Here is a 56,401-nt window from a genome sequence, read left to right as displayed (position 1 = left end):
CAGGCGGCGTCGGGCGGCGTGATGCCGAACCTCTCGGCGGCCTGCGCGAGTTCGCTCCACACCTTCGGCGCCACCGGCACCCCGTTCGCGCCGCGTTCCGCCGCGACGGCGGCGCTGCGCTCGCCGGGGTAGTACACGCCGGAGGCGCCCTCCGCCACCGGCAGGCCCTTCAGCGTGTCCAGTGTGGTGTCGACGGCGCCGGTGAAGTCCTCGGCGCTGCCGCCGAAGGCCGCCGGGTCGACGGCGATCAGCAGGGCGTTCTGGCGGTGCTTGCGGCCGGCCGGGTCGTCCGAGTGGAAGGCGGAGAAGATCGGCGCGCCCACCAGGACGCTGGTGAGCAGCTCGAAGGCGAGGGACATGCCCGACCCCTTGGCGCCGCCCAGCGGCAGCGGCATGGTCGCCAGCGCGGGGTCGGTGGTGGGAGTGCCGTCCTCGGCGGCGGCGGCGTTCTCGGGCAGCGGCGTGCCGTTCGCCTTGGCCTGGCGGATCTTGCCCAGGGCGATGGTGGCCGTCGCCATGTCGAGGAGGAGCGGGGCGTGGCCGGCGGCGGGGACGGCGATGGCGAGGGGGCTGGTGGCGACCGCCGCACCCTTGACGCCCGTGTAGCCCATGTTGGGCATGCCGGCCACGAAGCCGAGGCCGACCAGGCCCTGTTCGGCGATCCGGGAGACGTAGTAGCCGATGGCGCCGGTGTGCACGGTGCGGCGTACGCCGACGGAGGCGATGCCGTAGGTGCGGGCCCGCTCGACCGCTTCGTCGGCGGCGGCGCTCAGCGCGACGGGGCCGGGGGCGCGGTCGGCGTCGATCACGGCGGCGGCCTGGGTGGTCGACTCGACCTTGAGTTCGGGGTGCGCGTTGGCCACGCCCTTGGCGAGGAGGTCGAGGTAGGCGGGCACGCGGGCCACGCCGTGCGACTCGACGCCGCGCTGCGCCGCCCAGACGAACACGTCGGCGGTGGTGCGGGCGTGCTCGGCGCTCAGGCCTCCCTTCTCCAGGAGGGCGGCGGCGAAGGTGCGCAGCTCGTCGGCGGGGACGCGGACCTTGCCCGGCTTCGGGGCCGGGATCGGAGTGTCGGTCATGGTGCGTAGGTCTCCTGGGTCAGCGGGTGACGAGGACGTCGACGACGGCGGTGGTGCCCTCCGCCACGGCCTTCAGCGCGCGCTCCAGGGCGGGCGCGAGGGCGTCGGTGGTGTCGACGGTCTCGGTGTGCATGCCGAAGGGTTCGGCGAAGGCCGCGAGGCGGGGCAGGCGGTGCAGGTCGGTGCCGAGCCACTCGCCGGTCTCGGCCGCCGCGCCGTCGGGGTAGAAGCGCCGGTGGTTGAGGTTCATCGACTTGTAGACGCGGTTGTTGAAGACCACGATCAGCACGGGCAGGCCGTAGGTGTTGGCCGCGTCGTACGACTGGATCACCGGGTTGTAGGTGAACGCGCCGTCGCCGACGGTGAGGACAACCGGGCGTTCCCCGGCCGCCAGTTTGACGCCGAGCGCGACCGCGATGCCCTGGCCGAGGCCGCCCTGGACGTAGAAGTACGAGTCCGGGGCGTCGGTCCGCAGGTGCCGCTTGACGGCCTTGCTGTGGGTGATGGTCTCGTCGACGACGATGCCGTCCCGGCCGGCCAGCAGCTTACGGAGGGTGGCGGCGACCAGCACCGGGTCCACCCCTTCGGACTGCTCGGCCCTCGCCTCGGCGGCGGTGGCGGCCGCGCGTTCGGCGGTGTGGCGTTCCTCCTGGGCGGCGCGGCGCGCGGTGACCGCGGCCTCGTCCAGATCCCTCGCCCGCTTGGCGAGCTGGCGCAGGGTGTTGGCGACGTTGCCCTCCAGGTAGACGTCCGCGAAGAGCACCTGGTAGACGATGTGCGGACGTTGCGGCACCTGGTCGATGACGACGATCTTCGCCTTGGACGGCTTCCGGCTCGGCGGGTAGAACGGGGCCCGGCAGTTGACCAGGAGGATCAGGTCCGCCTCGTCCATCCAGGGCCCGATGTCGCTGCCGGCGTGGAGGGGGTGGGTGCGGGGGAAGTTCGCGCACACCGCCGAGTCCGGCTCGACGACGGGGATGTTCCACGCCTCGGCGAAGGCGACCAGGGACTCGAAGCCGCCCGCTTCGCGGCCGGCCGTCTCGGTGACGACGACCGGGTTCTTCGCCTCGCGGAGCATCTGCGCGACCGGCTCGACCTCCTCGGGCGAGGAGTGCATGGAGCCCGGCTTGACGACGGGCTTGGCCTCGCGGCCGTCCCAGTCCTCCAGCAGGATCTCCAGCGGGATGTTGAGGTAGGCGGGGCCCGCCGGGGCCCGCCAGGCCAGCTCCGCCGCCCGGGTGATCATCGTGGGCAGGGTGCTGATGTGCGCGGCCTCGTTGGCCCACTTGGTGAACGGCTGGGCCACGTGGTGCGGGCCGCCCACGATGGACAGGTTGCGGTACCACTGGCCGCCCGGGTCCTGGCCGGGGCCGTCGCCGTACGTGGTCGACTCCGAGGAGGTGACCACCATGGGGACGCCGGCCAGCAGCGCCCCGTGCACGGCCATGGAACCCTGGAGCAGGCCGGGGGCGGCGTGCAGCAGCACACCCTGGGGGCGGCGCTCGACCAGCCCGTAGCCGGTGGCCATGCCGACCGCCACCGTCTCGTGGGTCAGGTCCAGGTACGTCGGCGCCGGTTCGCCGTCGCGGTGCCGGCGGGCCAGCGACTCCCACACCGGGGCCCACTCGGACCCCGATGAGCAGAAGATGTAGTCGGCGCCGACGGCGTTGAAGGCGGAGACGACGGCGTCACCGCCGTCGGCGCCCGGCCTGTTCTTGCTGTCCGTCATCTCGTGTGGTTCCTCAGCCCTCGTACGGCCAGTTCAGGACCTCGGAGATACCGCGGCCCATCATCCATTCAAGCTCCTCGGGCGTGAAGTCCCAGTGCTTGGTGAACTGCTCGATCGTGTCGGTGTAGGTGATGCCGTGACCCAGCAGGCGGGTGATGTCGGTGCCGTAGAAGCAGCGCTGCGGGCCCATCTTGTCGACCATCTCGCGCACGTACTTCTGGATGTTCATGTTGGGGAACGGCTGCGTGGAGTAGCCCGGCAGCGCCGAGACCTTCACGTAGATGTTCGGGTGCGGGGCGAGGTCGGCGGTCTCCTGGACCCAGTAGCCGATGGCGTCGTCGACGCAGCGGGCCATGATGCCCATGTGATCGATGATGATCTTCAGCTCGGGGTGCTTGGCGGCGATCTCGCCCAGCTCCCGCTTCCAGATGGGCGCGTGGACCATCGTGGGGATGCGCAGTTCCTCCGCGATCGGCCAGTACCAGTCGTTGGTGCCGTCGATCATCCAGTTGCGGTCCTGCGGGCGGTGGAAGGTGAGACGGGTGCCCTTGACGTGCGGGTTCTGGGCGAAGTCCTTGAGCATCGCGGTGCCCTCGGCCTCGTTGTCCTGCGGGACGCGGGCCATGATGCCGAAGCGGTCCGGGTGGGCCTCGCACGCCTCCAGGGCGTAGTCGATGCGGTTGCCCTCCCAGGACGGCGGGAGGATCAGCGCGCGGTTGACGCCGGCCTCGTCCATCAGCTCCAGGGCCTCCTCGTACGAGAAGGGGTCCTCACGGTGGCCGTTGAGGCGGATGCGCTCGCGGGCGCCCGGGACCCAGGGGCGGTCCGGGGTCTCTTCCTTCCAGATGTGGATCTGGGTGTCGACGACGAACATGTCGTGGGCTCTCTTTCTCGTAGGGGGGGTGGTGCGGTGTCGCGGAAGGAACGCTAGGCGGGTACCGGGGCCTTGCAGAGAGCCCGGGATGCAAGCTGTTGTTGCGCGGAAGTACGCCGCACGCAGGGGGTTCTCAGATTGCGCGGCAGGTCGTGCGGCACGCTGTCACGCGCCTGCGAAGACGGCGTCGGCGATGTGCTCGGCGATCGCCATGGAGGCGGTGGCGGCCGGCGAGGGGGCGTTGCGCACGGCGGTGATCCGGCCCACCTGGTGGATGCGGAAGTCGTCCACGAGGGCGCCGTCCCGGTCCAGCGCCTGGGCGCGGACGCCCGCTCCGCCGCGTACCACGTCCTTCGCGCCGACACCGGGGACGTAGCGTCCCGCGTCGCGCATGAAGGCCGTGGCGGACAGCGAGCCGCGGTACTCCTTGACGCCGGTACGCCAGTGCTGGGCCGCCATCCTCCAGGTGCCGGGGTAGGCCGCCAGGCCGAGCAGGTCCTTCGGGGAGATCCTGGCGAGTGTGTACCCCTCCCTGGCCAGGGCCAGCACGGCGTTGGGGCCGACCTCGACGGTGCCGTCGACCCGCGGGGTGAAGTGCACGCCGAGGAAGGGGTAGCGCGGGTCGGGCACCGGGTAGATCAGGCCGCGCACCAGGTGGGCGCGGTCGGGTTTGAGCAGCATGTACTCACCCCGGAACGGGATGATCCTCGGTTCGTGCTTGTCCTGCGCGAGTCTGGCCACCGAGTCGGACTGGAGGCCGGCGCACAGGATCAGCCGGTCGGCCTTGACGCGCTGCTGTCCGGAGGCGACCTCGATGCCGCCGGGAACGCTGGTGATGCCGGTGACGGGGAAGCCGAGCTTCACCTCGCCGCCGGAGCCGGTGATGTCCTTGGCGAACTCCCGGGCGATCGCCGGGTAGTCGGTGATCGCGGTGCGCGGCGAGTGCAGGGCGGCGATGCCGCCGGCGTGGGGCTCCAGTTCCCTGATCTCGTCCTGGGAGACCCTGCGCAGGTCGGGCACGTGGTTGTTCCTCGCCCGCTGGTAGAGGTTCTCCATGCGGCCCAGCTCGTCCCGGCGGACCGCCATGACCAGCTTGCCGATCTCCCGGTAGGGCAGCTCGCGTTCCTGGCAGTACTCGCGCAGCAGCGCCACGCCGCGGACGGTCAGGTCCGCCTTCAGGCTGCCGGGCGTGTAGTAGATGCCGGCGTGCACGACGCCCGAGTTGTGGCCGGTCTGGTGGAGCGAGACCTCCCGCTCCTTTTCGAACACCACGACCCGGGTGCCGGGGCGCCTCAGCGCGATCTCACGGCCCAGGGCCAGACCCACGATGCCGGCGCCGACGATGCCGATCGTCTCGTCAGCCATCGGCATCCTCCTCTCTCATGACGTGCACGGCGTGCTCAGGCACCGAAGTGGACGGCGACCGTCTTGACGCGGGTGGAGAAGCGCAGGACCTCGTCGCCCTGCTCCTTGTAGCCCGTGCCCGAGTCGTGGAAGCCGCCGAAGGGCAGGTGCACGTCCCAGCCCGGAGTGGGGTGGTTGACCGCGATCTGGCCGCACTCGGCCTCGTCGACGAAGCGGTGGGCGGCGCCGATGTCGCGGGTGAAGACGGCCGCGGCCAGTCCGTACACGGAGTCGTTGACCGCCTCCACGGCCTGCGCGAAGCCGTCGACGGCGCGGACGGCCAGGACCGGGCCGAAGACCTCGTCCCGCCAGACGGCCATCTCGGGGGTGACGTCGCCGAGCACGGTCGGCCGGACGTAGCAGCCGTGCGCACGGTCGCCCTCGGTGTCGGCGCCGCCGCCGGTGAGGACCCGGGCCCCCTCCTCGACCGCCCTGGCCAGGTCGGCGAGGACGCCGTCGCGCTGCTTGGGGCCGGCCAGGGGGCACAGGGTGGTCGCCGGGTCGCTGCCCGGTCCGACGGTGAGCTTCTCGACCTCCGCGACCAGCAGGCGCGTGAACTCCTCGTACACCGGCCGTTCGACGACGACCCGGCTGGTGGCGGTGCAGCGCTGTCCGGCCTGGCCGAAGGAGCCGGCGGTGACGGTCTTCGCCGCGGCGGCGAGGTCGGCGTCCTTGAGGACGACGGAGGCGTTCTTGCCGCCCAGCTCGCCCTGGAAGCGGACGTTGCGGTCGCCGAGGCGGCGGCGGATGGAGTTGCCGACCTCGTTGGACCCGGTGAAGGTGACGGCCGCGATCCGCGGGTCGTCGAGGAGGGCCTCCTCGATCTCGCGGGTGCGTCCGGTGACGACGTTCAGCACACCGGCCGGCAGGCCCGCGTCGTGCAGGGCGCGCGCGAAGTGCAGCCCCGACATCGGGGTGTCGGTGGCGGGCTTGAAGACGGCCGCGTTGCCGGTGGCGAGCAGCGGGGCGAGCTTGCGGGCCGGGGTGATCAGCGGGTCGTTCCAGGGGCTGATCACCAGGATCACGCCGATGGGTTCGCGTTGGGTGTGCGTGCGGGTGTTCGGACGGGCGTCGTGCAGGAGGGTGCCGTAGCCCTGGCGGGCGAGGCCGGCGTAGTAGTCCAGGAAGTCGGCGGCCTTGCCGGCTTCGCCGCGGGCCTCCGCGACGGTCTTGCCGTTCTCGGCGGTGACGTCGGCGGCGATCTCGTCGAGCCGCTCGCGGAGCAGCCGGGCGGCGTCGGTGAAGACCCGGGCACGCTCGAAGGGACTGGTGCGCTTCCAGACGGTGAAACCCTGCTCGGCGTGGTCATAGGCCCGGGTGACGTCCTTCGCGGACAGGGCCGGAATCCGGGCCACGGGGGCGCGGACGTCGGCCGGGTCGTGGACGTCGATCCACTCGCCGGTCGTCACCCACTCTCCGCCCAGGAGCGTTTCCAGGTTGCGCATCAGATCACTTCCTTCGTCGACCGCGGTATCGGTGACCGCGGTCCCAACGGGTCGGCCGTGCAGGGCCGGAAGCGACAACACACCATGCGGGGCCGGCCCACCAGCCCGGCGGCGGCAGGCATTGCTTGCACCGCGCGCAGGTGGGCCGGGAGGTGATCCGTGCTGGAATCTGCTGGCCGGACGGTACGCCCGTCAGTCGTGAGCAGCCGAGGAGAGACACATCATGGCCTACGCAGTCGTCGCCCACTACCGCTGCGCGCCCGCGGACGCGGACGCGGTGCGAGCCGCCCTGCTGACGGCGCGGGAGGCGACCCGTGCCGAACCGGCGAACCTCGCCTACGACGTGCACGCGGTGGCGGACGAGCCCGGCGGCTTCCTGCTGTACGAGCGCTACGAGGACGCTGCCGGGTTCGAGGCGCACAAGGCGGCCCCGCACTTCAAGGAGCAGATCGTCGAGACCGTGTGGCCGCTGCTGACGGACCGGTCGGTCACCTTCGCCGAGGTGCTCTGACGGCGCGGGCCCCGGGCCGTTACCGGACCCCGCCGGACCGGCCGCCGCTCCGCCGGCCGCCGGGGTCCGGCCGGTCGACGCGCCGGGCGCGCGGGTGCGCCGGCCGGTGGTGCTCGGCCCCGGGGGGCGGCGCCGCCGGCCCTTTCGGCTGATGCCGCCGTACGACTTGGCGCCGGCCGCCGTCACCGGTGCCGGGGCCCGGCGGCGGGAGCCGTGCGCCCGGGCGGAGCGAGGGGCCGCCGCCGGGCGCCGAGGGGGCTCGGCACCGGCCGCACGGCACGTGCGGGGCGCCGAAGGCGCGCGTCCGGGCCCGCCCGGCCGGCGACGGCACGCCGTGCGCACGTGGCCGTGCGTACCCCGCGCGCACGTGGCCGTGCGTCCCGCCGGTGGCGGAGGGCGGCGAGGGGCCGAGGTGCCCGGGAACCGGGGGACGGACCGGCCCCCGCCGCCTCCGGTCAGAACTCGTTGCCCCAGCAGTACCGGGCGATCGTCTCGACCAGCACCATCTTGCGGCGCTGGTCCTCCGCGTCGAGCAGCGGCCGGGCCGCGACGTCCGCGAAGCCCCGGGAGGGGGCGACGGCCGCGTCCTCCAGGTCGACGAACGCCTCCAGCGGGTCGATGCGGGACATCACCGTGCCGATGTCCTCCAGCTCCGGCCGGGTCGCGTCGACCACGCCCAGGCAGAAGTCCCGTCCCTCGGGCAGCGCCCGCACGAGGTCGGTCTCGGCGACGGTGCCCTGGTCGAACGGCAGCACCCAGCGGTCGGCCGGGATCGCGGCGTACATCCGCTCGGCGCGGGCCCGGTCCACCGCGTCCGGGGCCGCCCAGCCGGGCGCCACCCCGACACGTACGCCCTCGGGGCGCTCGTCCAGGCGTACCGCCGCCGCGTCGACGGCGAGGGCGTCCCCGAAGGCGAGGGCGCCGCCGGGAGCCGGCTCGGTGCCGGTCTGGCCGAGCAGGAGCGGGTTGTTGAGCTGGATCAGGCGGACGCCCTTGGCGACCAGCAGGGCGATCTCCGCCTGGATGATCTCGGCGAGGGCCTCGCCCAGTTCGCGGGCGGAGGAGACGCCGAGGCCCGGCTGGTACGTGGTGGCCGCGAGGTACGCGGGCGAGGGCAGGGAGGCCTTCGGGGCGATCACCGTCTGCTCGGCGAGCCGGCCGGCCCAGTCGGCGAGCAGCGGGCCGTCGGCCTTCGGCAGCGACTCGGCGACCCAGCGGACCAGGCCGTCGGGTCCCGTCTCGTCGGTACGGCGGAAACCGGTGACGGTGTCGAGGACGGCTGCGCGGAAGTCCTCGCGGGGGAAGTCGCCGTCGGTGACCACGGTGGAGCGCAGCCCCCGCTGGTAGACGACGGCCTCGCGGACCGCGGCCGCCACGGACTGGGGGTCGCCGGGCACGAGGCCGGCCGGGCGGACCAGGCTGCCGTGGTGGTCGATGCGGTAGTTGAACGTGTCCGCCATGGTCAGCTCTCCTTCGGGGAGTCGGGGCCGGCGGGCTTGCCCGCGACACCCCAGGCGGCGAACTCCAGTTCGTAGCCCAGGGATGCGAGTACCTCGTCGGCGATGACCTGGTCCTCGTCGGCGGTGCCGCCGGCGATGCCGAGGCCGCCGATGATCTCGCCGTCCCTCTTGATGGTGACGCTGCCTTCGGTGGCCATGATGGGCATGGCGGCACCGGGGAGCTGGGAGAGCTGGGAGAAGAAGACGGGCTGGTTCTCCTGCCACTTCTTCAGCATCTTGCCGGGGCGCTGCATGACGGCGGCGGTGTACGCCTTGGCACGGGCGATGTCGGGGGTGAGCGGGCGGGCGCCGTCGGGGCGGCGGATGGCGACGACGAAGCCACCGGCGTCGACGACGGCGACGCTCACCGCCTTGCCGATGGCCTGGGCGCGCTTCTGCGCGGCCTCGATGATCTCCTCGGCGGCGTCGAGGCTGATGTTGCTCATGCGGCTTCCTTCGGGGCGGTGAGGGTGCGGCGCAGTCGGGCGATGGCGGCGTTGTACGGCTCGGGCGTCTCCCAGTACATGGAGTGCGGGGCGCCCGGGACGATCTCCAGGTGCGAGCCGGGCAGCAGTTCGTGGGCGCGGGTGACGGTCTTGACGCCGAGCACCGCGTCCTTCTCGCCGACCAGGAAGGCGACCTTGACGCCGGAGTTCTGGATCTCCCCCAGCGAGGGGCCGTTGGTGTCGAGGTTGCGCAGGTCCTGCATCCTGGCCACGTTGAACGTGCCCATCTGCTGGAACAGGAAGGTGAGGTCGGCGCGCTCGCGCTGGAACGGCTTGGTCAGCAGGCGGTCGATGACCGGCAGCTTGACGGCCTCGGCGCGGTCGGCGGCGGCCAGTTCCCTCAGCTCGGGGTGGCTGATGCCGCCGAGGGAGTGGCCGAGGACGACGGAGGAGACCCGGTCGGGACGCAGCAGGCCGGCGCGGAGCGCGGCGACGGAGCCGATGGACTGGCCGACCAGCATGACGTCGGTGAGGTCCTCGGCCTCCAGGACCGCGACGACGTCGCCGGGGAAGTCCTGGCCGTCGAACTCGGGCATGGAGCTGTCGGACTTGCCGAAGCCGCGCAGGTCGACGGTGACGACGGTGAACTCGTCGCGCAGGGCCGCGACCTGCTGCCACCAGGCGGCGTGGTGGCCGCCGCTGCCGTGCACGAACAGGATCGCCGGGCCGCTGCCGTGGCGCTCGTAGTAGAGGGAGGTGCCGTCGGAATCGGCGTAAGGCATGGAAGGAACTCCTCAGCGGCGCTGATCAGTTGGGGCGCTTGCCGTGCCAGACCAGCTCGATCATGGTGTGGTCGGGGTCGTGGATGTAGCAGAACTTGGACTGGTTCTCGGGGCGCTCGATGGGCCGGGTGTGCCGGATTCCCAGCTCCCCCAGGTGGGCGAGGAAGTCGTCCCAGTCGTCCACCTCGACGGCGAAGTGGTAGGGCGCCATGCGCTCCATCTCCTCGACCGGGGTGAAGTGCAGGTCGAAGTTGCCGCGGGTCATCAGCACCACGCGGGTGTTGGACTTGGGCATGATCCGCTTCATGCCGAAGACCTTGGTGTACCACTCGGCGGTGCGGTCGGGGTCGGTGGTGGGGAAGTTGACGTGGTGGATGTAGCGGGGTGCTGCGCTCATGGCTGTTTCCCTCGTTCCTCTTCCAGTTGTACGGGGTTGGACAGCACGCCGATGCCGCCGATCTCGACCTCGACGGTGTCGCCGGGTTCGAGCTGGCAGGTCGACTCGGCGCCCATCCACAGCACGTCACCGGGGTGCATGGTGACGTGCTTGGTGAGCTCGACGATGTGGTCGAAGGGGTCGAACACCATGTCGCCGGTGGCGAACTCGGCTCGGGTTTCGCCGTTGACACGGAGGGCGGTGGTCTGCGCGAGGGCGTCGACGTCGGTCTCGATCCAGGGCCCCATGGGCTTGAAGGTGTCGCTGTTCTTGCTGCGCCAGAAGGAGCGGTCCTGGTGCTGCCAGGTGCGGGCGCTGATGTCGTTGCCGATGGTCCAGCCGAATATCGACGCGCGGGCCTCGTCGTGGGTGGCGCGCCTGAGGGTGCGGCCGATGACGGCGACGAGTTCGGGCTCGGCCTCGAAGCGTCCGGTCACCTCGGCCGGTTTGAGGATCGGCGTGCGGTGGCCGGTCAGCGCGTTGTTGGCGCGGTAGCCGACCTCGGGGCGCTCGGGGGTGGCGGCGCCGGCGTGAGCGATGTGCCGGGGGTAGTTCATGCCGACGGCGTAGAAGACGGACGGGACGACGGGCGGCAGCCAGTGCGCGCCCTCGCGCGGCACGGCGCCCAGTACGTCGGGGTCCGCCTCCTGGAGCGGGGAGCCGGCCAGCAGCTCGATCTCCCGCTCCCCCACCCGGCCCCAGACCGCCCGCCCGCCGATCGAGATGCGCGCGTACCTCATGGCGCCAGCAGGTGGGACACGCGCTTGGTGACCAGGTAGGCGTCCAGCGCCTCGGGGCCGCCCTCGCGACCGTAGCCGCTGTCCTTGACACCGCCGGAGGGGGCCTCGTGGACGGAGCCGCCGCAGTGGTTGATCGACAGGATGCCGGCCTCCAGCTCCGCCGACAGCCTCTCGGCGGTGGCGGCGGAGTCGGTGAAGCCGTAGGCGGCCAGACCGTACGGCAGGCTGTTCGCGAGCGCGAGCGCCTCGTCGAGGTCGCTGAAGGCGACGATCGGTGCGAGCGGACCGAACGGCTCCTCGCTCAGCAGTTCCGCGTCCTCGGGTACGCCGGTGAGGACGGTCGGCGCGAAGAAGTAACCGGGCCGGTCCGGGCGCTCGCCGCCGGTGAGGATCCTGGCGCCGCGGGCGACGGCGTCGGCGGTGAGGCGCTCCATGGCCTTCAGACGGCGCTCGTTGGCGAGCGGACCCATGCCGGTGGACTCGTCCAGGCCGTCACCGAGGGTGACCGCCTCGGCGGCCTTGACGAACTCGGCGGTGAACTCCTCCACGAGCGACTCGTGGACCAGGAAGCGGCTGGGCGAGGTACAGACCTGTCCGGCGTTGGCCCACTTGGCCTGGGCGGCCTTGCGGGCGGCCTTCACCGGGTCGGCGTCGGCGCAGACGATGACCGGGGCGTGGCCGCCCAGCTCCATCAGGGAGGGCTTCATGACCTGGCCGGCCCTGGCGGCGAGGAGCTTGCCGACCGGGACGGAGCCGGTGAAGGCGACCAGGCGGGTCACCGGCGAGGCGATCAGGTGCTCGGAGACCTCGGCGGGCTCGCCGAAGACGAGGTTGAGGACGCCGGGCGGCAGGCCCGCGTCGGCGTAGCAGCGGACCAGTTCCATCGCGGTGGCCGGGGTCTCCTCGGACGCCTTGATGACGAGGGAGCAGCCGGCGGCGAGCGCGGAGGAGATCTTGCGGTTGGGGCCGCCGACCGGGAAGTTCCACGGGACGAAGGCGGCGACGGGGCCGAGGGGTTCGCGGCGCACGGTCAGAACGGTGCCGGGGTCGGCGGGGATGATGCGGCCGTAGGCGCGGCGGGCGTCGTCGGCGTGCCAGCGCAGGGTGCCGGCGGTACGGCGGGCCTCGCCGGTGGACTCCCTCAGGGGCTTGCCCTGCTCCCGGGTGGAGATGCGCCCGATCTCCGCGGCCCGCTCGCCGATCAGGTCGGCGGCGGCGTGCAGGATGCGGGTGCGCTCGGTGACGGGGGTCGCGCGCCACACTCGGAAACCCCGGGCCGCGGCGTCGAGCGCGCGGTCCAGGTCGGCCGTGGTGGCCAGGGGGACTTCCCCGATCACCTCCTCGGTGGCGGGGTTGACGATCGGTGCGGTACGTCCGGTCTCGCCCTGGCACCACTGGCCCGCGATGTACATGCGGACGGCGGGGTAGCCGTGGTCGGTGGTCATGGGTGGGTGCCCTCTCAGGGGATTCAGGAGGCGGGGGCGTCCTGGTCGCGGTTGGTGCGCAGGGCCCAGATGTGGTGCGGCGGGGTCTCCCGGTGCACGCGGGTCTCGTAGCTGTCGTCGACCCGGTCCATGTCCGCGGCGTACTCCACGCGTCCGCCGCAGGGGGCGTGCAGGAAGCGGAAGACGTTGGAGCCGACGGTGTGCCGGCCCAGCTTGCGGGCCTCGCGCCAACCCCGTTCGATCATGTGGTTGCCGCCCTCGATGACGTCGTCGAAGCCGGGGACCTCGTAGGCGATGTGGTTCATGGAGACGCGGTCGGGGCGGTGGCAGAGCAGCATGGTGTGCTGGTCGTCGTCGCCCGGGGCCTGCATGAAGACGCCCATGGGCTCGACGACGTCGGTGGGGCGGAAGCCGAGGAGGCCGGTGTAGAAGGCGACGGCCTCGTCCTTGCCCTCCTTGGCGATGTTGAGGGCGACGTGGCACATGCGCAGCGGGAAGGCGCGGGTCAGCGGCTCCAGTGCCTCGTTCCAGCGGTTGACGCTGCCGAGGGTGTTGGCGCGGCGCGGGCCGACGGTCACCTCCCTGGGCCGGGCCAGGGTGAGGCCCACGCCGAAGCCGCTGCGGTCGACGGTGTGGTGGACGCCGTCGGCGCTCGCGCGGACCGTGTGGTCGCGGGCGACGGCGGCCACCAGCCGGTCCAGTTCCTCCTGGGTGTCGACGCCCCACACGACCTCGCGCAGGGTGGGGCCGTCCTCCACCGCCGGTGGCAGCAGGGGGCTCGGGTCGGTGTCCAGGTGGAGGGTCTGTCCGGTGAGCGTCTCGAACACCGCGTGTTCGTCGGTGCGCTCCACCAGGAAGAGCCCGAAGTCCTCGAAGAACCGGACGCATTCGCCGAGGTCGTCGATGCTGTAGGTGACCGACTCGATTCTCTGGATTCCCATGGATTCCTCGTTTCCGTCTCGCCTGGTGAGCGTAGGTTTGCGGGCGCGGGGCCTCAATGGCCCGAGGGACGCCGGGTGCGCAACCCTTTCTTGCGCCGCGGGACCAGGGCTCGGGCTCCGGGCCGGAGGGCGGGGTCGGGGCTCAGGGCCGGAGGGAGGGCTCAGGGCCGGAAGGCGGGCTCCGGGCCAGGGGGGCTCAAGGCCTGAGGGCGGGGCCCCGGGCTCCCGGGCCCCCAGGACGAGGTTCCGGCCCGGAGGGCGAGGCTCCGGGCCCGCAGGGCGAGGCTCCGGGCCCGCAGGGCGAGGCTCCGGGCTCAGGGCCGGATGGCGGGGATCGGGTTCTGGGAGAACCACTCGGCGAGGAAGTCCAGGAAGACGCTCACCTTGCGCGGGGTGTCCTGGCCGGGGCCGTAGATCGCGTAGAGCGGGCGGTCGGGCACCGCCAGTTCCGGCAGCAGCACCTCCAGGGCGCCGGCGGCGATGTCGTCGTGGACCGGGCGCTGGGGCAGCAGGGCGATGCCCCGGCCGTGTACGGCGGCCTTCTGGAGGGCGATGTAGGAGTTCGACGAGAACGCGATGTTGCGGATCTTGTGCAGGGTGCTGGCGTGTCCGTGGCCGAGCCGCCACACCGGGTCGTTGACGTGCACGAGGCAGTCGTGGTGGGCGAGGTCGTTGGGGTGGGACAGGGCCCCGTGCCGCTCGACGTACCCCCCGGAGGCGCACAGCACGAAGGGCAGCGAGGAGATCTTCTTCAGACGGACGCTCGAGTCCCGCAGGTCCCGGGTGTGGAAAGCGACGTCGAACCCGCTGTCCAGGAAATCGTAGGTCCGGTCCGACATGCCGCCCAGCTCGAAGCGGATGTGGATTTTGGGATGGGCGGCGGAGAACGCGGCGATGGCGTCGCCGAGGTCGAGGCTGCCGATCCATTTCGGGCAGATGACGCTGAGGGTGCCTTCGGCCCGGTCGTGGCGCTGGGCGATGCCGGCGTCCTCGGCCTCGATCTCGTCCAGGATGCGGGCGGCGAACTCCGCGTAACGCTGGCCCGGCTCGGTCAGGCTCACCGAGCGGGCCGTGCGGTTGACGAGGCGTACCCCGATCTGCCGTTCCAGTTCGGCCACGTGCCGGGACACCAGGGAGCCCGACGAGCCCAGTTTCTTGGCCGCGCCGCTGAAACTGCCCACCTGGGCGACGGTGACGAAGCTGTGCATGAGGAGAAGGCGGTCCAAGGTTCCTCCCGGGCCGTGACGGCGACCCGCTCCGGGCCATGACAGGACCCGAAACGGGACGGCCTCTTGGCGGGGGCTTCAGGTTAAGTGATCGTCCAACTTTGTAAAGGGTTCTGACCTCACAGTTTCCTCGGGGGCGGGGCACTCCGGTGGGCCGCGCGGCGGGCTCGACGGTGTTCCCTGCCCTCCGGGTCGGTGGCGGGGATCGCCGCGAGCAGTCTGCGGGTGTAGGGCTGGCGCGTGGAGCGGAAGAGCTGCTCCGTCTCTTCGAACTCGACGAGCCGGCCGGACTGGAGGACGGCGACGCGCTGTGCGATGTGGCGCACCAGTCGCAGGTCGTGGGTGATGAACAGGAAACTGATCCCGGTGGCCTCCTGGAGGTCGGCCAGGAGGTTGACGATCTGGCTCTGGGTGGAGACGTCCAGCGCACTGACCGCCTCGTCGCACACCACCAGGCGCGGCCTGAGGGCGATCGCGCGGGCGATGGCCACGCGCTGGCGCTGGCCGCCGGAGAGTTCCATGGGATAGCGGGCGCGCAGGGCCGGGTCGAGACCGACCATGCGGAACGCCTCGGCGGCGGCGTCCTCGCGTTCGGCGCGGCCGCCCCTGCCGTGGCGGCGCAGCGGGCCGGTGACGGCCTCGCCCACCGTGTGGCGGGGGTTGAGCGAGGACGCGGGGTCCTGGAAGACGGCCTGCACGTCGCGCCGGTACGACAGGGGGGTGGACCGGCCGAAGGCGGTGACCTCGCGGCCGTCGAACGTGATGGTGCCGGCGGCAGGATCGACGAGGCGCAGGAGGGCGCGGCCGATGGTCGACTTGCCGGAACCGGACTCGCCGACGAGACCGAGGGTCTCGCCGGGCCGGATGTCGAAGCTGACGTGGTCGACCACGTTGGTGGCCGTCTTCCGCCAGGATGCGGCGCGGCCCGTGCGGTAGCTGACACAGAGGTCGCGGACTTCCAGCAGGGGGCCGCTGTCCGCCACCGAGGTGGCGGACGGGGCGGGGGACGCGGTGGTCACGGCTTGGACACCTCCAGGACGAGGTCCTCGGCACGGGCACAGCGCACGTCTTCCTCCAAGGACACGGGGCGCTGCCGGCAGCTGTCCTCGGCGTAGGCGCAGCGGTCGGCGAAGTGGCAGCCCGCGGGCCAGGACCCGGCGGGCGGGACGTGACCGGGGATGGTGGGCAGACGCCCCGGACGTCCCTCGGGGACCTCGCCCGAGGGGCTGGAGGCCATGAGCGCCGCGGTGTACGGATGGCGGGGCCGGTGCAGCAGGTCGGACACCTCGCCGACCTCCACGACCTGGCCGGCGTACATGACGGCCACCCGGTCGCAGGTCTCGGCGACCACCCCCAGGTCGTGGGTGATCAGGACGATGGACATGTCGAACTCGTCGCGCAGTTCGAGGAGCAGGTCGAGGACCTGGCTCTGCGTCGTGACGTCGAGCGCGCTGGTGGCCTCGTCGGCGATGAGGACGTCGGGACCGGCCGCGAGGGCCATGGCGATGGCGACGCGTTGTGCCATGCCGCCGGAGAACTGGTGCGGGTAGTCGTCGAGCCGCCGTTCGGCGTCCCGTACGCCGACCCGGGTGAGGAGTTCGACGGCGCGCTCGCGGGCCTTCGTCTTCGTCATGCCGAAGTGCAGGCGCAGCGGCTCGCACAGCTGCCGGCCCACGGTGTGGACCGGGGACAGGGCGGTCATGGGGTCCTGGAGGACGACGGAGATCCCGGAGCCGCGGTGGGCGCGCATCTCCTTCTCGCCGAGCCCGGCGATCTCCACGCCGCCGAGGCGGACGGAGCCCTCGGTCAGGTGGACGCCGCGGGGCAGCAGGCCGAGCGCGGAGCGGGCGAGGATCGACTTGCCGGATCCCGACTCGCCGAGCAGCCCGAGGACTTCGCGGCGGCGCAGCGTGAGGGACGCGTCCTGGACCAGGGGCACGGGGCCGTCCGGCCCGTCGAGGGTGACCGTGACGTCGCGGATGGCGAGTACGGCGTCGTCGTCCGTGCCGGCCGCACCCTTCCCGGGGACCGGGGGCTGCGCGGGCACGGGCTTGACGCCGCCGCGGAAACGGCGCCGCGCCGACGCGCGGCCGCCGCCCATGAGCGCGTCGTTGATGCCGTCGCTGATCACGTTGAAGGCGAGCACGGTCACGACGAGGGCGACGCCGGGCGGGAAGGGCAGGAAGGGCTGTTCGGCCTGCTGCTCCGCGGCCAGGGAGAGCATCGCCCCCCACGAGGCGGTGTCGGACTCGAGGCCGAGGCCGAGGAAGCTGAGGACGGACTCGATGACCACCGCGTGCCCGAGAAAGCCGGCCGCCTGCACGGCCAGTGGGCCGGTGAGGTTGGGCAGCACCTGCCGGAAGAGGATCTCCGAGGTGCGCAGGCCGGCGACCTGCGCGGACTCCACGTACTGGCGCTCCCGCTCGGCAAGGGTGACCGCGCGGGTCAGCCGGGCGAAGCTCATGCAGAAGATCAGGCCGACCGCCAGCATGAGCGGCACCAGACCGCGGCCCATGACGGCGATGACGGTGAACCCGACCATGATGCCGGGCAGCGCGTCCGAGACGTCGAGCAGCCGGGAGCCGAGCCGGTCGGTCCAGCCGCCCCGGTAGCCGAGGAGCAGGCCGATGGGCACCCCGATGAGCAGGGCCACGCCCACCGAGCCGACCGAGACCAGCAGGGCGATCCGGGCGCCGTACAGGAGGCGGCTGAGGGTGTCCCGGCCGAGGTCGTCGGTGCCGAGCCAGTGTTCCGCGCCCGGCCCCTGGAGGACGGCGTCGTAGTTGTGCGCCGTGGGGTCGTGGGGTGCGAGCAGGGGCGCGGCGGCGGCGACGAGGACGATCAGGATCAGGACGCCGACGCCGGCCAGGGTCGCCGGCTGCCGCCGCAGGCGGCTCAGCAGGCCACGGCCGCCCTGTTTGCGCGGTGTGCCGGGGCCGGGCCGGCCGGCTCCCTGTGTCGTTGCTTCGGTCACGGTCATTGCGGGCGAACCTTCGGGTCGAGCAGGCCGTAGCCCACGTCAAGAACGAGATTGACGCCGATGACCAGGACGGCGACGACGAGGACGCCGCCCTGGACGACGGGGAAGTCCTTGCCGATGACGCTGTGCAGCAGGAGCTGTCCCATGCCGGGGATGGCGAAGACCGTCTCCACGACGAAGCTCGCGCCGATCAGGATGCGCAGGGTGAGCCCGGTGGAGGCGAGCACGGGGATCATGGCGTTCTTCAGGGCGTAGCGCAGCACGATGCGGCCGCGAGGCACGCCGACCGCGGTGAGGCTGTCGATGTAGGGGGCGGTCAGGCACTTGGCCATGGCGCTGCGGGTCTGGCGGGCGACGATGGCCGCGGCCGGGGCGCCGAGCGCGACGGACGGCAGGATCATGCCGGTGAACCAGGCGGCGGGGTCCTCGGCGAACGGGGTGTAGGCCACCACCGGGACCCAGCCGAGCTGGACGGCGAAGACCAGGGAGAGGACGAGGCCGAACCAGAACTCCGGGATGGCGAGCCCGAGTGACGTCACGCCGTTGACGAGCCGGTCGACGGGGCCGGGCCGCAGTGCGGCGAGCACGCCGAGGAGGAGCCCGAAGACGGCGGCGAACAGGAAGCCACCGCCGACCAGGGAGAGCGTGGCGGGCAGCCGTTCGGCGACGAGGTCGGTCACGGGCAGGCTGTTGGTGTAGGACGTGCCGAGGTCACCGCCGAGCGCGCCGGCGAACCAGTCGCCGAGGCGCTGGAGGAAGGACGCGTCCAGGCCGAGGTCGGCCTCGACCTCCGCCAGGCGTTCCGGTGTGGCCCCGGCCCCGAGGACGGCCGCGGCCGGGCTGCCCGGCACCAGGTACGTCAGCAGGAACACCAGCAGGGACACCGTGGCCAGTTGCGGCAGGGCCAGGGCCAGGCGGTAGGCGATGAGTTTGCTCATCGCTCACTTCCCCGCCGGCCGCAGGGCCCTGTAGTCGACGAGGTTGGTCTCCCACGGCTGGGAGGAGGGCTTGACCCCGGTGACGGCCTTGGTGTTCCAGGCGACCAGTTCCTCGCCCGCCACGTGGGCGCAGGTGAGGGCCTCGTCGGAGATGATCTTGGTGACCTTCTGCCACAGCGCGTCGGCCTCCTCGGAGGCACCGGCGGCGATGGCGGCGTCGGCGGCGGCCTTCAGCTCGGCGCTCTCCACGTGGGAGGGGTTGCCGGGGGCGTCGGCGGCGAACCACGCCTTGTACCAGTCGTACGGGGTCAGCTCGTCGTTGGAGCCGAGGCCGAGGGCGTAGCGCCCGCTGTTCCACTGCGAGAAGTACTGGGGCGGGGCCGCGGACTGCACGGACACCTTGATGCCGATCTTCTCCAGTTGCTGGGCGTAGACCTGGAGCTGCTTCTCGTTGAAGGGCGCGGCCAGTACTTCGACGGAGACCTCCGGGTTGCCGGCCTTGGCCATGAGCTGCTTGGCCTCGTCGAGGTCGTGGGTGTACCCGGCGATGTCGGGGTTGTGTCCGGGCTCTCCCTCGGCGAAGTGCTGGGTGCGGGCCTTGAAGTCGGGTTCGAGCTTGACGATCTCCTCGGTGTTCAGGGCGTAGCAGGCGGCGCGGCGCACGTCGGCGTCCTCGAAGGCGCCGCCGGGGCCGCGGTCGAAGAACATCGGGTTGTTGCGGATCGCCGGGTAGGAGAGGTGCTCGAGGCTGGAATTGCCCTCGATACGACCGAGCTGGGTGGTCTCGGTGTCGGTGAGGGCGATCTCGCCGGTGGCGAGGGCGCCGGTGGCCGCGTTGTCCTCGGGGATCGCGTACAGCTCGACCGTCTGGAAGCCGACGCTGTCCTTGCCGCCCCAGTAGCCGTCGTAGTACTTGAACGCCATGCGGGTGCCCTTGGTGGACGAGCCCGCGTCGTAGGCCCAGGGGCCGGTGCCCACGGGGCTCTGGGCGATCGTGCCGTCCTTGATGGCCTTCGGGCTGCCCATGGGGGCGCCGCGGGTGGAGAGCGTCGTGAGCAGGGACGGGGTCGGCTCGGAGAGGTTGATCCGTACGGTCTGCGCGTCGACGGCGTCGACCGACTCGATCACCTTCAGGGGTCCCGCATAGGCGGTCTTGCCGTCGCGGATGGACTCCAGGTTGACCTTGACGGCCTCGGCGTCGAACGGGGTGCCGTCGTGGAAGGTGACCCCTTCGCGCAGGGTGAGGGTCAGCGTCTTCTCGGTCTGCTCCCACTTGGTCGCCAGGGCGGGGGATATCTCGCCCTTCGCGTCCAGGGCCACCAGGTTCTCGTACGGGACGCGCATGTAGCCGGCTTCCATCTCGGCGCCCGGCGCCCAGCTTTCCGGGAAGCCGCCCCAGTTGACGGCCAGCGTGCCGGAGGTGGACTTGCCCGGGCTCTTCGAACTCCCGGAACAGCCCGTGACGACCATCGCGGTCGCCAGGCAGGCGACGGCCAGGATCTTGGACGTGCTGGTGCTCTTGCTGCTTCTCATGAGCTGACGCCTCCTTGCGCCAAGCACTGCGGGAAGAAGGAGTGGTGGGTTACGGCAGCTCGGGGACCTGGTCGCCGGCTGTGCGACCGTAGCCGCGGATGTCCGGGAAGGGTGGTTCCCTGTCCGGCTGGAGGTCCACCTGGAAGGTGTTCAGGCACATGCCGAGCATGGTGAAGTTGCCGAGCGCGCCGATGGTGTCGACCAGGCCCTTGTTGCCGAAGTGCTGCTGCGCGGCGGCGAAGGTGGCGTCGGTGACGAAGTGCTCTTCCAGGATCTCCTTGCAGAACTGGTAGAACGCCTGGTCGGCCTCGTTGTCGAAGACCGCCTCGCGCTTCTCGGCGATGGCTTTGACGGCCGCCTCCGGGACGCCGGCCTCGACGGCCTGGTGGACGTGTGCGTTCCAGGAGTACTGCGCGTCCCAGTTGCGGGCCGCCATCAGCAGCGTCAGTTCCCGCAGGTGCTTGGGCAGGCTGCAGTCGAAGCGGGCGAACGCGCCGAGGGACTCGGCGCGCTCGCACATCTCCGGGCTGTGCAGCCAGACCCGGAAGGGGCCGCGGACCGCGCCACGGCGGCCGGCGATACGCGCGGCCAGCTCCTTCTGTCGCTGGTCCATTTCCTCTTCGGTGAGAACGGGGAGCCTCATCCGGCCGATACCTGCCTTTTCTTTCCGACGCGTTTCCGCAACGGGTCGAAGCCCTGCGGTGACAGGTGACGGTACAGCCGGGCGGAGGAAGCACACCCCTCCCGGAGCGCAACGTAAACCTGCGCGTGACAGGGCACCGATCCGCGCCCGCGCGACCTAACGTCGTCCGACGCAAGACGACGAACCGGAGAGGAACCCCCACGATGACCACCATCATCAAGGCCGCGTCCGTGCCCCTGCTGGACCGGGGCGGCGCCGTGGTGACGACGCCCCTGATCACGACGCCGTCGGCCGGCGGGGAGAACCTCATCACCAGTGGCATGAGTGTGTACCCGGTGGGTTCCGGGGCCCCGATGCACTCGCACAACTGCGACGAGCACGTGACGATCCTCGACGGTGAGGCGGAGGTGTGGGTCGACGGCGAGGTGACGAGGCTGGAGCGCTTCGACACCACCTACATCCCCTCCCCCGTCCCCCATCTGTTCCGCAACGTCGGCGACACCCCGCTGCGCATCCTGTGGGTGTACTCCTCGGGTCATGTGACCCGTACGTTCACGGAGACCGGCAAGACGGTGGAGCACCTGTCGGACGAGGACCAGATGGGCAGGGACTGAACCGCGCGGCGACGCACGGCCTCGGTGGTGCCGGCGTCTCAGCGGCGGGGGTCGTAGGTGAGGGCCTTCACCCGCCGGAGCGTGGGCACGGTCTCGACGGCGCGTACGCCCCGTGTCGCGCCGACCCGGTCGGCCAAGTAGGCGAACAGCTCCTGCGGGGTGCGGCACAACACCGAGACGACGACGTTGGCCTCGCCGCTGACCACCGCGGCGAACCGCACCTCGCGATGGCCGGCGAGGGCCTGGCCGACCGAGCGCAGCCGTGCCGGTTCCACCCGCAGCCACAGCACCGCCTCGGTTCCGTGCCCGAACGGTTCGAGGTCGTACTCGACGTCGAAGTACAGCACCCCCGACCGGCGCAGCGCTCTCAGCCGTCGCTTGACCACCGTCTCGGTCTGCCCGGTCGCGGTGGCCAGGTCGGTGCCCGTGGTCCGCCCGTCGTGGCGCAGCAGCTCCAGCAGTTCCTCGTCGACGGCGTCCAGGACGACCGTCTCCGGCGCGGCCCCGGGCGGGGCCGGCCGCAGAGCGGCCTCCTGGGCCGGGTCCAAGGCGTCGATCCTGCTGAGCCGGCCGAGCGGCCCGCCGTAGAAGAAGTGCAGGACGCAGCAGGCGTCGACCGAGGTGACGCGGCGGGTGCGCGGAAGCCGGTCCAGCAGGAGGTCGTCGCGGTCCTGCCGGCTGCGCGGCTTCATCGCGCACATCACCTCGGTGCCACCGGACATCAGCCCGACGTACGAGGTGTCGGGCCGGCGTGCCAGGGCGTCGGCCAACGGCTCCGCCGCCCCGGGATTGCAGCGCAGCCGCACGATCCAGTTGGTGCGTCCCAGCCTGCTGTGGTCGGCCACGCCGAGCACCTTGAGCCGGGCCTCGGTCCGCAGCCTGCGGTAGCGGCGGGCGATGGTCTGGTCGGACACCCCGAGGACGTCCGCGATCCGGCTGAACGGCGCGCGGCCGTCCAGTTGCAGGGCCTGCAGCAGGCACAGGTCGAGCGCGTCGGGCTGGTACACGGGGGCCGCCTCTCCTGGGAACGCGCCTGTCTGCGGCGGAGGGTCGCACGGGACGGGCACGTCGCGGGCGCCGCGACACGCGACGGCTGCCTCCCGGCCCTCGCACGGTGAGGGCCGGGACGGTACGGCCCCCGCCCCGGCGCCGGGCCGCCCGCATGGGGGGCGGGAGGCGAGCGGCACGGTCCGCGGCGGGCGGCTTCCGGACCCGAAGGCGCTGGAGTTACGGCCGGTCGGTCGCCGCCGCTGCGGTGACCTGGCGCCGTTCCGCCTCGGCCGGCCGGCCGCCGCCCGAGGCGACGGCCCGGCCTCCTTGCGCGGGGCGCAGCAGCAGGGCCGCGACCGCGGCGCCGAACAGCATGAGGACGCCCGAGACCACCAGGCACAGCTGGAGTCCGTCCAGGAAGGACTGGGACAGCGCGTGCAGGGCCGGCCCGGTGTCCGCGCCCAGCGGCAGGCCGGCGACGGCTCCGAGGCCGTCGGCGTCCACGGCGCGCACGATCTCGCGGCTGACCGGGTCGGACAGTCCGGCGTCGGCGAGGTGGCCGGGCAGGGTGCCGGCTCCCTCAGCGGTCAGGAGGGTGCCCAGGATGGCGGGGCCCAGAGCGCCGCCGACCTGACGGAAGGCGTTGTTGCCCGCCGCCGCCATGCCCGCCTGGTGATGCGGCACCGAGGAGACGGCGGTCGCGGTGATGCAGGGGAAGGCCAGTCCGAGCCCGAGGCCCAGCAGGGCCAGCCGCCAGCCCAGTGACACGAAGGACGTGTCGGTCCCGACGTTCGTCAGCGTGAAGAGGGCCACGGCCGTGACGACCAGGCCGCCGGTGATCAGCACGCGGGGCGACAGGTGGCGCATCAGTCGTCCCACGACGCCCCCCAGGATCATCGGAATCACCGTGATCGTCAGCAGCCGCAGGCCCGCCTCCAGGGTGCTGAGCTGCTGCACCAGGCCGAGGTACAGGCTGAGGACGAAGAAGAAGCCGATCAGGCCGAGGAAGCTGATCATGACGACCAGCGCCGAGCCGGTGAAGGCGGCGCTGCGGAAGAGCGTCAGGTCGAGCATCGGGCTCGGGCTGCGCCGCTCGAACACCACGAACGCCGCGCCGGAGCAGACCGCGACGGCCAGGGCGACGATCACCCGCGCGTCGCCGAAGGAGGAGGCCCCGCCCTCGATGACGCCGTAGACCAGGGCGACGATCGCGAGTGCGGCGGTGATCTGTCCCGGCCAGTCCAGCTTCCGGCCGGCCTGCGCCGTGGACTCCGTCAGCACGAAACCCGCGAGGACCATCGTGAGCAACGACAGCGGGATGGGCAGCAGGTAGATCCAGCGCCAGGCGGCGTGCTCGACGACGACGCCCGCGACGAGCGGGCCGACGGCCAGGGAGCCCATCATCGAAGTCGTCCACAGCCCGATGTACTTGCCCCGCTCGCGCGGGTCGGGGACGGCGTGGCTGATGAGCCCCAGGGTCATCGGCAGCAGCGCGGCGGCGCCCACGCCCAGCAGGGCCTGTCCGGCCCACACCTGGGTGATGGACTGGGCCGACAGGGCCACTCCGGCACCCACCACGCAGAATCCGAGACCCGCCTGGAAGACCTTCTTGCGTCCGTGGACGTCGCCGAAGACCCCCGCGGTCAGGATCAGCGCGGCCACCGGCAGCACGAAGGCGTCCGACACCCAGGACAGGTCGGCCGTCGACGCGCCGAGGGCCTGTTGCATGACCGGCAGGCTCACGGAGACCGTGGTCACCGGCAGATAGCCGACGAACACCCCCAGACAGGCCATGACAAGCGTCGCCGTACGCCGCTCACGGCGTTGTTCCACCACTGCTGCACCCATTCCAGACTCCTTCGCGACGGCAGACGTGCCACCGTCGGCCGTTTGCCCTGGGAACTATGGGGCGCGCCGCCAGGGCGAGGCGAGCCAGGTGCCCCGCAAGGCCCGAATCCGACGGGAACCGCGCCCCTGGAGACGGAAAATGCCATCCCGGGCCCCGGCGTGGCGACGGCCGCGTACAGCACGCCGCCTGACGAGCCCGCATCCCGTGGGCCGGCCCGGGTCCCTGGAATGGCGGTGCGCCGGCCCGCGGGGCGGGCGGCGCGACGAAGGCCCCGGGGGGCGAATGTCCAAGTGGCGCGCGGCGACTCCGGTGAACGCCAGCCGGGTCGCGGCGAGCGGGGACCCGGTGTCGGGCAGGGACCCCGTGTCGGGCAGGGCCATGGCGGTGTGGCCGTGCTCCACGAGGTGGGACGTCGCCCTGCGCGTCCTCATGCCCTACGCGACATCGGCCGCCGCATACCGGACGACGCCGGAGCCGTCATCGGCTTCGACGACGACGGCTCCGACGGACATGGGTACGGCCTGCACGACCCCCGGGCCGACCACCGTCCATGTCGGCGCCGAGGCCCACGGCCGGCTCAGCGCCCGCCCGGCCCCGGGCCTCGGCACGGACGGCCTGCGTCCGCCGCCCGCGCCGATCGTCGTCCGCCAGTCGGCCTGACCCGCCCCCTGGTCACCTCTCCGGCGCGGGGCCGCACCGGCTGTCCGCCTCCGGGGGCACGGGCGGTTCAGCCCTTGTGACCGGCGAGCGGGTCACCGGCCTTGCCGACGACCTCGGCGATCCAGGCCATGGCCTCGGGCACGTCGTAGTTGCCGGCATGCGGCTGGTTCCAGGCGAGCTGGTAGTTCAGGTTCTCGACCTGCTTGTCGGCGGCGAGCGCCCGGTCGAGGTTGACGGACACGGTGAACGCGGTGTCCCGGTCGCGGGTGCCGTGCCGGACGTACCAGTTGGGCGCGGTGTCGGCCTTGGTGCCGATGAAGTCCATCGGGTTGATCAGGTGCACCTGGTCGTCGACGGTGGTGCTCTTCTTCGCGGTGTACTGCTTCCAGGTCAGCCCCGTGTCGTCGAGGCCGCTGCCGTCGCCGGCGACGTCGTTGTGGTTCCAGCTGTACTCGGTGTAGTTCAGGTACCTCTGCGTCGGCGGGCCGAACAGGTCGGTCTCGGTGCCGCTGGTGACGTTCCCGTCGACACCCACGCCGTCGAAGGCGGGGGTCGTCTTCAGCGTGGCCTGCGTGGCGACGAACGCGAGGTACTTCGTCATGTCGACGGAGCGCACCTTGCCGGTGGCGGTGTCGACGTCGATCCAGTCGTTGACGTACGACACGGTGGTGCCGCGGGAGGTGATCTCGAAGGTGCCGCCCAGCGGGGGGATCGTGTGGGCCGGGTCCGCTGTCAGATAGGTCTCGGCGGAGCGGACGACTTCCTTCTTGATGGTGTCGAGCATGGTCGCGGCGGTGAGCCTGGAGCCGTCGGGGTTGCGCAGCCCGAGGCTCTTCTCGTACGCCGCGAACCGGGCCGCGATCTCGGCGGCCTCCGACGGCGAGGGGTTGGAGCCGGTGGCGTCGCGGGTGCCGAGGACGTTGTAGAGCCACTCGTAGGCGATGTCGGCGTTGCCGAGGTCGGTGATCGGGCAGTACGCGTTGACGGCGAAGACGTCGTCGCGCAGGGTGCTGCGGCCCTTGGCGTCGATACCGGCGGCGCCGATGGCGGCGAGGTGGGAGTTGTACTCGGCGCTGTTGCCGGAGGCGCCCAGGATCGACACCAGGGCGCCGCCGCCGCTGGTGCCGTTGATGACGATGCGCTCCGCGCTGCCGGGCATCGCGGCGTCGTTGAGACGCAGGTAGCGGACGGCCGCCTTGGCGTCGACCACCGCCGCGGGGGCCTTGCCGGGAGCCGTACCGTCCGCTCCGACCAGGCCGCGGCTGCGGTTGGCGACGTCGACGAAGACGTAGCCGGCCTTCAGCGCGGCGCCGACGGTGCTGGTCGCGCTGTCGTAGGAGGTGCCGGCGGTGACGCTCGCCCGCAGGTAGCTGGCCTTCCAGCCGCTGTTGTTCACGGCGAAGTAGACCGGGGCGCGCTGGTCGCCGAAGGCGCTCTCGGGCACGAACACGTTCATGCTCTGGTAGCCGCAGGCGGTGTCGGTGATCGTCGTCGTGCCGCCGCCGGGGCCACCGGGCTGCTGCGCCGCCGCCGCGACCGGGTTCGCGACATAGCAGATCTGCTTGTACCAGCGCACGTTCGTCGGCCGGCCGTCGACGGTGACGGTGATCGTCGTGTAGGCGGCGGAGTCGAAGTCCAGCGCCGCGTCCTCACGGTCCACCGCGTGGCCGCGGCCGGCGGCGGGAGCCGCCACCGCGGCGGAGACCGGTATCGCGACCGCCGCGAGGACGAGGGAACCCGCGAACGCCGCGCCCTTCAGGAAACGTGTGCGGGTCACGGAGTGTCCTTTACCTGTACCGGTCGGACGGGTGAGTGCGTCGCGTCCGAAGGACGCAGAGAGCCGCTGCACGGGGTCTCCCCTCACTGAGCATCAAGTACATCGCCGATGCCTCGGGGCCGAGGCGCTACGCACGCTACAAGATTGTTAACAATATGCACAGCAATATCGCTGCCATTTTTTACCGGCCCGTACCCGGCCCGCGCGTCGCAGCGGCGCGCGGGCCGGCCGGCCCGGTCTCAGGCCGCCTTCTGCTCGAAGAGCCAGTCGCGCAGGGCGGTGATCCTGTAGGCGGGTTCGAAGGAGGCCATGTGTTCGCTGTTCATGGCCGGTCCGGAAGAGGAGGAGGAGTCGGAGGCCTCCAGGACGGTGCCGGTCTTGAAGGTGGCGAAGTTGATGTCGTCACCCGCGGCGAAGAGCTTCTCGGCGGCGGTGGCGTACTCCTCGGCGGACCAGGTCGCGTCCCAGGTGGCGCTCTGGTACGAGACCCCGGCTTCCTTGAGCATGTCCTTGACGTCGGCCTGGCCGCCGGAGGCGTTCTCGTCGCCGCCGGCGGCGATGTAGAAGAACTTCTGCTCGGCCAGGCCGTCCAGTTCACCGACATCCCACTGGCCGGAGACGAACAGCTCGGCGGCGAACAGGTCGGGGTGCTGGGCGGCCAGGTACATGACCGTCATGCAGCCCATCGACTGGCCGGTGCCGTAGATCCGCTTGTCGTCGATGCTGTACTCGCCGGTGACCGAGCTGAGCAGGCGGGTGGTCATCTCGACGTAGTCCGTGGTGGTGTAGCTGCCGTGGTCGTCGATGATGACGGACGGGAACTCGGGGACGAGGACGAAGCCGGCGTGCTTGGCCTGTTCGTCGGCGCTGGCCCAGATCAGTGCGCCGTACTGCGACAGCGGGGCGGTGACGTCCTGGCCGACCAGGCTGGAGTCGGCGATGTAGAGCACGAGGGGGTAGGACTTGCCGGCGTCGTAGTCCTCGGGGACGTACAGGTTGTAGGGCAGGGACTTCCCCGTCTGGGAGTCCTCGTACGTGAACTGCTGGAACGTGCTCTTCACCTCCGAGGTCAGGCTCTCCAGGCTGGGCGGTTCCTCGGCGGCGCCGGTCGTGGCGGCCTCGGTGGCGGAGGTGCCGCTGGGCGCCGCGGAGGAGCTGGACGCCGAGGCACCGGAGCCGTCGGAGGAGTTGCCGCAGGAAGTGGCGCCGAGGAGGGCCGCGCCGAACGAGGCGGCGAGAAAACCGCGTCGTGACAGGTGAGAGGTGTTCATGCCGAGGATTGTCCGGACGCCGCCTGAGGAAACGGTTAGGCGCGCCTTTGCCTTGGCTGTGAAGGCGGCGCGCGTCCGGAGATGTCGCGCATTCGGAGGCGGCGCGCGTCCGGGAGCGGACCGTCCACGAGCGCGAGTCACCTGTGGGGAGCCGGGCCGCGGCCCGGCTCCCCGGGGGCCGGTGGTCTCAGCGGCCGTCCGCCCGCACACGCGGCCCGGTGACGTCACAGCAGCCGCATCCGGACGGGCGGTCGCCGCACCCCTGTGCCGTCACGCCCGCCGACGGCGCGCAGCACCCCTTGCCCTGCCAGGCGTCGAGGCCCTCCTTCGCGGCGAGGGCGGCGATGACGAGAGCGGCGGCGGGATCGGCCCAGGACCAGCCGAGGGCGGCGTTCAGGACCAGGCCCGCCAGGAGCGCCGCGGAGAGGTAGGTGCACAGCAGCGTCTGCCGGGAGTCGGCGACCGCGCTCGCGGAGTCCAGTTCGCGGCCGGCGCGGCGCTGGGCGGCGGACAGGAAGGGCATGACCGCCAGGGAGAGGGCCGCGATCACGATGCCGGCCACGGACCGTTCGGGCTCTCCGCCGCCGGTCAGCGTGCGGAGGGCGTCGAGGGCGACGTACGCGGCGAGGGCGAAGAAGGAGACGGCGATGATCCGCAGCGTCCGCTGTTCGCGGGCCTGGCGCAGCTCGTGCCCGGAGGCGGAGAACTGCCAGGCGACCGCCGCCGCGGAGGAGACCTCGATGACGGAGTCGAGCCCGAAGCCGATCAGGGCGGTGGAGGAGGCGAGGGTGCCGGCGGTGAGGGCGGCGACCGCTTCGACGACGTTGTAGGCGATCGTGGCCGCGACCAGCAGGCGTATCCGGCGGGCGAGCGCGTCGCGGCGGGCCGGGTGGAGACCGCGGGGCTCCGGTGTCCGGGCGGTCATGGTCGGCAGCAGCCCTTCGCGTCGGCGTCGGCGCAGGTCCGGTCGGTCTCGACGGCCACGACGGCGCTGCGCAGGTCGTCCAGGGCGTGGCCGAGGCGGTCGTCGGCCAGTTCGTAGCGGGTGCGGCGGCCGTCGGGCACGGCGACGACCAGGCCGCAGTCGCGCAGGCACGCCAGGTGGTTGGAGAGCCGGGTGCGGGAGACGTCCAGCGCCTCGGCCAGGTCGGCCGGGTAGCGGGGGGCGTCCCGCAGGGCGAGCAGGACGCGGCAGCGGAGGGGGTCGGCGAGCGCGCGGCCGAACCGGGCCAGCACCTCGATGTCGGGGGCGACAGTCAGCACACCGTGACAGTACACGCTCCCCTGAATTCAGGAAAGCGTGTACTGTCTGGCGGCCGGGCCCCACCCGGCGTGCGCCGGTGGTCTCCGGTTAGCGCGGCGTGCCGGTCCCCGTGAGGCGGATGTCGCGGGAGGAGGAGCCGACCTCGACCCTGCGCCGGCCGGCGGGCAGGACCCAGCGTCCCTTGCCGGTGTCCCAGTAGGACAGGCGGCGCTCGTCGACGCGCAGGGTGAGCCGGCGGGACTGCCCCGGGCGCAGTTCCACCCGTTCGAAGGCGGCCAGGGTCCTGACCGGCATCTCGACGGGTGTGCGGGGGGCCGGGCCGACGTAGACCTGCGGGACCTCGGCGCCGCGCCGGTCGCCGGTGTTGGTGACGGTGAACGACACCTCCAGGCCGCCGCGCACGGCGCTCACCGTCAGCCGCCCGTAACCGAACCGGGTGTAGGACAGTCCGTGGCCGAAGCAGAAGAGCGGGTCGACGTCCGCCCGGTCGAAGTGCCGGTAGCCGGTGAAGACCCCCTCGCTGTAGGTGACCACGCCGTCGACGCCGAAGTAGCGCTCCGGGTGCGCGGGGTCGAGGGTCGGGTGGTCGGCCTCCCGCCGCGGGAAGGTCATGGTGAGCTTGCCGCCCGGGTTGGCGCGGCCGAGCAGCAGGTCCGCGGTGGCCCAGCCGCCCTCCTGACCGGTGTATCCGGCGAGCAGGACGGCGGCGGCCTTCTCGCGCCAGGGCATGGTGACCGGGTCGCCGACGTTGAGGACGACGACCGTACGGGGGTTGGCGGCGGCCACCGCCTCGATCAGTTCGTCCTGGTGGAGGGGGAGCGCGAGGGTGGTGCGGTCGCCGCCCCCGCCGGTGGAGCCGCCCGAGCCGTTGAAGGCGAACACGACCGGTGTGTGCACCTGCCCGGCCAGGCGCGCGGCGGCCCGGATGCCGGCCGCGCGCTGCTCGGGGGTGACCCAGGCCAGGCGCACCTGGACGGGTCCGCGGTCGTGGACGGTGTCCGCCCAGCCGGTGAGGGCGATCCGGATCGGGTACGCCCGGCCGCCGGTCAGCGTGACCGTCGCCAGTTCGTTGTCGAGGCCGTCGGTGGTCGGCACGATGCTGGACCACTTGCGGGCGAAGCCGTCCCGGGGGGAGGCGGCCGAGCCGATCTGGCGGCCGTCGAGGGAGAGCGAGGCCGCCCCTCGCCAGGCCTGGATCATCAGCTGGTACTCGCCGCTCACCGGCGGCGTGAGGGTGCCGGCCCAGACGCAGGAGGAGCCGGTGGGGAGTGCCTGGTCGCCGGTGAAGTCGACGGTGGCGTCGGTGGTCGCGCCACCGCCCGTGGGGGTGGTGCGCGTCAGTCCGCGGCCGGTGCCGTCCGCGGGCGTGAGCACGTCGGCCGGCACGGTGGTGCCGGTGAGGTCCACGCCGACGGCGTGGCGCGGGTCGGCGGCCCCGCCGCGTCGCAGGGCGTCCAGCGGGGAGACCATGCGGTCCTCGAAGCCGTAGGCCCGCTCCCCGGAGACGGACACGGCGACCTGCGCGGCGGTCGGTCCGATCAGGGCCAGTGAGCGCAGCGCGGCCCGGCCGAGCGGCAGCGTGCCGTCGTTGGCGAGCAGGACCGCGCCCTGGGTGGCGACCGCGCGGGCGGTACGGGCGCCGGCCTCGATGTCGATGGACGGGCGGGCGGACTCGCGGCTGCCGTCCAGCAGGCCGAAGCGGTCGTACTGGCCGAGGATGCGGGTGACCGCGGTGTCGACGGCCGACTCGGGGACGGTGCCGTCCTGGACGGCCTGCTTGAGCGGGTCGCCGAAGTAGGAGCCGTCCGGCATCTGCAGGTCGAGGCCGTCCTCGACGCTGACGCCGTGGGTGGCGCCCCAGTCGGAGGCGACGAAGCCCTCGAAGCCGAGTTCGCCGTGGAGGACGCCGGTCAGGGTGGTGCGGTTCTCGGTGTTCCACTCGCCGTTGAGGTGGTTGTAGGCGGCCATCACCGAGGAGACCTTGGCGCGGACCACCGCCTCCCAGGCCGGCAGGTAGATCTCGTGGAGGGTGCGGTCGTCGACGCGGAAGTCGAAGTTGGTCGCCGGGTCGTCGGGGTCGGAGCGGTTCAGTTCGCCGTTGCGCTGGTTGTTGGCGAGGTAGTGCTTGGCCATGGCGAGCATGCCCTGGCCCTGGACACCCTCGACCTGGGCGACGGCGAGCCGCGCGTTGAGGTAGGGGTCCTCGCCGGTCTGGTCCTTGTTGCGGCTGAAGAAGGGGGCACGGGACAGCTCGATCTGCGGGGCCAGCAGGACGTCCATCCGCAGGGCGCGGCCCTCCCGCCCCATCACCTCGCCGTACTCGCGGGCCAGATCGGGGTTGAAGGAGGCGGCCAGCGTGGACACGGGAGGAAGGCCGGTGGCGGAGGCGGCGACGTTGATGCCGGCCGGGCCGTCGCTCATCCTCAGCGGCGGTATGCCGAGCCGGGGCACGCCGGGCAGGTAGCCGGCCTGCCCCAGGCGCTCGGGGTCGGTCGCGCCGTGCACCAGGGAGATCTTCTCGTCCAGGGTCAACCGGGCCAGCAGCCCGCGGACCCTGGAGCCGCGGTCGGCGGGCCCGGCCGCCGCGGACGGTTCCAGCAGTGCGAGGAAGGCGACGGCCGCCGCCGCGGAGCCGAACCCCTTCAGGACGTCCCGGCGGCTGCGAACGGGCGGAATGCGGTCGTCGGAGTGAGGCATGGGGCGTTCCCTTCCCTGGGGCGCACGTCGTCAGGCACGCCGCCCGGCGCTCCCCCGACACGGACCGGGCGGAGGAGGTCGCCCGGTCCCGGGTGCGGTGCCGGGCGGGTGCGGACCGAGTGTCGACGGGGTGGCGTCCGTGGTCAACACTTCAAGTGAGGAGGGCAGTTGACGGCAGTCGCGCGTTCGACTGCCGAAACCGCCGCTCATCCCCAGGTCAGCGAGAAGGTGGCCGCGCACGACGTGCCTTCACCGGCCGAAGAAAATATGTCGCGCATATTGCTGACAATATTGCCGACCGGTTACGTTCGCAGTCGGCCACAGACAACTCACATCCCACAGCTCGCCCCGCCGGTCACGTGACGGCGGCTCCTCACTTGGAGGTTGTGTGTTCCGACGTGCCTTGACGCGCCCCCTGGCCGCGCTCGCGGCGACCGCCCTGCTGCCGGCCCTCGCCCTGGTGGCCTCCGCGTCCACCGCCAGCTCGGCCTCCGGACCGGACGCGAGCCGCGCCGCTCCCGTCGTGCGGACGGACAGCGGCCTGGTCCAAGGGGTCACCGCCGACCGGGCGGACCGGTTCCTGGGACTGCCGTACGCCGCCCCGCCCGTACGGGACCTGCGCTTCGCACCGCCCGCCGCGCCCGCGTCCTGGAAGGGCGTACGCGAGGCGGACCGGCAGTCGCCCGCCTGTCTCCAGTTCCAGCCCTCCGGCGTACGGGAGGAGCAGGCCGTCAGCGAGGACTGCCTCTACCTGGACGTCTACCGCCCGAGCGGCACCAGGCCCGGCGCCCGGCTGCCCGTACTGGTGTGGTTCCACGGCGGCGCCAACACCCAGGGCACCGGCGTCATCTACGGCGGCGGCAGCATGGCCGCCAAGAGCGACGTCATCGTCGTCACCGTCAACTACCGCCTCGGCGCCCTCGGTTTCCTCGCCCACCCGGCGCTGAGCGAACAGACCCCGGGCGGCTCCGGCAACTACGCCCGCATGGACCAGGTGGCGTCCCTCCGGTGGGTCCAGGACAACATCGCCCGCTTCGGCGGCGACACCGGCAACGTCACCATCGCCGGCCAGTCCGCCGGCGGCGGCGCCGTCTGCGACCTGATGGCCATGCCGTCCGCGCGCGGCCTGTTCGACAAGGCCGCGGTGCAGAGCTCCCAGTGCCTCCAGTCGCAGTCGACGCTCGCCGCCGGTGAGCGAAGCGGCGCCTCGTACGCCGAGGCCGTCGGCTGCACCGACGAAGCCACCGTCGTCGCCTGCCTGCGCAAGGCGTGGCCGGGCACCCTCGTCGCCCACCAGGGCGAGTACCTGGGCGGTTCCAAGGTCGGCGGTTCCGTGCTGCCCAAGACGTTCCGGCAGGCGCTGGCCGACGGAACCTGGAACGCGGTGCCGGTAATGACCGGCAACACCCGCTCCGAGAACCGCCTCGCCTCCGAGGCGTTCGCCGGCCTCACACCGGAGGGCTTCGAGGAGCGGGTCCGCGAGGACTACGGCGACCGGGCCGAGCGCGTGCTGGAGCTGTATCCGCTGGCGGACTTCGACAACCCCTGGGACGCCCTCACGCAGATCCGGACCGACGTCCAGCGTGCCTGCACCAACCAGCAGGCCGCGCAGCTGATCTCCGCCGAGGCGCCCGTCTACCGGTACGAGTTCGACGACCCGACCTCGCCGACGCTGTACGGCTTCACCATCCCCGGCAAGGACATGTCGAACGCGCACAGCGCCGAACTCGCCTACCTCTTCGACTTCACCCTCGGCGAGAAGCCCCTCACCGCACGGCAGGAGAAGCTGGCCGACCAGATGATCGCCTACTGGGGCGCCTTCGCCCACAGCGGCGCTCCGAAGGCCAAGGGCGAGCCCGCCTGGCCGCGCTACACCGAGGCGGCGAACTGGCCGGTCATGCAGCTGCGCACGGCCGGGGCCAGCAAGGTGATCAGCGACTACTCGGCCGACCACCGCTGCGACTTCTGGCTCTCCTGACGTCCTCGCTCCGTCGACCGTTTCCGGCACACCCGCACGCAGAAACCAGGGAGCCATGAGACCGTCCCGCACCCGGCGCGGCACCGTCCGCGCCACCCTCACCGCCCTCGGCCTGCTCGCCCTGGGCCTCACCCCGCTCGCCGCGCAGGCCCAGTCGTCCACGTCGGCGGGCAGCCGGCCCGCCTCGGACGTGGTGCAGACCAGCCACGGCAAGGTCCGCGGCACCGACCGCACCGGCTACGACGCCTGGCTCGGCATCCCCTACGCCCGGGCCGACCGCTGGCAGGCACCCCGGTCCGCCGCGAAGTGGTCCGGCGTCCGCGACGCCACCTCCTTCGGCGACCGGTGCGCGCAGAACCCCGGCTGGGACCCCGGCTACGAGAAGACCATCACCACCGAGGACTGCCTCGGCCTCAACGTCTACGTCCCCGACACCGCCCGCGCGAAGACACCCGTCCTGGTCTGGATCCACGGCGGCGGCTTCACCGGCGGCGCCGGCCAGGACACCAACCCGCGCAGGTTCGTCACCCAGACCGGCGCGATCGTCGTCACCATCAACTACCGCCTCGGTGTCCTCGGCACCCTCAACCTCCCCCAGCTGCGGGCGGAGAGCGAGGACGGCCCCGGCAACTACGGCCTCCTCGACCAGCAGGCCGCCCTGCGCTGGGTGCACTCCAACATCTCCCGGTTCGGCGGCGACCCGGACAACGTCACCATCGCCGGCCAGTCCGCCGGCGCCGGCTCGGTCTGCGACCACCTCGCCTCCCCCACCGCCGAGGGCCTCTTCTCCCGCGCCGTCCTCATGAGCGGCGGCTGCAACCTCCAGTCCGCCGCCGCCGGTCAGGCGCAGAGCACCGCCTTCGCCGAGGAGGCCGGCTGCGCCACCGCCGCCGACGTCCTGGCCTGCCTGCGCGCCAAGCCCGCCGCCGACCTGCTCGCCGCGCAGAAGAAGGCCGGCGTCGGCCTCTCCACCGGCGGACGCGCCTTCCCGGTCAACCCGGCGACCGCGGTGCAGACCGGCCGGTTCAACCGGGTCCCGGTCATGCTGGGCCAGACCGACAGCGAACGCGGCCTGTCCACCTTCCAGAACTACGACTACCTCGGTACGCCGATGACGGCCGCCCAGTACGAGGCCGCCGTCCGCTCCGCCTACGGCGAGGACGCCGACGCGGTCCTCGCCGAGTACCCCCTCGGCGACTACCGCACCCCGGGCGAGGCGTGGACCGACGTCCAGAACGGCTCCACCTCCCACACCCGCTGGCAGCTCATCCGCACCCTGTCGAAATGGGTGCCGGCCTACGCCTACGAGTTCGCCGAGAGCGACACGCCGCACTTCGCGTCCATCTTCCGCATCCAGCAGGAGAGCCCGGCGGCCCGTGACTTCCCGTTCGGCGGAGCCATCCACGTCGACGACCTCGGCTACCTCTGGGACTACCTCGGCCAGACCCTCCCCTACGACGACGACCAGCTCGAACTCTCCCGGCAGATGATCGAGTACTGGGACCGGTTCACCGCGTCCGGCGACCCCAACGGCCCGGACACCCCGTCCTGGCCGAGGTTCAGCGACCGGACGGGCGCGCTGATGTCCCTCGCCGCCTGCGACACCTCACCGGCGAGCGGCGACGCCCCGGCCGCCTGCTCCAAGGCGAGCCGCGACTTCCCCAAGGAGCACAACCTCGCCTTCTGGCAGAAGCTGCTGCCCTGACCGGCCCGCACGCGAACGGGGCCCGGCACGCATCCCGCGTGCCGGGCCCCGCCCGTGTGCCGCTCAGCGCACCCGGGGCAGCACCTCCTCCCCGAAGGTCCGCAGCGCGCGCTCCAGTTCGTCGAGGCCGCCACGGTTGGCCAGCCACACGCGGTGCACGCCGCGGGCGGTCAGTTCCTCGATGCGCCGGATCCAGTCGGCCGCGTCGCCCGCCATGCCCCAGCGGTCCATCGCGAAGCCGTCCAGTCCCAGCTCCCCCATCAGCCGCGCGTTGCCGCCACCGGCCCGCTGGTGGTCCGCCAGGGTGTAGCGGTGCACGTACTCCCGCACCGCCGCGTGGTGGCGTCCGGGGACCAGCCGGCCCTCGACTCCGTGCCGCATGCTGTGGTGCAGGATCGAGGCGAGCGAGGGACGCAGCCGGTCCCGTGCGGCCTCCCGGTCGTCGTCCAGGACGCTGCGGACGGTGAACCACGGCTCGGCGGCATCCCGCCGGCCGCGCTCGCGCGCCCCCTCCCGGAGCTGCTCCAGGGACCACGTGACGACCTCGGGGGTGAGGCCGGTGCCGATGGAGGCGGCATCGCCGACGGCCCCGGCGAGCCGCAGCATACGCGGGCCCTCCGCGCCGACCGAGATGCGGACCGGGCCGCGGGGGCCGGCGAAGGTGCGGATGTCGCGCCCGTCGTAGCGTCCGCGGCCGGTGGCCAGGAGGTCGCGGACGCAGGTGACGTACTCCTCCAGGCGGGCCCTGGTCGCCGGGCGGCGGCCGACACTGCGCACGGCGGAGTCGCCCGTGGCGACCTCCATGAAGGCACGACCACCGGTGATGCCGTCGATGGTGGCGAGGAAGGCCGCCGCGATCTGCGGGTCGCGGGTCCAGGGGTTGGTGGGGCGCATCCCGACGTAGGTGTGCGTGGTGCCGAGCGCGAGCAGCGTGACACGGGCCGCCGCCTCGTTGAGGCGGAAGCCCGTGTCACCGACACCGATGGAGTGCAGGCCGTAGTCGTCGGCCATCCTGGCCAGGTCGGTCAGCCGGCGGGCGTGCCCGCGGGTGAGGACCGGTTCGAGCACGGTGAACTGCATGGCGAACCGCGGTGTCCGGGTCATCTCACTCCGTCTCGCGGGGCACCAGGGCGACACCGTCCTCGTCCGCGTGCACGGTGTCGCCCGGTGTGAACACCACACCGCCGAACACCACCGGCTGCCCGGCGGTGCCGGTTCCGGTCTTCCCGCTGCGGCGCGGGTTCGACCCGAGGGCGAGTATCCCCAGGTCGGTCCCGCGCAGCCGGGCCACGTCACGCACCGCTCCGTGCACGATCACCCCCGCCCAGCCGTTCTCCCTCGCCAGGTCGGCCATGGCGTCGCCCATCAGCGCCGTGCGCAGCGATCCGGCCCCGTCGACCACGAGGACGCGGCCCTGTCCCGGCCGGGACAGGGCCTCGCGCACGAGCACGTTGTCCTCCAGGCACGAGACGGTGTCGACGACCCCGGAGAACCCGGCCCGGCCGCCGTACGACCGCAGGGGGACGGTGCAGGTCCGGACCGTGCCCTCCCACCGGTCGCAGACGTCCGCCGTCGGCTCCTCGCTCACCGTTCCGTCCCTCCGTTCCGGCCGTTCGGCGTGTGCGGGAGCCGCATGTGGCGGCTGAGCACCGACCGGGCGGTGCGTACGTCGACGACCGCCAGTCCGGGGCGCAGGGCCTCCTCGACGGCTCCCCCGGCCCCGGCCGCGTCCACGGTCGCCGAGCGGGCGCCGAAGGCGGTGGCGAGCGGGGCGAGGCCGGGGGACGGGACGACCGCGGCCCCGGCGTTGTCGCCGTCGCGGTGCAGGCGCTGGTACTCGGTGCCCAGCGCCTGGTCGTTGAGGACGAACACCGTCAGGTCGGCCCCGGCGCGGGCCGCGGTGTCCAGTTCCTGTACGTGCATCATGAACGCGGCGTCCCCCTCGAAGACCACGGTCTTGCGGTCCGGAGCGCCCAGGGCGACGCCGATGGCCGTGGTGAGCGCCTGGCCGATGGAGCCGAAGCCCTGGGCGGCGAAGAAGCGGCCCCGGGCGGGCACGGTGACGAACGCGGCGGCGAAGCCCGAACAGTGGCCGTTGCTGATGACGACGACGGCGTCCTCGGGAAGGCGCTCGCTGATCTCGGCGACCGCGCGCCGGGGGTCGACGGTGCCGTCGGGGAGGGGTGGGGCGAAGTCCCGCAGGTCCTCCTGCCAGCAGTCGGCGGACGGGCCGAGCGGGCTGAACCACGGCCGGCGCGAACCGGTCAGGGCCCGGGTCAGGGAGACGGTGCGGCGCAGGGTGCCCGTCGCGTCGCCGCGCAGTGTCTCCGTCCGTCCGCCGTCCCCCGGCGGCCGCGTCGGCTGCGCGCCGGGTGCCTCATCGACGACCTTGACGACGTGCGCCCCCGCGAACAGGTGCCGGGACTGCGTGGTGCTGCGGCCCATGGCGGCGCCGAACGCCACGACCAGGTCGGCGGAGCCGAGCAGGCGTTCGGCCGCGGGATGCGCCAGACCGCCGGCGATGCCCAGGTCGAGGGGGTGGCCGTCGAACATGCCCTTGGCGGGCAGCGTCGTGGCCAGGCCGGCGCCCAGGTGGTCCGCGAGCGTGCGCAGGAGGTCGGGAGCGTGGCTGCCCGCCGCGCCGCGGCCCGCGATCAGCACCGGCCGTTGCGCGTCGGTGAGCAGCCGGGCCAGCCGGTCGGCAGCGACCGCGTCGTCCTCGGCGGAGGGTGACCCGGCGCGGTGCGGCGGCGCCGCCGGTCCTCGTCCGGTACGAGGACCGGCCGCCGGCGAGGTGAGCAGGTCGGCGGCGACTCCCAGAACGACCGGTCGCGACACGTCACGCGCCACGGCGAGCGCCTCGGCGAGGGCGTCCTCCGGGGCCTCGCCCGGGCCCATGGGGCGGTAGACCGCTTCGCACGAGGCGGCGAAGGACGCCTGGTCGAAGGCCTGGGCGCCCTGGTAGCCGGTGGGTGTCTCGGCGGCGATCACGACGAGCGCCGTCCGATTGCGTGCCGCGACCACCAGCGATGTCGCCACATGGGTGAGTCCGGGGCCGTGGGTGACCGAGCAGATGCCGGTCCGGCCCGCGGACCAGGTGTATCCCTCGGCCATCGCCACGGCGGCGCTCTCGTGCCGGACCTCCACCACGCCGACGCCGTGTTCCTCCAGCGCCAGCAGCAGGTGCATGTTGCCGTCCCCCATGAGGGCGAAGACGTGGGTGCAGCCGGTGCGCGCCACGGCGTCGGCCAACGCCGTGGCACCCGTACGGGCCCGGGTACCGGTTGCGGTGGCCAGGTCGGTGTTGCTCAAGGGGACTCCTTCGCCGGCTTTCGCGCGAGGTGCTTCGAGAAGAAGGGCAGCACCTCGTGCTCGAAGCGCTCGGGGACGCGGTTGCCGTGGTTGCCGTGGTAGACCTCGAAGGTGTGCGGCACACCGTAGGACGTCAGGATCCGGTCGAACTCGGTGAGGTTCGCCGCGATGTTGGTGTCCTCGTCGCCGACGTCGAAGGCGATGTGGTGCTTCCTGAGGTTGTTGATGTACTGGTCGACCATGGCCAGCGGCCGGTTGGCGGTCATCCGGGCGATCACCGAGGGCCGCAGTTCACCGTTCTCGACCGGGGAGTCGTAGTAGAGGGGCGGGTTGGCGGGGTTGGGTGCCCACGCCGCCGCGGCGGCGACCGCCGTCCTGATGCTCGCGGGGACCTGGGTGTAGTCGTCGGGACGCTCGGTGAACGCCTCGAACGCCGCCATCTCCTCCGGTGTGTCCGGGATGTTGCTGGTCGGGGAGATGCAGCAGGAGCTGAGGACGTAGAGGGAGGAGAAGACCTCGGGATGCCTCATCCCGATCCGCATCGCGCCGTAGCCGCCCATGGAGTGACCCGCCAGCCCGCGGGCCTCGGTCCGTGCGACGGTACGGAAGTGCTTGTCCACGTACGACACCAGGTCGCGGGAGACGAAGGACTCCCAGTCCCCCGTGGTCGCGCCGCTGGAGTAGTTGCTGCCGCCGTAGACGGTCATCGCGTTGGGCGTGACGATGATCATGTCGCGTACGGTGCCGTTCCGGGCCGCCCGGTCGGCGATGGTGGGGATGTGCGTCCCGGCGCCCTCGCCGAAGTAGCTCAGGTCCGTGTTGGTGAATCCGTGCAGCATGTAGAGAACGGGGTAGCGCCGGTGGGGGTCGGACTTGTATCCGGGGGGCAGGTACACTGAGACGTCGCGGACCGGTGAATCACCCTCCAGATTTCCTTCGAGGGATTTCCCGTGCACCTTCACACGCAGTACGGTTCCCGTGGAATCCCGGTCCGCTCGATTCGCGGCGGAATTCGTGGTGCCGACGCCTCCGGTGGCCGACGGGGCAGCCGCCGCCAGGCACATCGCGACGAGAATTCCGGACGTCATGATGCTTGCCGTGCGGCGCCCGGACCCGTGTCTCTTCCCTGGGGATGTCATGTGACTTCTCCTCTCCGGTTCCCGCCATGGTCGGAAGCCGACGCCGGGAAGCGCAATGCCCGGTGCGAAAGCGTTCGTGATGAGCCGATAAGCACCCGCGGTGTTCCGCGTCTCAGGTGCTCCGCCGGGGGAGGTACCGGCGCGCGTGGGCCGGGAGGAGCAGCGCGGCCAGCGCCGCCAGTGCCGCGACCGCGGCGCACGCGGCGGACAGGGACAGCGCGCCGGCCAGCCCGGCGACGGCGAACGGGGCGGCGGACGGTCCCAGTTCGGTGGCCAGGCGCCATGATCCGAGGAAGGGGGCGGGTGAGCGCGGGTCCGCGAGGTCCGATCCCACGGTGGGCACGACCCCGCCGCTCCACCCGTTGGCGACGGCCATGAGCGCGGTGCTGCCGAGGAACCAGTACACCGCGAACGGCAGGTGCGGCGCGAGCGCGAGCCCGAGGTGGCAGACGCCGAAGACCACGAGGGCGGGGAGGGCCACCGCGACTCTTCCCCAGCGGTCGGTCACGACTCCGCCCGCGTGGAACAGGGAGAAGTCGAGCCCGGCGGCGAGGCCGACCACGATCGTGACGGTGACCTCGTCCAGACCTACGGCGGTCCCGACGAGCGGGACGAGGATGCGTCGGGTGGTCCGCATGGTGCTGACGACGGACAGTGTCAGGCCGAGTGTGAGCAGCACCCGGCGGCGTTCCCAGACGGTGCGGAGCACGCGCGGAGCCGCCTCGGCACCCGCGCCGTCGGCTCCCGGCCCCTCGAAGGGCGCCGACACGACCAGGACCGCCAGCGGGACGCACGCGACGACGACGACCAGGAAGCCGCCCCGGACATCGCCGGTGAGCCGCATGGCGGCGGCGGCCAGCAGGGGGCCGGCGAACAGGCCAAGCCGCGTGGCTCCGGCGAGGGCGGACAGCGAGCGTCCGCGGACCCGGGCCGGCACGGCCACGGTGACCCAGGTGTGGCGGGCCATGGTGAAGACGGCCGCGCCACTGCCGATCACCAGCGCGCCCGCCGCGAGCAGCCACAGGGAGCGTGCGAGGTACGCCGCCGCTCCCCCCAGCGCCGTGACGGCTGTCGCCAGGAGCATGACGCGCCGCTCACCGTACCGGCCGACGAGCCATCCGGCCGGCAGGGCCAGCAGCAACTGTCCCACGGTCAGCAGGGCCGCGACCGTCGCGGCGGTGGCCGAGGAACCGGTCAGCGCCCTCGCCGCCAGGAGTGTCACGGGCATCGCGGCGCCCTGGCCGCAGCCGTGCAGCACGTTCGGGACGAGGGCGGTCGGCAGCAACCGCCGCCAGGGAACGGCCGGTTCTGACGCGCGCATCGGTCTCCTCAGCTGATCCGGGTGGGCGTACGGGCCGGTCCGGCGTACGCGGCCGGCCACGTCCGCACCGTTCCGCACGCGCTGGGTGAGCGTGTACTGTCCCTGACGTCGTCATCGATGCCGACGATATTGTCGACGATTAACCGTCACCGACCGATGCACAAGAGGGCCGCCCGTGATGTTCTCCGTCCCGGCGATAAGTCTGGGCTTATCGCCGGAGTAGAAACCCGACGCTTACCGGCCCCTGCGCCCGGCCCTACTGTTTCCGAGAAGTTACGGACTTTTGCGTCTCCCCCCGAGAACAAGGAAGTTGGAGGCTGGGGCAGCATGAGAATCCGAAAGGTACTCGTCGGCATGGCAGCCGTGAGTTCGCTGTTGCTGGCGGGGTGCGGCGGCTCCGGGAGCGGCACTTCCGAGAATCTGCCGAAGAACGCGGCCGACGCGGGGGGCATGGACTCGCTGATCAAGAAGGCCAAGGAAGAGGGCGAGATCAGCCTGTACGCCGCCACCACGGAGAAGTCGACCACTGCCTGGGTGCAGCATTTCGAGGAGAAGTACGGCATCCAGGTCAAGCTCTACCGCGACGGCAGCACCACGCTCTTCCAGAAGTGGGCCCAGGAGGTCGGCGGCGGTGTCGACAACGCGGACATCGTCGTCCAGAACGTCTACCAGCTCTGGCAGGACGCCAAGGACGAGGGCTGGATCACCGACTACCGCACCGAGAACTACGCCGCCTACGACTACGACAAGGTCCTGCCCGGCACCGGACTCGCCGGAAAGATCTACCCCCTGCACCAGAGCATCGGTGCCGTCGCCTGGAACACCGAGGTCACCACGCCGGAGCAGCAGGAACTGCTGCGCGAGGACCCGGTGGCCGCCCTGGCCGATCCCGCGTTCAAGGGCAGGATCGCCCTGGGCGACACCGGTGGCGCGACCACGGCGGGCAACTACGCCAACGTGATCCTGCACCAGGCCGACAGGTACGGCTGGGACTGGCTGGAGGGGGTGGCCGACAACGAACCCGCCCTCTTCGAGAGCCAGATACCCATCGCCGAGCAGCTGGTGAAGGGCGAGTACGCGGTCACGTTCGGCACCGACACCCTCTACAACGACTACATCGACGACGGCGCTCCCATCGAGTACGCCTACCCGGCGCCCACCAACGCCGCCCTGTGGATGGTCGGACTGCCGACGGCGACCCCCCATCCGTACGCGGCCCGCCTCTTCCTGGAGTGGGCCAGCTCCGACGAGGGCCACGACCTCATGGCCACCTACGGCACCGGGACCGGCAGCCGCACGGGGTGGGTGGACGAGCGGGCCATCGCCAAGGAGCCGTGGTACTCCGCGCCGGAGGTCTGGTACGGCATGGCCACCCAGCCCGAGTTGCAGGGCGAGGGCTTCGCCGACTTCGTCAGCAAGGTCAACGCCACGCTGAAGAAGTGACCGATCGCCGCTGACGCCTCCCACACGTCCCGGGGCGGGCCTGGCACCCCAGGTCCGCCCCGGGGCTCAGGCCTGCCCGCCCCCCGCCCTGCCCGACAGGAGGAACCATGACGTTCGACACCACCGCCTGGCGTCACACCAGCCGCCAGCGGCTGATCGCGGGACTGACCTTCGACCAGATGTACACCTTCCAGACCCTTGTCCGCGCCGGCTCCTTCCGCGCCGCCGCCGCCGAACTGGCCCTCACCCAGCCCGCCGTCTCCCAGCGCATCCGCCACCTCGAACGCCTGCTGGGCTGCACCCTCCTGGACCGCCGGCAGGGAGCGCGGTCCGAGCTGACGGCCGCCGGCCGGGAACTGCTCGGCTTCGCCGAGGAGGTGCTGGGCCGCACCGACCGTTTCCACCAGCAGCTGGAGCGTATGAAGGAACTGCCGGAGAGCTCGACCGTGACGGTCGTCAGCGACTCCGACCACATCAAGCACCTGCTGGTCGGCGCGGTCATGCTCATGAAGGAGACGGCGTCGTCCGTCCGGGTCGTCATCAAGCACGAACCGTCACGGCAGGCGTGCACGCGGGCCCTGGCGGAAGGCCGGGCCGACTTCGGCATCTGCCGGTATCCGGCACCCAGCGAGTTCCCCACCCTCGGTGCGATCGAGGAACGGATGTACCTCTACGCGCGACCCGACGACGACATCCACTCCCTGCCCGAGGCCGACCGCGTCCCTTACCTCGCGCGGGCCGACTTCGCGACGTTCGCGGACGGCATGCGCAGCCGCCAGCTGGTCGAGTGCTGGGCCGAGAAGGTCGGTGTCTGCCTGCGGGTGGTGCTCGAATCACGCGGCCTGGAGGCGATGCGCACCTACGTCACCCGGGGACTGGCCCTCGCCGTCCTCCCTGAGTTCTGCGTGCGCGAGGACCAGCGGGCCGGACTCCTGCGCCCCGCGGCGGCACCCGGCCTGCCCCTGACGCGGGGCGCCGTCATCCTCGCCCCGCCCGACCGGGAGGTCTCCCAGGCCGCCCGGACCTTCCTCGGCATGCTGCCGGCCAAGGTCGAGTCCTCGCTCAGCCCGGCCCCGCGCACGGGTACGCCGGTGCCCGCGTGAAGGGCACCGGCGCACCGGGATCTCAGTTGCCGCGCACCTGCGTGCGCACGCCGGCGGGCTGGCCCCCGGCCGGGCTCGTCGGCTCCGCCACGTCGCCGTGCGCCCCGGCGTCCCCGGCGCCCTCGGCACCCTCGGCGGGGAACCAGGTCACGTTGTCCGGCGTGAGCAGCAACGTCTGCTCGGCGCCGATCTCCGGCGGCCGGGAGGTCGGACCGGTGACGGCCTGGACACGCAGCCGGTGCTCCCCGGCCTCGTAGGTGCGCTCGAAGTGGTCGCCGAGGAACTCGCTGCCGACCAGACGGGCCCGGAACTCGTTGGGGTCCAGGCGCTCCGGCGGGGGCCCGGTCTCCCGGCCCACCCGTACCCACTCGGGGCGGAACACCACCGAGATCCGGGAGCCCCGGGAGGGGCTGGCGGTGGCGGTGGCGTGGGCGATGTCGAGCACGGTGTCCGGGCCGAGTGTGGGCACCTTCACGGAGAAGGTGCGCACCCCCACGTCGACGACGACCGCGGGCACCACGTTGGCCTCGCCGACGAAGGTCGCCACGAATCCGTTGGCCGGCCGGTGGTAGAGCGTCCAGGGGTCGCCGATCTGCTGGATGACCCCCTTGTTCATCACCACCACCCGGTCGGACATCGACAGCGCCTCGGACTGGTCGTGCGTCACGTAGAGCACGGTGATGCCGGTACGGCGCTGGATCTGCCGGATCTCGTCCCGCATCCGCGCCCGCAGCTGGGCGTCGAGGTTGCTCAACGGCTCGTCCATCAGCACCAGGCTGGGCTCGGTGGCCAGCGCGCGGGCCAGGGCGACGCGCTGCTGCTGTCCGCCGCTCAGGTCGGTGGCGTTGCGGTGGGTGAACTCGCCGAGGCCGACCAGCTCCAGCATCTGCTCGGCCTGGGCGCGTGCCCGCGCCTTGGGTATCTTCTTCGCCTTGAGGCCGTACATGACGTTCTCCACGGTCGTCATGTGCGGCCACACGGCGTAGGACTGGAACACCATGTTGATGTCCCGTTTGTGCGGCGGGATGTTCGCGCCGGGCGCGTACAGCGGCCGTCCCCCCAGGGTGATCTCCCCCGACGTGGGGGTGTGCAGGCCGGCCACGCAGCGCAGCGTGGTGGTCTTCCCGCATCCGCTGGGTCCGAGCAGGGTGACGAACTCGGACCGTCCGATCTCCAGACTGAGGTCGGAGACCGCCGTCGTGCCGCCGTAGTCGGCGAAGAGTCCTTCCACCACCAGGCCGTGGTCCACTGGGTCGCGGTGCGGCTCGTCCATCGATCTGTTCACCTCGTTCGCGTTTCGGGCGGCTTGGTCCGTGCGCGTCAGGCGCGCTGGTGCAGTTTTCCGGGCCGGAGCAGGACCCGCATGACGACGATCCACGCGATCATCAGGGCGGTCTCCAGGAGACCGACGACGGCGGCGGCCGGCAGCGACGCCTGCTGGGCGTAGTTGAAGGAGAGGATGGACAGCAGCATGGTGTCCGGGGTGTAGAGCAGGATCGCGGTGTTGATCTCCCGCACCGTGAACAGGAACACCATGATGACGCCCGCGGCGATCGACGGCCGCATCAGCGGCAGCAGGATGGTCCACAGCATGCGGCCCTGGCCCGCCCCGCACATGCGGGACGCCTCCTCCAGGGACTTGTCGATCTGGGCGAATCCGTTGCCGGTGACGCGGGTGGCGTGCGGCAGGTAGGAGGCCACGTAGGCGACCACCATGATGGCGAGCGAGCCGTAGAGCGGGGTGCCGAGGTAGAGGGCGAACACCCCGGTGGCGAAGACGATGCCCGGGACTGCCAGCGGGGACATGGCGACGGCGTTGAGCAGGCCGGAGCCCCGGTGCCGGACCCGCTCGGTGACGTAGGAGGTCAGGATGCCGACGGCCACCGCGCACAGGGCCGTGGTCACGGCCACGATCACCGTGTTGCCGAGCGCGTTCTTCAGCTCGGGAGCCTCCATGACCTGCCGGACGACGTCGAAGGTGGGGTCGATCTCGTCGAGGTTGGTGGAGGTGCTGAAGGCCCGCAGGCCGAGAGCCGCGTAGGGCAGCACGGTGGTGATCAGGGCGTAGAGGATGAGCAGGAACACGAAGAGGTACCTGATCCCGCCCAGGTGGATGCGCTTGCGGTTGCGGGACTTGCCGGTGACGGTCACGAACTTGGAGGACTGCCGCAGCCCCCGCTGGTACAGCCACAGGCCGATCACACTGAGCAGCACCAGCATGGTGCCGAGGGCGGCGGCGAGGGCGTAGTCGCTCGGGTAGCCGTTGGTGGCCCGGTAGACCGTGACGGCCAGCGGCTGGAAGTCCATCTTGGCGCCCAGCAGCGCCGGCACGGAGAACATCCCGGTGGCGCTGATGGTGACGAACATGATGGACGACAGGGTGGCGTGCCGGACGGCCGGCAGGGAGATCCGCAGCGCCGTCTGCAGGGTCCCCCGCCCGTTCATGTGGGACGCCTCCTCCAGGCCGGCGTCCATGTTCTGCAGGCTGCCGGAGACGAGCAGGTAGCCGTAGGGCACGTAGTGCAGTGCCAGGATGACGATCAGCCACTGGAAGGTCATGACGTCGATCGACACCCAGCCGGGCAGCCCGGCGTCCCGGGCGAGCTGGTTGAGCAGGCCGGTGCGCGGCGCTCCCAGCTCCAGGAACGCCAGCGCACCGATGAACGGGGACAGGAACAGCGGGGCGATCACGACCAGTTCGAAGAACCGCCGCAGCGGTACGTCGGTACGGGCCAGCACCCAGGCGAGCGCGCCGCCGAGGGCGGTGGCGATGACACCGCACGCCAGCGACATGGCCATGGTCTCCCCCAGCACCCGCCAGATCTCCCACGAGCCGTAGGAGTCCTTCAGGGCGTCCAGGGTGAAGGTGGACAGGGCGTCGCGCGGGTCTTCCGAGACGGCACGGACGAACACCAGCGCGGTCGGCAGGAAGACGAGGACGGCGAGGAGCAGGACGACGAGGACCATGAGGACCCCGGGGCCTCGTCGTCGCGTCCGCGCCCGCTTTCCGTTCGCCCGCGGCGGGGAGGTCGGCTGTCGGGTCGGCGTAGCCATGCGTCTCGGTACCTCCTGTTCGTGATCGTGCGGGGATCAGTCGCCGAGCCGCAGCCGGGCCACGTGCCCGTCGGTCTCCAGGGTCGTGCCGTACTCGGCGGACAGCTGCCGGTAGCGCTCCAGCACTTCGGCGCCGTTGACCTGGTCCGCGATGAGGGGGCGGCCCTCGGTCGCGGGGTGCTGCACCGACTTGCCGGTGCCCCGGGTGATCTTCGCCTCCTTGGACACCTCCCGGCCCAGTTCGACGGGGTGCAGGGTGATGCCGGTGAGCCGGCCGTCGCTGAGGTGCACCTCGATCACGGCCGAACTCCACCAGGTCGGCGTGGGGGTGTCCAGCCCCGGGTGCAGGGGATGCAGGTCCGGGGTGAGCGTCGGCAGGGCGTCGACGTCGTGGCCCCAGGTCTCGTAGCTGTCGTAGGGGACGCGTTCGAGCAGTTCGGACTGGGCGAAGAAGTTGCCGAGCCCGTAGAAGATGGGCTTGCCCCGGTAGATCTCGATCCCGAGGGTCTTGTGCCAGCCGTGGCCGACGAAGATGTCGGCGCCGGCCTCGATGGCGCGGTGGGCGAACTCCCGGACGAAACGGGGCGGGCGGTCGCCGCGCGGGCCCTCGGCGATGTTGAAGTGGTGGGCGACCATGACCAGGTCGGCCATGGCGGCGGCCGAACGGATCGCGCGCAGGTTGCCTTCGAGGTCACCGGGATGGCACTCGGTGAGGATCTTGTACTCGTCACCCTCGCGGAAGACCATCTCCCCGGCGGCCGACTGTCCTCCGGGGAGGTTGTACTGGAACTCGTCGTCCCGCAGGAGGCGGCCCGTCTTCCCCGGCTTCCAGTCCTTGCCGGTGCGCAGGATGTTCAGCCCCTGCGCCGCGGCCTTGAGGGGCTGGGCGGCCTGCGGGGGCACGACGTAGGTCGTGGTGACCCGCAGCGGGTTGATGCCGGGGCGCCCCCGCATGGTCTCCTTGGGGCGGCCGGCCCATTCGTGCGGCCGGTTGCCGGAGGTGGTCGAGATCAGCGCCATCCGGCCGCGGGGCGTCTCGACGTAGGTGGGCATCCGGGCGTCGTCCAGGTCCCGGCCCGTGCCGGCGCAGGCCAGTCCGGCGTCCTTGAGGGCCTGGACGGTCGAGAACAACCCGGCGGAGCCGAAGTCCAGGCTGTGGTTGTTCGCCGTCGACATCACGTCCACGCCGAGCCACCGCAGGTCCTCGGCCACGCGGGGCTCCGCGAGCATGTAACTGCCGTACCAGTCACCGCGGCCCGGGTGCACCTCGGCGGCGTCGCCGAAGTTCATCTCCAGGTGCGCGTAGGCGACATCGGCTTTGTCGAACAGTTCCCGGATGCGCAGGAACTCCGCCTCGGAGTGCATGGAGAACGGCCTCGTCACCATGCACTCGCCGGCGATGGCGACCGACCAGTCGGCGGTAGGGGGCATACGACTCGCACTTCCTTCCGGGTTGCCGGACACAGTCGCCCGTGAACGCGCGGCGACACCCGAGGTGATCGGGCTGTCCTCAAGCTAGGTCGGCGCGGACGTGCGCAGAAGCACAGAGTTCCTACTGCGGTCATCACCGGTGGTTATCGCCTCGCCGCACCGGTGTCCGCGGGGTGCGGGCCGGCACCGCGGGCAGCCGGCCGAGAGGTCGCCTCCCGGTCATCCCCTCGTCGCGGTGCCGGACCGCGTCCGTGCGCCACTCGTCCGGCCGGGCCGGTTCTCCTGCCGGTTCGCAGTGGCCTTGAGGTGGGTGTCGAACCAGTCGACGGCGGCCGAGGAGGACAGCTCGAACTGCTCGACGTAGGGGGAGAAGTGGTCGCCGTCCATGAGGACGAGCTTCTTGGGCTCACGCGCGCGGTGGAAGGCGTCCAGGGCGAGGTCGGTGGGGGCGACGTCGTCGTCCTTGGCGACGAGCATCAGCAGCGGGGTGGGGGCGATGCGGGAGATCCACCGGCCGGGCTCGTAGGAGCGGGCGCGGCGGTTGGACTGCAGCGTGACCTCGTTGGTCCACTTGTCCTGCGGTGCCCAGTTCAGGTAGAAGTCGACGGCGCTCTGCTGGCGGTAGGCCGCCTGGTGGCCGGCATCGGTGTCGACGAACGGCACGTAGACGGGCGGCTTGCCGGCGAGCTGGTCGCGTTCGTCCTGGTGGAAGCGCTCCTCCAGGTCGCGCACCTCGTGCGGGGGGATGCGGCGCAGGCCGGTCTCGTAGCCGCTGACCGTGGGGACCTGGGAGTAGACGGCCCTGATCCGGCGGTCGGTGGCGGCCAGGACGAGGGCGTGGCCGCCTGCGTAGCTGGACCCCCAGATACCGATGCGCTGTTCGTCGACCTCCTCGCGGGCTCCGAGGTAGGTGATCGCCCAGCGCCAGTCCGCGATCTGCTGGTGGGGGTCGATGTCCTGGCGCGGGGTGCCCCCGCTGTCGCCGAAGTTGCGGTGGTCGTGCAGCAGGACCGCGTAGCCGGCTTCGCCGAACCGGCGGGCGATGTGCTCGATGCCGTGGTAGCGGGTGCCGCCGAAGCCGTGGGCCATGGTGATGGCGGGCAGCGGCCCGTCGGCGTCGGCGGGGAGGAACAGCCAGGCGGCCAGCTCCGTGCCGTCGGGCAGAGGGATGCGGACGTCGATGCGCTCGGTCATGTGGACACCTTTTCCTTTTCCAGAGGTGTGTGCGGTCGCCGCTGCGGCGGCTGGGCACCCGGGGACGTGAGGGCCGACGGGGGCTCGACGAGGGGATGCCGGCACGGCGTCGGGGGACGGCTTCGCCCCGGCGGCGGGCGGGGCGAGCGGTGAGTACGCGGCGGGTCAGGACTGGTCGGGGCCGATGGCGGCCATCGCCTCGCCCAGTTCCAGCTCGGTCCCGCTGCGGGTCTGCAGGCCGTTGTCGAGCAGCCAGGCGGTGCGGGGGCCGACCGATCCCTCGCGGACCAGGTGCTGGAAGACGACGGCGGCGGCGCGGATCTCGTCGTCGGACGGCGAGCTGACACGGGTGACGGCCGTCTTGGTGACGGCGACGGCGTCTGCGGGGAAGCCTGCCACCCGGTGGGCGAACCGGTCGACGACGGCGTCGAGTTCACCGTCGGGCACGGCCCGGTTGATCCAGCCGTAGCGCTCGGCGAGGTCGGCGGTGAAGTCGTCCGCGCCAAGAAGCACCTCCAGGGCGCGACCAGTGCCCATGAGCCGGGTCAGACGCTCCACGGCGCCGGCTCCGGGCGGAGCTCCGAAACCGACCTCGGGCTGGCCGAGGACCGCCTTCTCCCTGGAGGCGAAGCGGACGTCGCACGCGAGCAGGAACTCACTGCCCGCGCCGCGGGCCCGGCCGCGGAGTCTGCCGATGGTGACCACCGGCAGGCGGCTCAGGCGCTGGTACAGCATGCCGAGCGAGGCGTCGCCGGGGCCGCCGGCCCGGGCGGCTTCCGCGGTGTACTCCGGGACCTTGGTCAGGTCCACGTGCGGCAGGAAGAAATCCGGGTCGGCGCTGTCGAAGACGACCGCGCGGTACGGGGTGGGGCCGCTCAGGCGGCCGATGAGCCAGACCAGGTCCCGGACGAGTTCCGGGCCGATCAGGTTGAGGGGCGGGGCGTCGAACGTCGCGTACAGGACGCCTCCGTCGGCACGCAGCCGGATCGTCTCCGTCTGCGGCAGGACATCGTCAGGCATGTCAGTTCCTCCGTCGACGGGCCCTGGTGGGCGCCGTCGGCATCATCATGACCCTGCGTGGTTTAAAAATGCAACCAGCGAGGTGCGCGCCGTACCGCGGCGGGGCAGGGCGGCGGTGAGCGCGGCATGCACCCCGTGTCGCGCCCGCCGCCCGACCGCCCACCCGGGGACAGAGTGGTTTAACCTTTAAACCTGTCGAGTCGAGGGAGGGAGTCCCGATGCGCAAGACGGACCTCAGCGAGGCGACCTGTCCGGTCGCGCGGTCACTCGGCGAGGTCGGCGACTGGTGGTCGCTGCTCATCGTCCGGGACGCCCTGAGCGGAATCAGCCGGTTCAGCGACTTCCAGCGCAGCCTGGGCTGCGCGCGCAACATCCTCAGCGCCCGGCTGAGCAAGCTGGTGGAGGCCGGGGTCATGGTGACGGAGCCGGCTGCCGACGGAAGCCCGTATCACCAGTACCGGCTCACGGAGAAGGGAAAGGCCCTGCGCGTCGCCCTGGTGGCGCTGCGGCAGTGGGGGGAGACGCACCTCTTCGACACGGGTGAGGAGCGGCTCCGGCTCGTCGACACCCGGGACGGCAGGCCGGTGGCGCGGCTGGAGATGCGGGCCCACGACGGCCGCACCCTCACCGTCGACGAAGTCGAGATCCGGCCCGCCGCGGGCCCGGCCTGACCGGCGGCGGCGACGCACGGACGGCGGGGCTCCGCCGGGACGGGGCCCCCGGCCGGGCCCCGAAGGACCGGGTCCCGCCGGCCCCCGAGAGGCGGGAGCCCGCCGGACCTCAGAGGATGGCGTCCAGCAGGCCGGGGAAGCGGGGGTCGAGGTTCTCCCGCCGCAGGCTGAGCGAACGCCGACGACCCTGGGGCACATTGCGGATGACGCCGGCCTCCCGGAGGGTCTTCACATGGTGGGAGAGGGTCGACTTCGGAAGGGGGCCGGAGCACGGCTGGCAGTCGGCCACTTCGAGGGGGCCGTCGACGGCCAGGCGTCGCACCAGCAACTGCGACGCCGACTGCGGCCACGAGAACGCCACCGGACCGGGACTGGGTCCGTACGAGGCCAAGGGAGACCTGCACCGGATCGGCGGCGGACAAGGCGGCCACTTCTGGTACACACACCCGCGACACCGCGCACCTTGGCGGTCCCGGCGGTCGCATGACCATCGACGGCACCTGGACCCTCGACCGTAACGTCGAGTGGACCCGCGTCTTCGAAACTACCCTCGTCTGGTCAGTGACGAGCCATGCGTGACAGCCGACTTCGGCGCCCCTCAACCAGCTGGCCGACTATGTCCGAGACATACAGAAAGTCAAGGTGGCAGAGCTGAACAAGGCCGGAACCAAGGTGGCTTTCGCCGACCCGATACCTGCGTTCCGCGGACACGGAATCTGTGACGGCGACGAGTGGATCAACCTTGTCGTCGCCGGACCGAACGGCGACGGTGACTTCCACGACGGAGACCCGGCTAACCAGGCTCCGTGCCTGCCGTGGCCCGGGGAGAACGTCTGCGCGAGCCTCGAGTCGTTCCACCCGAAGAACGCCGGCACCACCGGCTATGCCCGCGTGATGGAGCAGGCTCTGGCCGGTACAGGGTATAAGGGCAGCTAGTGGGGCCTGAGCAAACCAGCGCTCCGGTGGTCACGAGGCGGGCGAATCGCCTCGTGACCACCGGCTGCCTGACCGTCCTGATCACATTGGTTGCCGTTCTCGGCGTCATCGTCTCCTGGTTGTGGTACCGGCACTGGCATGACGGGAACCTCAACAGCGAGCGCAGGGAACAGGCCCTTGCGACGGTTCTTGCGCAGGCTCAAGCCAGGGCCGTCGACACGGCCCGCTCACTCGAAATGAGCGGCACCACCGACGCCGACGTCCTTACTGGCGTTATCTGGCAGCACTCCAAAGCTCCAGTCATCACCTACGATGCGTCACACCGAGAGTTCACTGCCACGACCGCAGCATCTGCCCAATACGTCGAAAAAACCCTGCTCCCGGGTGGCGGACCCGTCCAGGTAGCCGGCTGCTTCGTCTTCACTTTCACCCAACACCCCGGCCAAGCGTGGACATGGAAGGTATCCGAGCGCGACGACGCTGCGTGCCGTCCGATCACCCAGATCGGTAACAGGGCCCGGCTTGCACTGACGCGCATATTGAGCATGCATGCTGACGGCTTGACGCGTAAAGGCATACAGGAGGTCCTTGACCCCACCGGACGGCGTTCCTTCGATGTCAAGAACCTAGTGCTTGAAGAGGACACGGCGACCGTCTCCGTCCTCGTTGCCAGCTCGGAGGCGGTGGTCGGGCAATGTTACCGCCTCACACGGCCCGTCCGGGATGGCGATGGCCGAGGTGCTGCCACTGCCGACGACTACCGCCGACTCGGTTCCTTCGAAGCCGCCACCGAGCACATCGACGCGGCCACGGCGCACGCACCTGGCCTTCCTCACACCCCCTACGGCGACCTTCTTCGCGGCGCCGTCCAGGAGGTCGCCGAGGCCATCGCCGGGAAGGACCGCACACGGCGGGCCTCTGCACCCGGCTCCCCCGCGTGACGCACGAGAACGCGTCCCCGGCCGCGGAGGGACGGCCTCGCCTCGTCGGACGCCGCCGTACGGGGCCCCTCGCCCACGTCGCCACGTCCGCGTCGCCCACGCCCAGGTCGAGGACCGCATCGAACAACGCGTCCGGGCCGCCATGAGGCAGCCGGTCCGTCCACCGGTCCGGGCCGTCCGAAGCCGGCCCGGTGTCCGCCTGTCCCGACCGAACGGGGCGTGTCACCGGGGCACGGAACAGAAGCGGAGACCGCACCGGGACCGCTCGCGTGGGCGGGGCGCTCCCGGCCGGCCCCGTCGGCGCCCCGTGGGGCGCCGGCCAGGACGGCGACGGGCGGCCGGGCTCAGTGCGCGCCGACCAACTTCTGGTCCGGGCTGCCGATGCCCGACCGCTTGGCCGTGCGCAGGGCAGCGATGCCGATGAAGACCATGGACGAGAAGCCGGCGAGGGCGAAGGCGGTGAAGCCCCAGTCGCCCTTGCCCGCGGCGAGCAGCTGGCCGCCGAGCCAGGGGCCGAAGACGGCGCCGAAGCGGCCCATGCCGGAGGTCCAGCCGACGGCGGTGGCGCGGTTGGCGGGGGCCGAACCGATGGAGACGGTCGCGTACACCATGGTCTGGGCGCTGTTGAGGAACACACCGGTGAGGAAGACGACCACGAAGGTGAGCGCCAGCGGCATGTGGACGCTGAGCAGGAAGACACCGCCGGCGGTCAGCGCGAACCAGATCGAGGAGATGCGGGGGGCGCCGAAGCGGTCGGAGGCGCGTCCGGCGACCAGCATGCCCACGATGCCGCCGAGGTTGAACAGGACGACGAAGGTGAGCGCGGAGCCCAGCTCGTAGCCCTCGCCGCGCATCAGGGTGGGCAGCCAGGTGGCGACGCCGTAGACCAGGAGCAGGCCGCCGAAGGAGGCCAGCCAGTACAGCAGGGTCTGGACCCACTCGCCACCGCGGAACAGGCCCAGCAGGCTGTTCCAGCGGGCGCCGGCGGCGGGCTTGCCGGTCGCGGCGGCGGGCAGCTCGACGTCGTAGCGGCCGGCCAGCTCGCGGGCCTCGTCGGTGCGGCCCCGGGCGACGAGGAAGCTCAGCGACTCGGGCAGCCACTTGGCGAGCACCGGGACGAAGAGCAGCGGGACCACGCAGACCCAGAAGGCGGCGCGCCAGCCGAGCGGCTCGACGATCCACAGGGCCACGTAGGCGGAGAGGATGCCCCCGGTGTGGTGGGCCGTCATCAGCACGCCGATGGTGAGGGCGGCGCGGGTGCGCGGGGCGTAGTCGGAGACCATGCTGATCGCGGTCGGCAGCAGGCCGCCGAGGCCGACACCGGCCAGGGTCCGGCCGAGGCCGAAGACGGCGACGCCGTTCGCGACCGCGCAGAGGCCGGACGCCAGCGAGAAGAGCGCGACGCAGGAGACCATCAGCTTCTTGCGGCCGATCCGGTCGGCGACCGTCCCCGCGGCCAGCGCGCCGACCAGCATGCCGAAGGTGGCGTAACTGCCGAGGTCGCCGGCCTGTCCCGAGGTGATGCCGAGCGCCTTCTCCTCGAGCATGTGGGGCAGGACCGAGCCGTAGATGAACATGTCCAGGCCGTCGAAGAGCACGGCCAGCCAGCAGAGGCCGACGACCAGCAGGGCCAGTCTGCTGCCGCGGGGGGACAGCGCGGCGGGTGAGGAGGACATCGTTGTTTTCCTCTCGTCCAGGAGGCGGTGCCTGGAGGGGACGTGTGATGGGGCGACGCTAAAGACCGCGTTCACCGGGTGTCAACACTTTTGTTGACAATCTCAGCAACGATCTGATGCCGCCGTTCCGGTGGCCGCCGTGGGGACTCGGGCGCATACGCCGAAGGGTGGGCCGCGCACGACCTGCGCGGCCCACCCCCCGTCGTCCGGTCCCCGCTAGGCGACGGGCGGGGTGCCGTGGGTGTGGAAGGACGCGATGGTCTTCAGACCCCAGGCCTGCCCCTTCGCCCGTTCCGCCTCGGTCCAGGTGACGATCGGCCAGTCGGGGGCCAGCACCAGGCGGGTGAGCGGGTTGCACAGCTCGATGCGGTTGCCGCCCGGCTCGTAGACGTAGAGGAAGAAGGTCTGCTGGATGGCGTGCTTGTGCGGGCCCGTCTCGATGAACACGCCGGTGTCGATGGCGAGGTCGGCGGCGCGCAGGATGTCCTCGCGGGTGTCGGCCGCGAAGGCGATGTGGTGGAGGCGTCCCGAGGTGCCGGTCCAGTCCTCGGTGTAGACGATGTCGTACGACTTGTCCGTGAAGGTCAGCCAGCGGGCGGCGATCCTCCCGGAGTCGAGCCGGATCTGCTCGGTGGGCCGGGCGCCCAGGAGCTGTTCCTGGAACTCGGCGTTGGCGAGCACGTCGGCGGCGAGGAAGTTGACGTGGTCCAGGCGGCGTACGCCCACGCCCCGGTTGGGTTTGGCCTGCGGCTGGTTCTTCAGCGCCGGCCGCAGCTCGTCCGGTGCTTGGTAGTACTCGCTCTCCCAGTACAGGGCGTGCTCGTGGCCGTCGGGGTCGGTGGTCAGGTAGATCTTGCCGAGGCCCGGTTCGTCCTCGGTCCACGTGCCGGGCCGGCCCGCCGCCTCGAGCGCCGCCACCCTGCGCCGGAGCGCCTCCTCGCTGGAGGTGCGCAGCGCGAGCCGACCGAGGCCGGGGTGCTCGCGGGCGGTGAGGACCAGGCTGTGGTGCTCGTAGTCGTCGTAGGTGCGCAGGTAGACGGTGTCGCCGTCCTGACCGCTGACGGTCAGGCCCAGGTAGTCCGTGAAGAAGGCGACGCTCGCGTCCAGGTCGGGCGTGAACAGCTGGGCGTGGCCGACGTGGGCGATGTCACCGAGCGGCGGAGTCATGGGGGCCTCCAGGGCGTTGTGCGGGGATCGGTGCCGTCTCGGCGGACCGCGGGAAGACGGTGCCGTCGAAGATCTTCCGTGCGGTGCGCACGACGGCGGTGCGGCGGACCACGGCGGGCTCCGTGCCGGAACCCGGGTCGACGTCGACGCCGACCTCCAGGAATCCGGTGGGGTGCTCGACGCGCAGGCGGTCGCCGGAGTGCGGGAGGACCGCGATCGGCTCCCCCACCCCGCCGGGCAGGCGGAGTCCGGCGGCCACGCTCGCGGCGCCCAGTACGCCGATGGAGGTGTGGCAGCGCACGGGGACGAAGGTGCGGGTCATGACCGCGCCGCCGTCCGCGGGCGGGGCGAGCAGGGTCAGCTTGGGCACCGTGGTGCCCGCTACGTCGCCGAGGCCCATCAGCCGTCCGGCGGCGAGCCGGATCTCCCGCAGCCGGTCGGCGAGCGCGGCGTCCTCCTCCAGATCCCCGGGCGTCTCGTAGCCGGTGACCCCCAGTGCGGACGCCGGGATCAGCACGACCGGCATGCCGTTGTCGA

General features: G+C 71.9%; 48 protein-coding genes and 1 pseudogene (2 of these 49 cut by a window edge). 10 read left to right on the top strand and 39 right to left on the bottom strand.

Features of this window, described 5'->3' with window-relative positions:
* From ACVV2G_RS12985 to ACVV2G_RS12965, 5 genes are all read right to left on the bottom strand, one after another.
* Window positions 1-1,079, bottom strand: the 5' portion of a protein-coding gene (locus ACVV2G_RS12985) for an Ldh family oxidoreductase (RefSeq protein ID WP_453842827.1). It extends 1 nt beyond the left edge of the window; the window shows 1,079 of its 1,080 coding nt (coding positions 1-1,079); its start codon is at window positions 1,077-1,079; only part of the stop codon is in view: it crosses the left edge, with 2 bases visible at window positions 1-2.
* A gap of 19 nt (window positions 1,080-1,098) precedes the next feature.
* The gene (locus tag ACVV2G_RS12980; protein ID WP_453842826.1) at window positions 1,099-2,808 is read right to left on the bottom strand and encodes a thiamine pyrophosphate-dependent enzyme; all 1,710 of its coding nucleotides are present in this window, start codon (window positions 2,806-2,808) and stop codon (window positions 1,099-1,101) included.
* A 13-nt stretch (window positions 2,809-2,821) separates the two neighbouring features.
* Window positions 2,822-3,682, bottom strand: coding sequence for an amidohydrolase family protein (locus tag ACVV2G_RS12975; protein WP_453842825.1), 861 nt, complete (start codon window positions 3,680-3,682; stop codon window positions 2,822-2,824).
* Window positions 3,683-3,847: 165 nt separating this feature from the next.
* Entirely contained in the window at window positions 3,848-5,047 is a 1,200-nt protein-coding gene (gene lhgO, locus ACVV2G_RS12970; RefSeq protein WP_453842824.1) for an L-2-hydroxyglutarate oxidase, read from the bottom strand.
* 35 nt (window positions 5,048-5,082) lie between these two features.
* Window positions 5,083-6,531 (bottom strand): aldehyde dehydrogenase family protein, encoded by a 1,449-nt coding sequence (locus ACVV2G_RS12965; protein ID WP_453842823.1) that lies wholly within the window; start codon window positions 6,529-6,531, stop codon window positions 5,083-5,085.
* Window positions 6,532-6,754: 223 nt separating this feature from the next.
* Here ACVV2G_RS12965 and ACVV2G_RS12960 point away from each other — a divergent pair, with 223 nt between their 5' ends.
* On the top strand, window positions 6,755-7,042 hold the full coding sequence (locus tag ACVV2G_RS12960) for a putative quinol monooxygenase (protein WP_416529199.1): 288 nt from the start codon (window positions 6,755-6,757) through the stop codon (window positions 7,040-7,042).
* Window positions 7,043-7,497: 455 nt separating this feature from the next.
* Here the strand turns inward: ACVV2G_RS12960 and ACVV2G_RS12955 are convergent, their stop codons facing one another.
* The 13 genes from ACVV2G_RS12955 to ACVV2G_RS12895 all read right to left on the bottom strand — a co-directional run bounded on the left by ACVV2G_RS12955 (window position 7,498) and on the right by ACVV2G_RS12895 (window position 20,621).
* Complete coding sequence (locus ACVV2G_RS12955; RefSeq protein ID WP_453842822.1) at window positions 7,498-8,502, bottom strand: methionine synthase II (cobalamin-independent)-like protein; 1,005 nt, start codon at window positions 8,500-8,502, stop codon at window positions 7,498-7,500.
* Between the two features lie 2 nt (window positions 8,503-8,504).
* Window positions 8,505-8,987, bottom strand: a complete 483-nt coding sequence (locus ACVV2G_RS12950) for a GlcG/HbpS family heme-binding protein (protein ID WP_453842821.1) — start codon at window positions 8,985-8,987, stop codon at window positions 8,505-8,507.
* Window positions 8,984-9,769: an alpha/beta fold hydrolase gene (locus tag ACVV2G_RS12945; RefSeq protein ID WP_453842820.1), complete on the bottom strand. Its 786-nt coding sequence runs from the start codon at window positions 9,767-9,769 to the stop codon at window positions 8,984-8,986. Before ACVV2G_RS12945 ends, ACVV2G_RS12950 begins: the two co-directional genes overlap by 4 nt.
* Window positions 9,770-9,794: 25 nt before the next feature.
* Entirely contained in the window at window positions 9,795-10,166 is a 372-nt protein-coding gene (locus ACVV2G_RS12940) for a VOC family protein (RefSeq protein WP_386316111.1), read from the bottom strand.
* Window positions 10,163-10,945, bottom strand: coding sequence for a fumarylacetoacetate hydrolase family protein (locus tag ACVV2G_RS12935; protein ID WP_453842819.1), 783 nt, complete (start codon window positions 10,943-10,945; stop codon window positions 10,163-10,165). The genes ACVV2G_RS12940 and ACVV2G_RS12935 overlap by 4 nt, the downstream gene beginning before the upstream one ends.
* Window positions 10,942-12,390 carry an NAD-dependent succinate-semialdehyde dehydrogenase gene (locus tag ACVV2G_RS12930; RefSeq protein ID WP_453842818.1) on the bottom strand — a complete coding sequence of 483 codons (1,449 nt, stop codon included), beginning with the start codon at window positions 12,388-12,390 and terminating at the stop codon, window positions 10,942-10,944. The genes ACVV2G_RS12935 and ACVV2G_RS12930 overlap by 4 nt, the downstream gene beginning before the upstream one ends.
* Before the next feature lie 23 nt (window positions 12,391-12,413).
* A complete protein-coding gene (locus tag ACVV2G_RS12925) occupies window positions 12,414-13,331 on the bottom strand; it encodes a VOC family protein (protein WP_453842817.1) in 918 nt (305 codons plus the stop codon).
* A gap of 314 nt (window positions 13,332-13,645) precedes the next feature.
* Window positions 13,646-14,557 (bottom strand): LysR family transcriptional regulator, encoded by a 912-nt coding sequence (locus ACVV2G_RS12920; protein ID WP_453842816.1) that lies wholly within the window; start codon window positions 14,555-14,557, stop codon window positions 13,646-13,648.
* A 119-nt stretch (window positions 14,558-14,676) separates the two neighbouring features.
* Window positions 14,677-15,576, bottom strand: a complete 900-nt coding sequence (locus ACVV2G_RS12915; RefSeq protein WP_453842815.1) for an ATP-binding cassette domain-containing protein — start codon at window positions 15,574-15,576, stop codon at window positions 14,677-14,679.
* Window positions 15,573-17,537 (bottom strand): dipeptide/oligopeptide/nickel ABC transporter permease/ATP-binding protein, encoded by a 1,965-nt coding sequence (locus tag ACVV2G_RS12910; RefSeq protein ID WP_453842814.1) that lies wholly within the window; start codon window positions 17,535-17,537, stop codon window positions 15,573-15,575. Before ACVV2G_RS12910 ends, ACVV2G_RS12915 begins: the two co-directional genes overlap by 4 nt.
* Window positions 17,534-18,475 (bottom strand): ABC transporter permease, encoded by a 942-nt coding sequence (locus ACVV2G_RS12905; protein WP_453842813.1) that lies wholly within the window; start codon window positions 18,473-18,475, stop codon window positions 17,534-17,536. Before ACVV2G_RS12905 ends, ACVV2G_RS12910 begins: the two co-directional genes overlap by 4 nt.
* 3 nt (window positions 18,476-18,478) lie before the next feature.
* The gene (locus ACVV2G_RS12900; RefSeq protein WP_453842812.1) at window positions 18,479-20,008 is read right to left on the bottom strand and encodes an ABC transporter substrate-binding protein; all 1,530 of its coding nucleotides are present in this window, start codon (window positions 20,006-20,008) and stop codon (window positions 18,479-18,481) included.
* Between the two features lie 49 nt (window positions 20,009-20,057).
* Window positions 20,058-20,621, bottom strand: coding sequence for a carboxymuconolactone decarboxylase family protein (locus ACVV2G_RS12895; RefSeq protein WP_453842811.1), 564 nt, complete (start codon window positions 20,619-20,621; stop codon window positions 20,058-20,060).
* Window positions 20,622-20,854: 233 nt separating this feature from the next.
* On the opposite strand from ACVV2G_RS12895, the gene ACVV2G_RS12890 reads away from it, so the two are divergent.
* Entirely contained in the window at window positions 20,855-21,265 is a 411-nt protein-coding gene (locus ACVV2G_RS12890; RefSeq protein ID WP_453842810.1) for a cupin domain-containing protein, read from the top strand.
* Between the two features lie 38 nt (window positions 21,266-21,303).
* Here ACVV2G_RS12890 and ACVV2G_RS12885 read toward each other — a convergent pair whose 3' ends face one another.
* The gene (locus ACVV2G_RS12885) at window positions 21,304-22,272 is read right to left on the bottom strand and encodes an Lrp/AsnC family transcriptional regulator (RefSeq protein ID WP_453842809.1); all 969 of its coding nucleotides are present in this window, start codon (window positions 22,270-22,272) and stop codon (window positions 21,304-21,306) included.
* Window positions 22,273-22,492: 220 nt separating this feature from the next.
* Window positions 22,493-24,103, bottom strand: a complete 1,611-nt coding sequence (locus tag ACVV2G_RS12880; RefSeq protein WP_453842808.1) for an MFS transporter — start codon at window positions 24,101-24,103, stop codon at window positions 22,493-22,495.
* Window positions 24,104-24,386: 283 nt separating this feature from the next.
* On the opposite strand from ACVV2G_RS12880, the gene ACVV2G_RS12875 reads away from it, so the two are divergent.
* Window positions 24,387-24,764, top strand: a complete 378-nt coding sequence (locus ACVV2G_RS12875; protein WP_453842807.1) for a hypothetical protein — start codon at window positions 24,387-24,389, stop codon at window positions 24,762-24,764.
* Window positions 24,765-24,831: 67 nt separating this feature from the next.
* Here the strand turns inward: ACVV2G_RS12875 and ACVV2G_RS12870 are convergent, their stop codons facing one another.
* The 5 genes from ACVV2G_RS12870 to ACVV2G_RS12850 all read right to left on the bottom strand — a co-directional run bounded on the left by ACVV2G_RS12870 (window position 24,832) and on the right by ACVV2G_RS12850 (window position 31,773).
* Window positions 24,832-26,541, bottom strand: a complete 1,710-nt coding sequence (locus ACVV2G_RS12870; RefSeq protein WP_453842806.1) for a subtype B tannase — start codon at window positions 26,539-26,541, stop codon at window positions 24,832-24,834.
* 239 nt (window positions 26,542-26,780) lie between these two features.
* Complete coding sequence (locus ACVV2G_RS12865; protein WP_453842805.1) at window positions 26,781-27,812, bottom strand: carboxylesterase family protein; 1,032 nt, start codon at window positions 27,810-27,812, stop codon at window positions 26,781-26,783.
* Window positions 27,813-27,999: 187 nt separating this feature from the next.
* Window positions 28,000-28,737 (bottom strand): cation efflux transmembrane domain-containing protein, encoded by a 738-nt coding sequence (locus ACVV2G_RS12860; protein ID WP_453842804.1) that lies wholly within the window; start codon window positions 28,735-28,737, stop codon window positions 28,000-28,002.
* A complete protein-coding gene (locus ACVV2G_RS12855; protein WP_453842803.1) occupies window positions 28,734-29,075 on the bottom strand; it encodes an ArsR/SmtB family transcription factor in 342 nt (113 codons plus the stop codon). Before ACVV2G_RS12855 ends, ACVV2G_RS12860 begins: the two co-directional genes overlap by 4 nt.
* A gap of 88 nt (window positions 29,076-29,163) precedes the next feature.
* On the bottom strand, window positions 29,164-31,773 hold the full coding sequence (locus tag ACVV2G_RS12850; protein ID WP_453842802.1) for a glycoside hydrolase family 3 protein: 2,610 nt from the start codon (window positions 31,771-31,773) through the stop codon (window positions 29,164-29,166).
* Between the two features lie 403 nt (window positions 31,774-32,176).
* Between ACVV2G_RS12850 and ACVV2G_RS12845 the strand changes: the two genes are divergently transcribed.
* Window positions 32,177-33,751: a carboxylesterase/lipase family protein gene (locus ACVV2G_RS12845; protein WP_453842801.1), complete on the top strand. Its 1,575-nt coding sequence runs from the start codon at window positions 32,177-32,179 to the stop codon at window positions 33,749-33,751.
* Between the two features lie 55 nt (window positions 33,752-33,806).
* Window positions 33,807-35,456 (top strand): carboxylesterase/lipase family protein, encoded by a 1,650-nt coding sequence (locus tag ACVV2G_RS12840; protein ID WP_453842800.1) that lies wholly within the window; start codon window positions 33,807-33,809, stop codon window positions 35,454-35,456.
* Between the two features lie 63 nt (window positions 35,457-35,519).
* Here the strand turns inward: ACVV2G_RS12840 and ACVV2G_RS12835 are convergent, their stop codons facing one another.
* From ACVV2G_RS12835 to ACVV2G_RS12815, 5 genes are all read right to left on the bottom strand, one after another.
* Window positions 35,520-36,560 (bottom strand): LLM class flavin-dependent oxidoreductase, encoded by a 1,041-nt coding sequence (locus ACVV2G_RS12835; RefSeq protein WP_453842799.1) that lies wholly within the window; start codon window positions 36,558-36,560, stop codon window positions 35,520-35,522.
* Window position 36,561: 1 nt separating this feature from the next.
* Window positions 36,562-37,044: a ribonuclease E activity regulator RraA gene (rraA, locus tag ACVV2G_RS12830; protein WP_453842798.1), complete on the bottom strand. Its 483-nt coding sequence runs from the start codon at window positions 37,042-37,044 to the stop codon at window positions 36,562-36,564.
* On the bottom strand, window positions 37,041-38,768 hold the full coding sequence (locus ACVV2G_RS12825) for a thiamine pyrophosphate-binding protein (protein ID WP_453842797.1): 1,728 nt from the start codon (window positions 38,766-38,768) through the stop codon (window positions 37,041-37,043). Before ACVV2G_RS12825 ends, rraA begins: the two co-directional genes overlap by 4 nt.
* On the bottom strand, window positions 38,765-39,664 hold the full coding sequence (locus ACVV2G_RS12820; protein ID WP_453842796.1) for an alpha/beta hydrolase: 900 nt from the start codon (window positions 39,662-39,664) through the stop codon (window positions 38,765-38,767). Before ACVV2G_RS12820 ends, ACVV2G_RS12825 begins: the two co-directional genes overlap by 4 nt.
* Before the next feature lie 355 nt (window positions 39,665-40,019).
* Window positions 40,020-41,228, bottom strand: a complete 1,209-nt coding sequence (locus tag ACVV2G_RS12815; RefSeq protein WP_453842795.1) for an MFS transporter — start codon at window positions 41,226-41,228, stop codon at window positions 40,020-40,022.
* A gap of 327 nt (window positions 41,229-41,555) precedes the next feature.
* Between ACVV2G_RS12815 and ACVV2G_RS12810 the strand changes: the two genes are divergently transcribed.
* Window positions 41,556-42,671 carry an ABC transporter substrate-binding protein gene (locus ACVV2G_RS12810; RefSeq protein WP_453842794.1) on the top strand — a complete coding sequence of 372 codons (1,116 nt, stop codon included), beginning with the start codon at window positions 41,556-41,558 and terminating at the stop codon, window positions 42,669-42,671.
* Between the two features lie 107 nt (window positions 42,672-42,778).
* Window positions 42,779-43,774, top strand: a complete 996-nt coding sequence (locus ACVV2G_RS12805) for a LysR family transcriptional regulator (protein ID WP_453842793.1) — start codon at window positions 42,779-42,781, stop codon at window positions 43,772-43,774.
* Between the two features lie 22 nt (window positions 43,775-43,796).
* Here ACVV2G_RS12805 and ACVV2G_RS12800 read toward each other — a convergent pair whose 3' ends face one another.
* From ACVV2G_RS12800 to ACVV2G_RS12780, 5 genes are all read right to left on the bottom strand, one after another.
* Window positions 43,797-45,047 (bottom strand): ABC transporter ATP-binding protein, encoded by a 1,251-nt coding sequence (locus ACVV2G_RS12800; RefSeq protein WP_453842792.1) that lies wholly within the window; start codon window positions 45,045-45,047, stop codon window positions 43,797-43,799.
* Between the two features lie 47 nt (window positions 45,048-45,094).
* Window positions 45,095-46,828: an ABC transporter permease gene (locus ACVV2G_RS12795; RefSeq protein ID WP_453842791.1), complete on the bottom strand. Its 1,734-nt coding sequence runs from the start codon at window positions 46,826-46,828 to the stop codon at window positions 45,095-45,097.
* Window positions 46,829-46,864: 36 nt separating this feature from the next.
* Window positions 46,865-48,259, bottom strand: a complete 1,395-nt coding sequence (locus tag ACVV2G_RS12790; RefSeq protein WP_453842790.1) for a CapA family protein — start codon at window positions 48,257-48,259, stop codon at window positions 46,865-46,867.
* A 219-nt stretch (window positions 48,260-48,478) separates the two neighbouring features.
* Complete coding sequence (locus ACVV2G_RS12785; RefSeq protein ID WP_453842789.1) at window positions 48,479-49,453, bottom strand: alpha/beta hydrolase; 975 nt, start codon at window positions 49,451-49,453, stop codon at window positions 48,479-48,481.
* A gap of 165 nt (window positions 49,454-49,618) precedes the next feature.
* Entirely contained in the window at window positions 49,619-50,473 is an 855-nt protein-coding gene (locus tag ACVV2G_RS12780) for an enoyl-CoA hydratase/isomerase family protein (RefSeq protein WP_453842788.1), read from the bottom strand.
* Window positions 50,474-50,691: 218 nt separating this feature from the next.
* Between ACVV2G_RS12780 and ACVV2G_RS12775 the strand changes: the two genes are divergently transcribed.
* Window positions 50,692-51,144: a winged helix-turn-helix transcriptional regulator gene (locus ACVV2G_RS12775; RefSeq protein ID WP_453842787.1), complete on the top strand. Its 453-nt coding sequence runs from the start codon at window positions 50,692-50,694 to the stop codon at window positions 51,142-51,144.
* Window positions 51,145-51,253: 109 nt separating this feature from the next.
* Here the strand turns inward: ACVV2G_RS12775 and ACVV2G_RS12770 are convergent, their stop codons facing one another.
* Window positions 51,254-51,505, bottom strand: coding sequence for an ArsR/SmtB family transcription factor (locus ACVV2G_RS12770; RefSeq protein ID WP_453842786.1), 252 nt, complete (start codon window positions 51,503-51,505; stop codon window positions 51,254-51,256).
* 281 nt (window positions 51,506-51,786) lie between these two features.
* Between ACVV2G_RS12770 and ACVV2G_RS12765 the strand changes: the two genes are divergently transcribed.
* Together ACVV2G_RS12765 and ACVV2G_RS12760 are read left to right on the top strand one after the other, a co-directional pair.
* Window positions 51,787-52,080: an SGNH/GDSL hydrolase family protein gene (locus ACVV2G_RS12765; protein ID WP_453842785.1), complete on the top strand. Its 294-nt coding sequence runs from the start codon at window positions 51,787-51,789 to the stop codon at window positions 52,078-52,080.
* 749 nt (window positions 52,081-52,829) lie between these two features.
* Window positions 52,830-53,021, top strand: a pseudogene (locus tag ACVV2G_RS12760) (hypothetical protein); the annotation flags it as partial.
* Window positions 53,022-53,365: 344 nt separating this feature from the next.
* On the opposite strand, the gene ACVV2G_RS12755 reads toward ACVV2G_RS12760, so the two are convergent.
* The 3 genes from ACVV2G_RS12755 to ACVV2G_RS12745 form a co-directional block, all read right to left on the bottom strand.
* Window positions 53,366-54,697, bottom strand: coding sequence for an MFS transporter (locus tag ACVV2G_RS12755; protein WP_453842784.1), 1,332 nt, complete (start codon window positions 54,695-54,697; stop codon window positions 53,366-53,368).
* Window positions 54,698-54,913: 216 nt separating this feature from the next.
* Complete coding sequence (locus ACVV2G_RS12750; protein WP_371238151.1) at window positions 54,914-55,864, bottom strand: VOC family protein; 951 nt, start codon at window positions 55,862-55,864, stop codon at window positions 54,914-54,916.
* Window positions 55,845-56,401, bottom strand: the end of a protein-coding gene (locus tag ACVV2G_RS12745) for a 4-oxalomesaconate tautomerase (RefSeq protein WP_453842783.1). Its footprint extends 571 nt past the window's final position; only the last 557 of its 1,128 coding nucleotides appear in the window; the start codon falls outside the window, past its right edge — the gene reads right to left on this strand; it ends in the stop codon at window positions 55,845-55,847. Before ACVV2G_RS12745 ends, ACVV2G_RS12750 begins: the two co-directional genes overlap by 20 nt.

It is taken from the genome of Streptomyces sp. JK94 (assembly GCF_053613315.1).
The sequence above is the reverse complement of the archived record's forward strand: the minus strand, read 5'-3'. Positions and strand labels throughout refer to the sequence as shown.

Bases quoted from the DNA above. Each gene is read 5' to 3' on its own strand.
- ACVV2G_RS12980 (WP_453842826.1), bottom strand. From the start codon at position 2,808: ATGACGGACAGCAAGAACAGGCCGGGCGCCGACGGCGGTGACGCCGTC.
- ACVV2G_RS12975 (WP_453842825.1), bottom strand. From the start codon at position 3,682: ATGTTCGTCGTCGACACCCAGATCCACATCTGGAAGGAAGAGACCCCG.
- lhgO (WP_453842824.1), bottom strand. From the start codon at position 5,047: ATGGCTGACGAGACGATCGGCATCGTCGGCGCCGGCATCGTGGGTCTG.
- ACVV2G_RS12965 (WP_453842823.1), bottom strand. From the start codon at position 6,531: ATGCGCAACCTGGAAACGCTCCTGGGCGGAGAGTGGGTGACGACCGGC.
- ACVV2G_RS12960 (WP_416529199.1), top strand. From the start codon at position 6,755: ATGGCCTACGCAGTCGTCGCCCACTACCGCTGCGCGCCCGCGGACGCG.
- ACVV2G_RS12955 (WP_453842822.1), bottom strand. From the start codon at position 8,502: ATGGCGGACACGTTCAACTACCGCATCGACCACCACGGCAGCCTGGTC.
- ACVV2G_RS12950 (WP_453842821.1), bottom strand. From the start codon at position 8,987: ATGAGCAACATCAGCCTCGACGCCGCCGAGGAGATCATCGAGGCCGCG.
- ACVV2G_RS12945 (WP_453842820.1), bottom strand. From the start codon at position 9,769: ATGCCTTACGCCGATTCCGACGGCACCTCCCTCTACTACGAGCGCCAC.
- ACVV2G_RS12940 (WP_386316111.1), bottom strand. From the start codon at position 10,166: ATGAGCGCAGCACCCCGCTACATCCACCACGTCAACTTCCCCACCACC.
- ACVV2G_RS12935 (WP_453842819.1), bottom strand. From the start codon at position 10,945: ATGAGGTACGCGCGCATCTCGATCGGCGGGCGGGCGGTCTGGGGCCGG.
- ACVV2G_RS12930 (WP_453842818.1), bottom strand. From the start codon at position 12,390: ATGACCACCGACCACGGCTACCCCGCCGTCCGCATGTACATCGCGGGC.
- ACVV2G_RS12925 (WP_453842817.1), bottom strand. From the start codon at position 13,331: ATGGGAATCCAGAGAATCGAGTCGGTCACCTACAGCATCGACGACCTC.
- ACVV2G_RS12910 (WP_453842814.1), bottom strand. From the start codon at position 17,537: ATGACCGTGACCGAAGCAACGACACAGGGAGCCGGCCGGCCCGGCCCC.
- ACVV2G_RS12905 (WP_453842813.1), bottom strand. From the start codon at position 18,475: ATGAGCAAACTCATCGCCTACCGCCTGGCCCTGGCCCTGCCGCAACTG.
- ACVV2G_RS12900 (WP_453842812.1), bottom strand. From the start codon at position 20,008: ATGAGAAGCAGCAAGAGCACCAGCACGTCCAAGATCCTGGCCGTCGCC.
- ACVV2G_RS12895 (WP_453842811.1), bottom strand. From the start codon at position 20,621: ATGGACCAGCGACAGAAGGAGCTGGCCGCGCGTATCGCCGGCCGCCGT.
- ACVV2G_RS12890 (WP_453842810.1), top strand. From the start codon at position 20,855: ATGACCACCATCATCAAGGCCGCGTCCGTGCCCCTGCTGGACCGGGGC.
- ACVV2G_RS12880 (WP_453842808.1), bottom strand. From the start codon at position 24,103: ATGGGTGCAGCAGTGGTGGAACAACGCCGTGAGCGGCGTACGGCGACG.
- ACVV2G_RS12875 (WP_453842807.1), top strand. From the start codon at position 24,387: ATGTCCAAGTGGCGCGCGGCGACTCCGGTGAACGCCAGCCGGGTCGCG.
- ACVV2G_RS12865 (WP_453842805.1), bottom strand. From the start codon at position 27,812: ATGAACACCTCTCACCTGTCACGACGCGGTTTTCTCGCCGCCTCGTTC.
- ACVV2G_RS12860 (WP_453842804.1), bottom strand. From the start codon at position 28,737: ATGACCGCCCGGACACCGGAGCCCCGCGGTCTCCACCCGGCCCGCCGC.
- ACVV2G_RS12850 (WP_453842802.1), bottom strand. From the start codon at position 31,773: ATGCCTCACTCCGACGACCGCATTCCGCCCGTTCGCAGCCGCCGGGAC.
- ACVV2G_RS12840 (WP_453842800.1), top strand. From the start codon at position 33,807: ATGAGACCGTCCCGCACCCGGCGCGGCACCGTCCGCGCCACCCTCACC.
- ACVV2G_RS12835 (WP_453842799.1), bottom strand. From the start codon at position 36,560: ATGACCCGGACACCGCGGTTCGCCATGCAGTTCACCGTGCTCGAACCG.
- ACVV2G_RS12815 (WP_453842795.1), bottom strand. From the start codon at position 41,228: ATGCGCGCGTCAGAACCGGCCGTTCCCTGGCGGCGGTTGCTGCCGACC.
- ACVV2G_RS12810 (WP_453842794.1), top strand. From the start codon at position 41,556: ATGAGAATCCGAAAGGTACTCGTCGGCATGGCAGCCGTGAGTTCGCTG.
- ACVV2G_RS12805 (WP_453842793.1), top strand. From the start codon at position 42,779: ATGACGTTCGACACCACCGCCTGGCGTCACACCAGCCGCCAGCGGCTG.
- ACVV2G_RS12800 (WP_453842792.1), bottom strand. From the start codon at position 45,047: ATGGACGAGCCGCACCGCGACCCAGTGGACCACGGCCTGGTGGTGGAA.
- ACVV2G_RS12795 (WP_453842791.1), bottom strand. From the start codon at position 46,828: ATGGCTACGCCGACCCGACAGCCGACCTCCCCGCCGCGGGCGAACGGA.
- ACVV2G_RS12790 (WP_453842790.1), bottom strand. From the start codon at position 48,259: ATGCCCCCTACCGCCGACTGGTCGGTCGCCATCGCCGGCGAGTGCATG.
- ACVV2G_RS12785 (WP_453842789.1), bottom strand. From the start codon at position 49,453: ATGACCGAGCGCATCGACGTCCGCATCCCTCTGCCCGACGGCACGGAG.
- ACVV2G_RS12780 (WP_453842788.1), bottom strand. From the start codon at position 50,473: ATGCCTGACGATGTCCTGCCGCAGACGGAGACGATCCGGCTGCGTGCC.
- ACVV2G_RS12775 (WP_453842787.1), top strand. From the start codon at position 50,692: ATGCGCAAGACGGACCTCAGCGAGGCGACCTGTCCGGTCGCGCGGTCA.
- ACVV2G_RS12755 (WP_453842784.1), bottom strand. From the start codon at position 54,697: ATGTCCTCCTCACCCGCCGCGCTGTCCCCCCGCGGCAGCAGACTGGCC.
- ACVV2G_RS12750 (WP_371238151.1), bottom strand. From the start codon at position 55,864: ATGACTCCGCCGCTCGGTGACATCGCCCACGTCGGCCACGCCCAGCTG.